Source organism: Variovorax sp. FW301-JW7, from assembly GCF_058788795.1.
The window spans coordinates 633,742-687,833 of sequence record NZ_JBYTBC010000001.1 but is presented as its reverse complement, the minus strand read 5'-3'; the positions used below and the strand labels follow the sequence as shown (position 1 = coordinate 687,833).

At 68.6% G+C, this 54,092-nt stretch carries 55 protein-coding genes, 1 tRNA gene and 1 riboswitch (1 of these 57 running past the window's edge); of the genes, 40 read left to right on the top strand and 16 right to left on the bottom strand.

What is annotated here, in order from left to right; all coding sequences use genetic code 11:
- The 3 genes from AC3WQM_RS03045 to AC3WQM_RS03035 form a co-directional block, all read right to left on the bottom strand.
- Positions 1-38: the beginning of a crotonase/enoyl-CoA hydratase family protein gene (locus AC3WQM_RS03045; protein ID WP_492676893.1), read on the bottom strand. The gene continues 886 nt to the left of window position 1, outside the view; only the first 38 of its 924 coding nucleotides appear in the window; it begins with the start codon at positions 36-38; its stop codon lies beyond the left edge, outside the window.
- Positions 39-129: 91 nt separating this feature from the next.
- Positions 130-1,605, bottom strand: coding sequence for a sensor histidine kinase (locus tag AC3WQM_RS03040; RefSeq protein ID WP_492677182.1), 1,476 nt, complete (start codon positions 1,603-1,605; stop codon positions 130-132).
- Positions 1,606-1,684: 79 nt separating this feature from the next.
- On the bottom strand, positions 1,685-2,413 hold the full coding sequence (locus tag AC3WQM_RS03035) for a response regulator transcription factor (RefSeq protein WP_070060847.1): 729 nt from the start codon (positions 2,411-2,413) through the stop codon (positions 1,685-1,687).
- Positions 2,414-2,510: 97 nt separating this feature from the next.
- On the opposite strand from AC3WQM_RS03035, the gene AC3WQM_RS03030 reads away from it, so the two are divergent.
- The 4 genes from AC3WQM_RS03030 (at position 2,511) to msrA (ending at position 5,077) form a co-directional block, all read left to right on the top strand.
- Positions 2,511-3,134, top strand: coding sequence for a cytochrome b/b6 domain-containing protein (locus AC3WQM_RS03030; RefSeq protein ID WP_492676892.1), 624 nt, complete (start codon positions 2,511-2,513; stop codon positions 3,132-3,134).
- Positions 3,131-3,925, top strand: a complete 795-nt coding sequence (locus AC3WQM_RS03025) for a molybdopterin-dependent oxidoreductase (RefSeq protein WP_492676891.1) — start codon at positions 3,131-3,133, stop codon at positions 3,923-3,925. Before AC3WQM_RS03030 ends, AC3WQM_RS03025 begins: the two co-directional genes overlap by 4 nt.
- A gap of 108 nt (positions 3,926-4,033) precedes the next feature.
- Positions 4,034-4,285 carry a pentapeptide MXKDX repeat protein gene (locus tag AC3WQM_RS03020; RefSeq protein WP_159271664.1) on the top strand — a complete coding sequence of 84 codons (252 nt, stop codon included), beginning with the start codon at positions 4,034-4,036 and terminating at the stop codon, positions 4,283-4,285.
- Between the two features lie 87 nt (positions 4,286-4,372).
- Positions 4,373-5,077, top strand: a complete 705-nt coding sequence (gene msrA, locus AC3WQM_RS03015; protein WP_492676890.1) for a peptide-methionine (S)-S-oxide reductase MsrA — start codon at positions 4,373-4,375, stop codon at positions 5,075-5,077.
- Positions 5,078-5,096: 19 nt separating this feature from the next.
- Here the strand turns inward: msrA and AC3WQM_RS03010 are convergent, their stop codons facing one another.
- Together AC3WQM_RS03010 and AC3WQM_RS03005 are read right to left on the bottom strand one after the other, a co-directional pair.
- A complete protein-coding gene (locus AC3WQM_RS03010) occupies positions 5,097-6,392 on the bottom strand; it encodes an acetyl-CoA hydrolase/transferase family protein (RefSeq protein WP_492676889.1) in 1,296 nt (431 codons plus the stop codon).
- Positions 6,393-6,400: 8 nt separating this feature from the next.
- Positions 6,401-7,303: a LysR substrate-binding domain-containing protein gene (locus tag AC3WQM_RS03005; RefSeq protein WP_492676888.1), complete on the bottom strand. Its 903-nt coding sequence runs from the start codon at positions 7,301-7,303 to the stop codon at positions 6,401-6,403.
- A 139-nt stretch (positions 7,304-7,442) separates the two neighbouring features.
- On the opposite strand from AC3WQM_RS03005, the gene AC3WQM_RS03000 reads away from it, so the two are divergent.
- Positions 7,443-7,847 (top strand): RidA family protein, encoded by a 405-nt coding sequence (locus AC3WQM_RS03000; protein WP_492676887.1) that lies wholly within the window; start codon positions 7,443-7,445, stop codon positions 7,845-7,847.
- A complete protein-coding gene (locus AC3WQM_RS02995) occupies positions 7,844-8,938 on the top strand; it encodes an oxidoreductase (protein ID WP_492676886.1) in 1,095 nt (364 codons plus the stop codon). The genes AC3WQM_RS03000 and AC3WQM_RS02995 overlap by 4 nt, the downstream gene beginning before the upstream one ends.
- Here AC3WQM_RS02995 and AC3WQM_RS02990 read toward each other — a convergent pair.
- The gene (locus tag AC3WQM_RS02990; protein WP_492676885.1) at positions 8,935-10,107 is read right to left on the bottom strand and encodes an NAD(P)/FAD-dependent oxidoreductase; all 1,173 of its coding nucleotides are present in this window, start codon (positions 10,105-10,107) and stop codon (positions 8,935-8,937) included. The two genes, AC3WQM_RS02995 and AC3WQM_RS02990, sit on opposite strands and share 4 nt — an antisense overlap.
- Before the next feature lie 77 nt (positions 10,108-10,184).
- Here AC3WQM_RS02990 and AC3WQM_RS02985 point away from each other — a divergent pair, with 77 nt between their 5' ends.
- A complete protein-coding gene (locus tag AC3WQM_RS02985; RefSeq protein ID WP_492676884.1) occupies positions 10,185-11,078 on the top strand; it encodes a LysR substrate-binding domain-containing protein in 894 nt (297 codons plus the stop codon).
- A gap of 6 nt (positions 11,079-11,084) precedes the next feature.
- On the opposite strand, the gene AC3WQM_RS02980 is transcribed toward AC3WQM_RS02985, so the two are convergent.
- A complete protein-coding gene (locus tag AC3WQM_RS02980) occupies positions 11,085-12,113 on the bottom strand; it encodes an aldo/keto reductase (RefSeq protein WP_492676883.1) in 1,029 nt (342 codons plus the stop codon).
- Positions 12,114-12,235: 122 nt separating this feature from the next.
- Here AC3WQM_RS02980 and AC3WQM_RS02975 point away from each other — a divergent pair, with 122 nt between their 5' ends.
- From AC3WQM_RS02975 to AC3WQM_RS02965, 3 genes are all read left to right on the top strand, one after another.
- On the top strand, positions 12,236-12,709 hold the full coding sequence (locus tag AC3WQM_RS02975; protein ID WP_492676882.1) for a GNAT family N-acetyltransferase: 474 nt from the start codon (positions 12,236-12,238) through the stop codon (positions 12,707-12,709).
- A 165-nt stretch (positions 12,710-12,874) separates the two neighbouring features.
- Positions 12,875-13,639 carry an alpha/beta hydrolase gene (locus AC3WQM_RS02970; protein ID WP_492676881.1) on the top strand — a complete coding sequence of 255 codons (765 nt, stop codon included), beginning with the start codon at positions 12,875-12,877 and terminating at the stop codon, positions 13,637-13,639.
- 116 nt (positions 13,640-13,755) lie between these two features.
- Positions 13,756-14,202, top strand: coding sequence for an SRPBCC family protein (locus AC3WQM_RS02965; protein ID WP_492676880.1), 447 nt, complete (start codon positions 13,756-13,758; stop codon positions 14,200-14,202).
- Positions 14,203-14,226: 24 nt separating this feature from the next.
- Here the strand turns inward: AC3WQM_RS02965 and AC3WQM_RS02960 are convergent, their stop codons facing one another.
- Positions 14,227-14,424 (bottom strand): hypothetical protein, encoded by a 198-nt coding sequence (locus AC3WQM_RS02960; protein ID WP_489061383.1) that lies wholly within the window; start codon positions 14,422-14,424, stop codon positions 14,227-14,229.
- A 146-nt stretch (positions 14,425-14,570) separates the two neighbouring features.
- Positions 14,571-15,020: a MerR family DNA-binding protein gene (locus AC3WQM_RS02955; protein WP_492676879.1), complete on the bottom strand. Its 450-nt coding sequence runs from the start codon at positions 15,018-15,020 to the stop codon at positions 14,571-14,573.
- Between the two features lie 170 nt (positions 15,021-15,190).
- On the opposite strand from AC3WQM_RS02955, the gene AC3WQM_RS02950 reads away from it, so the two are divergent.
- Entirely contained in the window at positions 15,191-15,394 is a 204-nt protein-coding gene (locus AC3WQM_RS02950; protein ID WP_159276741.1) for a heavy-metal-associated domain-containing protein, read from the top strand.
- Positions 15,395-15,435: 41 nt separating this feature from the next.
- Here AC3WQM_RS02950 and AC3WQM_RS02945 read toward each other — a convergent pair whose 3' ends face one another.
- On the bottom strand, positions 15,436-16,308 hold the full coding sequence (locus tag AC3WQM_RS02945; RefSeq protein ID WP_492676878.1) for an alpha/beta hydrolase: 873 nt from the start codon (positions 16,306-16,308) through the stop codon (positions 15,436-15,438).
- Between the two features lie 365 nt (positions 16,309-16,673).
- On the opposite strand from AC3WQM_RS02945, the gene AC3WQM_RS02940 reads away from it, so the two are divergent.
- From AC3WQM_RS02940 to AC3WQM_RS02905, 8 genes are all read left to right on the top strand, one after another.
- Positions 16,674-17,645 carry a MurR/RpiR family transcriptional regulator gene (locus AC3WQM_RS02940; protein WP_062472523.1) on the top strand — a complete coding sequence of 324 codons (972 nt, stop codon included), beginning with the start codon at positions 16,674-16,676 and terminating at the stop codon, positions 17,643-17,645.
- Complete coding sequence (locus tag AC3WQM_RS02935) at positions 17,642-18,601, top strand: isoaspartyl peptidase/L-asparaginase family protein (RefSeq protein ID WP_492676877.1); 960 nt, start codon at positions 17,642-17,644, stop codon at positions 18,599-18,601. The genes AC3WQM_RS02940 and AC3WQM_RS02935 overlap by 4 nt, the downstream gene beginning before the upstream one ends.
- Before the next feature lie 30 nt (positions 18,602-18,631).
- The gene (locus tag AC3WQM_RS02930) at positions 18,632-20,521 is read left to right on the top strand and encodes a dipeptide ABC transporter ATP-binding protein (RefSeq protein ID WP_492676876.1); all 1,890 of its coding nucleotides are present in this window, start codon (positions 18,632-18,634) and stop codon (positions 20,519-20,521) included.
- A 65-nt stretch (positions 20,522-20,586) separates the two neighbouring features.
- The gene (gene gsiB / locus AC3WQM_RS02925) at positions 20,587-22,140 is read left to right on the top strand and encodes a glutathione ABC transporter substrate-binding protein GsiB (RefSeq protein WP_492676875.1); all 1,554 of its coding nucleotides are present in this window, start codon (positions 20,587-20,589) and stop codon (positions 22,138-22,140) included.
- Between the two features lie 81 nt (positions 22,141-22,221).
- Entirely contained in the window at positions 22,222-23,142 is a 921-nt protein-coding gene (gene gsiC / locus AC3WQM_RS02920) for a glutathione ABC transporter permease GsiC (RefSeq protein WP_062472516.1), read from the top strand.
- Between the two features lie 10 nt (positions 23,143-23,152).
- On the top strand, positions 23,153-24,079 hold the full coding sequence (gene gsiD / locus AC3WQM_RS02915) for a glutathione ABC transporter permease GsiD (RefSeq protein ID WP_070060869.1): 927 nt from the start codon (positions 23,153-23,155) through the stop codon (positions 24,077-24,079).
- Between the two features lie 18 nt (positions 24,080-24,097).
- The gene (locus tag AC3WQM_RS02910) at positions 24,098-25,159 is read left to right on the top strand and encodes a DmpA family aminopeptidase (protein WP_492676874.1); all 1,062 of its coding nucleotides are present in this window, start codon (positions 24,098-24,100) and stop codon (positions 25,157-25,159) included.
- Positions 25,160-25,170: 11 nt separating this feature from the next.
- A complete protein-coding gene (locus AC3WQM_RS02905) occupies positions 25,171-25,989 on the top strand; it encodes a M55 family metallopeptidase (RefSeq protein WP_492676873.1) in 819 nt (272 codons plus the stop codon).
- A gap of 12 nt (positions 25,990-26,001) precedes the next feature.
- Here the strand turns inward: AC3WQM_RS02905 and AC3WQM_RS02900 are convergent, their stop codons facing one another.
- A complete protein-coding gene (locus tag AC3WQM_RS02900; RefSeq protein WP_492676872.1) occupies positions 26,002-28,032 on the bottom strand; it encodes a sensor histidine kinase in 2,031 nt (676 codons plus the stop codon).
- 98 nt (positions 28,033-28,130) lie between these two features.
- On the opposite strand from AC3WQM_RS02900, the gene AC3WQM_RS02895 reads away from it, so the two are divergent.
- From AC3WQM_RS02895 to AC3WQM_RS02855, 9 genes are all read left to right on the top strand, one after another.
- Positions 28,131-28,823 (top strand): response regulator transcription factor, encoded by a 693-nt coding sequence (locus AC3WQM_RS02895; protein ID WP_492676871.1) that lies wholly within the window; start codon positions 28,131-28,133, stop codon positions 28,821-28,823.
- A 107-nt stretch (positions 28,824-28,930) separates the two neighbouring features.
- Positions 28,931-29,251 (top strand): hypothetical protein, encoded by a 321-nt coding sequence (locus AC3WQM_RS02890; RefSeq protein ID WP_369629027.1) that lies wholly within the window; start codon positions 28,931-28,933, stop codon positions 29,249-29,251.
- Between the two features lie 253 nt (positions 29,252-29,504).
- Positions 29,505-31,283 (top strand): nitrite/sulfite reductase, encoded by a 1,779-nt coding sequence (locus AC3WQM_RS02885; protein WP_492676870.1) that lies wholly within the window; start codon positions 29,505-29,507, stop codon positions 31,281-31,283.
- Positions 31,280-31,675 (top strand): DUF934 domain-containing protein, encoded by a 396-nt coding sequence (locus tag AC3WQM_RS02880; protein WP_099789712.1) that lies wholly within the window; start codon positions 31,280-31,282, stop codon positions 31,673-31,675. Before AC3WQM_RS02885 ends, AC3WQM_RS02880 begins: the two co-directional genes overlap by 4 nt.
- Positions 31,676-31,692: 17 nt before the next feature.
- Positions 31,693-32,325, top strand: a complete 633-nt coding sequence (locus tag AC3WQM_RS02875) for a phosphoadenosine phosphosulfate reductase domain-containing protein (RefSeq protein WP_095745492.1) — start codon at positions 31,693-31,695, stop codon at positions 32,323-32,325.
- A 31-nt stretch (positions 32,326-32,356) separates the two neighbouring features.
- Positions 32,357-33,310 (top strand): sulfate adenylyltransferase subunit CysD, encoded by a 954-nt coding sequence (cysD, locus tag AC3WQM_RS02870; RefSeq protein WP_447744569.1) that lies wholly within the window; start codon positions 32,357-32,359, stop codon positions 33,308-33,310.
- Positions 33,310-34,647, top strand: coding sequence for a sulfate adenylyltransferase subunit 1 (locus AC3WQM_RS02865; RefSeq protein WP_492676869.1), 1,338 nt, complete (start codon positions 33,310-33,312; stop codon positions 34,645-34,647). Before cysD ends, AC3WQM_RS02865 begins: the two co-directional genes overlap by 1 nt.
- A gap of 43 nt (positions 34,648-34,690) precedes the next feature.
- Entirely contained in the window at positions 34,691-35,020 is a 330-nt protein-coding gene (fdxA, locus tag AC3WQM_RS02860) for a ferredoxin FdxA (RefSeq protein WP_062472491.1), read from the top strand.
- The gene (locus AC3WQM_RS02855) at positions 34,978-36,054 is read left to right on the top strand and encodes an NAD(P)/FAD-dependent oxidoreductase (protein WP_492676868.1); all 1,077 of its coding nucleotides are present in this window, start codon (positions 34,978-34,980) and stop codon (positions 36,052-36,054) included. The genes fdxA and AC3WQM_RS02855 overlap by 43 nt, the downstream gene beginning before the upstream one ends.
- Here AC3WQM_RS02855 and AC3WQM_RS02850 read toward each other — a convergent pair.
- The gene (locus AC3WQM_RS02850; protein ID WP_492676867.1) at positions 36,041-37,342 is read right to left on the bottom strand and encodes an aspartate aminotransferase family protein; all 1,302 of its coding nucleotides are present in this window, start codon (positions 37,340-37,342) and stop codon (positions 36,041-36,043) included. The genes AC3WQM_RS02855 and AC3WQM_RS02850 overlap by 14 nt on opposite strands.
- A 115-nt stretch (positions 37,343-37,457) precedes the next feature.
- Here AC3WQM_RS02850 and AC3WQM_RS02845 point away from each other — a divergent pair, with 115 nt between their 5' ends.
- On the top strand, positions 37,458-38,198 hold the full coding sequence (locus AC3WQM_RS02845; RefSeq protein WP_492676866.1) for a TetR/AcrR family transcriptional regulator: 741 nt from the start codon (positions 37,458-37,460) through the stop codon (positions 38,196-38,198).
- Here AC3WQM_RS02845 and AC3WQM_RS02840 read toward each other — a convergent pair.
- Positions 38,182-39,099, bottom strand: a complete 918-nt coding sequence (locus tag AC3WQM_RS02840) for a LysR family transcriptional regulator (protein ID WP_492676865.1) — start codon at positions 39,097-39,099, stop codon at positions 38,182-38,184. The genes AC3WQM_RS02845 and AC3WQM_RS02840 overlap by 17 nt on opposite strands.
- A gap of 84 nt (positions 39,100-39,183) precedes the next feature.
- On the opposite strand from AC3WQM_RS02840, the gene AC3WQM_RS02835 reads away from it, so the two are divergent.
- From AC3WQM_RS02835 to AC3WQM_RS02825, 3 genes are read left to right on the top strand one after another with little or no spacing between them, the layout of a single operon-like run.
- Entirely contained in the window at positions 39,184-40,215 is a 1,032-nt protein-coding gene (locus AC3WQM_RS02835; protein ID WP_492676864.1) for a Bug family tripartite tricarboxylate transporter substrate binding protein, read from the top strand.
- The gene (locus tag AC3WQM_RS02830; RefSeq protein WP_492676863.1) at positions 40,212-41,438 is read left to right on the top strand and encodes a Rieske 2Fe-2S domain-containing protein; all 1,227 of its coding nucleotides are present in this window, start codon (positions 40,212-40,214) and stop codon (positions 41,436-41,438) included. Before AC3WQM_RS02835 ends, AC3WQM_RS02830 begins: the two co-directional genes overlap by 4 nt.
- An 8-nt stretch (positions 41,439-41,446) precedes the next feature.
- Complete coding sequence (locus AC3WQM_RS02825) at positions 41,447-42,415, top strand: PDR/VanB family oxidoreductase (RefSeq protein ID WP_492677181.1); 969 nt, start codon at positions 41,447-41,449, stop codon at positions 42,413-42,415.
- On the opposite strand, the gene AC3WQM_RS02820 is transcribed toward AC3WQM_RS02825, so the two are convergent.
- Both AC3WQM_RS02820 and AC3WQM_RS02815 read right to left on the bottom strand, forming a co-directional pair.
- Positions 42,389-42,949 carry an adenylate/guanylate cyclase domain-containing protein gene (locus AC3WQM_RS02820; RefSeq protein WP_492677180.1) on the bottom strand — a complete coding sequence of 187 codons (561 nt, stop codon included), beginning with the start codon at positions 42,947-42,949 and terminating at the stop codon, positions 42,389-42,391. The genes AC3WQM_RS02825 and AC3WQM_RS02820 overlap by 27 nt on opposite strands.
- Before the next feature lie 1,496 nt (positions 42,950-44,445).
- Positions 44,446-45,222 (bottom strand): enoyl-CoA hydratase, encoded by a 777-nt coding sequence (locus tag AC3WQM_RS02815; protein WP_492676862.1) that lies wholly within the window; start codon positions 45,220-45,222, stop codon positions 44,446-44,448.
- A gap of 136 nt (positions 45,223-45,358) precedes the next feature.
- Here AC3WQM_RS02815 and AC3WQM_RS02810 point away from each other — a divergent pair, with 136 nt between their 5' ends.
- Both AC3WQM_RS02810 and AC3WQM_RS02805 read left to right on the top strand, forming a co-directional pair.
- A complete protein-coding gene (locus AC3WQM_RS02810; protein WP_492676861.1) occupies positions 45,359-45,814 on the top strand; it encodes a MarR family winged helix-turn-helix transcriptional regulator in 456 nt (151 codons plus the stop codon).
- A 110-nt stretch (positions 45,815-45,924) separates the two neighbouring features.
- Positions 45,925-46,029, top strand: a riboswitch (TPP riboswitch).
- Positions 46,030-46,105: 76 nt separating this feature from the next.
- On the top strand, positions 46,106-47,446 hold the full coding sequence (locus AC3WQM_RS02805; protein ID WP_492676860.1) for a purine-cytosine permease family protein: 1,341 nt from the start codon (positions 46,106-46,108) through the stop codon (positions 47,444-47,446).
- Here AC3WQM_RS02805 and thiD read toward each other — a convergent pair.
- Positions 47,391-48,239, bottom strand: a complete 849-nt coding sequence (thiD, locus tag AC3WQM_RS02800; RefSeq protein ID WP_492676859.1) for a bifunctional hydroxymethylpyrimidine kinase/phosphomethylpyrimidine kinase — start codon at positions 48,237-48,239, stop codon at positions 47,391-47,393. The genes AC3WQM_RS02805 and thiD overlap by 56 nt on opposite strands.
- 143 nt (positions 48,240-48,382) lie before the next feature.
- Here thiD and AC3WQM_RS02795 point away from each other — a divergent pair, with 143 nt between their 5' ends.
- From AC3WQM_RS02795 to AC3WQM_RS02770, 6 genes are all read left to right on the top strand, one after another.
- Entirely contained in the window at positions 48,383-49,477 is a 1,095-nt protein-coding gene (locus AC3WQM_RS02795; RefSeq protein WP_492676858.1) for an FAD-dependent oxidoreductase, read from the top strand.
- Between the two features lie 20 nt (positions 49,478-49,497).
- Positions 49,498-49,695, top strand: coding sequence for a sulfur carrier protein ThiS (thiS, locus tag AC3WQM_RS02790; protein WP_062472460.1), 198 nt, complete (start codon positions 49,498-49,500; stop codon positions 49,693-49,695).
- Positions 49,696-49,733: 38 nt separating this feature from the next.
- Positions 49,734-50,543, top strand: coding sequence for a thiazole synthase (locus tag AC3WQM_RS02785; RefSeq protein ID WP_307693511.1), 810 nt, complete (start codon positions 49,734-49,736; stop codon positions 50,541-50,543).
- Positions 50,540-51,496 carry a thiamine phosphate synthase gene (gene thiE / locus AC3WQM_RS02780; protein WP_492676857.1) on the top strand — a complete coding sequence of 319 codons (957 nt, stop codon included), beginning with the start codon at positions 50,540-50,542 and terminating at the stop codon, positions 51,494-51,496. Before AC3WQM_RS02785 ends, thiE begins: the two co-directional genes overlap by 4 nt.
- Entirely contained in the window at positions 51,493-53,640 is a 2,148-nt protein-coding gene (locus AC3WQM_RS02775) for a TonB-dependent siderophore receptor (RefSeq protein WP_492676856.1), read from the top strand. The genes thiE and AC3WQM_RS02775 overlap by 4 nt, the downstream gene beginning before the upstream one ends.
- 104 nt (positions 53,641-53,744) lie before the next feature.
- Positions 53,745-53,820: transfer RNA gene (locus tag AC3WQM_RS02770), tRNA-Asn, on the top strand.
- The last annotated feature ends 272 nt before the right edge of the window (positions 53,821-54,092 follow it).

The window sequence follows — 54,092 nt, the reverse complement described above, 5'->3', positions numbered from 1 at the left end:
GGGTCCTTGTCGATCAGGACGGTCTCGAAAGCGGGCATGGTCGGTGGTCTCCTTCTGTTCTTGGGGGGTGATGCCGCTTCGCTTGTAGCATCGCCCGCCGCCCGCTGGCAAACCCGTCGACCACCCGGCTCAACGCCCCGTTGCCCCCCCGAGCCGGAACAGGAACACCGCGCCCTTGCCCGGCTGCGGTACGAGCCGGATGTCGCTGCCGTGCAGCTGCAGGATGCGCTGCACGATCATCAGCCCCAGCCCGCCGCCGCGCGCACCGCCGTCGGCAAAGGCCGGCCGCGTGAACAGGCCCTTCTGCAGCTCGCCCGGAATGCCGGGGCCGGTGTCGCTCACCTGCACCGCCACGCCGGCGTCGGACGGGCGCAGGCGCACCTCGATCTCGCCGCCGGCCGGCGTGTGGCGGATGGCGTTGTCCAGCAGGTTGGTCAGCACGCGCTCGATCATCCCGAGGTCGGCCGACACCACGGGCAGGTTCGGCGCGATGTCGGGCTTGAGCTGCTGGCGCCGCGCCTCGGCCGCGAGTTCGAACTTCTGGAACACGTCCTGCACGAGGTCGGCGAGCGCGAAGTTCTCTTTCTCGGGCTTGACCACGCCGTACTCGAGCCGCGCCAGCTCGAACACCTCCTGCGCGAGCCGGCCCACCTTGCGGCTCTGCCCGAGCGCGATCTCCAGGTAGCGGCGGCGCTCTTCCTCGCTGAGCGTGCCGGCCTTGAGCAGCAGCGTCTCGAGGTAGCCGTGCAGCGAAGTGAGCGGCGTGCGCAGGTCGTGCGAGATGTTGGCGAAGAGTTCACGGCGCTGGCGGTCCTGCAGGCTCAGTTCACGCCACTGCTCGGCGATGCGGCGCGTCATCTGTGCAAAGGCCTGCTGCAGCTGCGCGATCTCGTCGTCGGCGTGGCGCGGCGGCGCGGGCATGGGCGCTTCACGTTCCAGTGCCTCGATGCCCTCGGCCTCGAAGCGGCGCACCGCCGCCGTCAGCTCGCGCAGCGGCCGGGTGATGAGGCGGAACGCCACCAGCCCGGCGATGAGCCCCAGCAGCGCCACCAAGGCCATCGACCACAGCGTGGTGCGCAGCACAGTGTCGGCCGAGAGGTTGGCGGCCAGCGCGTCGTGGTCTTCGCCCTGCAGCACCACGTACACGTAGCCGGCATCGCGCCCGCCCATGCGCAGCGGCGCGGCGCTGAAGACTTTGGCGCCATCGGGGCTGCGCGGGTCGTCGCCCGCAATCGGCAGCCGCTCGCCGGCCAGCAGCCGGCGGATGGGGCCGAGCGCCACCTTGTCGCGCTTGAGGTGCCCGGGCGGCGCGGCCTGGGCCTCGATGTGGCCGTCGGGCCCCAGCACGTAGACCTCGACGCTGGGGTTGACGGTCATGAGCTTGTCGAACAGGTCTTTCACCGCCACCGGGTCGAGGCCGCCGGGCTTCATGAGTTCGGTGTTCTGCGCGATGTGGGCCGCGAGCCCCAGCGACAGGCGCTGCGTCACCTCCTGCGCGTGCTGCGCGCCGGCGCGCATCTGCAGCCACGCCGAGGCGCCGCAGCAGGCCAGCAGCAGCACCGCGAACGCGATCGACAGCCGCCGCGACAGCGTGGCCCAGGCCATCGTCATTGAAGCACCCTTGGCGCTTCGCGCCTTCCCGCCAGGCGGGAGCGAGCTTGCTTGGGGCGGCCCGGCGCGGCGCTCATACGTCGCCCTTCGGTGCGGCGTCGTCCGCCGCGAGCTTGTAGCCACGCCCCCACACCGTGAGGATGCGCCGCGGCGCGGCCGGGTCGGCCTCGACCTTGGTGCGCAGCCGGTTGATGTGCGTGTTGACCGTGTGCTCGTAGCCGTCGTGCTGGTAGCCCCAGACCTGGTTGAGCAGGTCGAGGCGCGAGAACACCTTGCCGGGATGGCGCGCAAAGAAGTACAGCAGGTCGAACTCGCGCGGCGTGAGTTCGATCGGCTTGCCGTCGACGCGCACCTCGCGCGCCAGCGGCTCGATGTCGAGGTTGCCCAGCGTGAGGCTGCCCGACTCCAGCCGCGCGTTGCGCGCCAGCGCGTCGGTGCGCCGCAGCAGTGCCTTCACGCGCGCCACCAGCTCCAGCACCGAGAAGGGCTTGGCCAGGTAGTCGTCGGCGCCCAGCTCCAGCCCGAGGATGCGGTGCACCTCGCTCGAGCGCGCGCTCACGATGATGATGGGCGTGTAGCGCGCCATGGCGCGGGCGCGGCGGCAGATCTCGAGGCCGTCGATGCCGGGCAGCATGAGGTCGAGCACCAGCGCGTCCCACTGGCCGCGCTCCAGTGCGCGCAGGCCGGCGTTGCCGTCGGCGGCGTGCTCGACCGCGTAGCCCTCGTCGCGCAGGTGCATGCGCAGCAGCTCGGCAATGTGGGCGTCGTCTTCGACGATCAGCACGCGTTTGGCGGTGTCCATGGCCGCGATTGTCCCGCGAGACGCCCCTCGGAGTTATCACGAATCTTTGAACTTTGCGTGATGAATCGGCGAGGGGGTGCGCCCAACAATCCGGCCCATGCAGACACGCTCCGCCCCTGACCACCGACCGATCCACCCGCTGTGGATGCGTGTCACGCACTGGCTCAACGCGCTGGCCGTGCTGGTGCTGGTGACCAGCGGCTGGCGCATCTACAACGCGGCGCCCTTCCTTGCCTTTCGCTTCCCGGCCGCGATCACGCTGGGCGGCTGGCTCGGCGGAGCGCTGCAGTGGCACTTCGCGGCGATGTGGCTGCTGGTGTTCAACGGGCTCGTCTACCTGGTGCTGAACCTGGCCAGCGGGCGCTTCGCGCGCAAGTTCTTCCCGCTCACGCCGGCCGGTCTCTGGCGCGATGCGCGGGCCGCGCTCGGCGGCAGGCTCTCGCACGCCGACCCGCGCCACTACAACCATGTGCAAAAGCTCGCCTACCTGTTCGTGATCGTCGACCTCGTCGCGATCGTGCTGTCGGGGCTGGTGCTGTGGAAGTCGGTGCAGTTTCCGATGCTGCGCGAACTGCTGGGCGGCTACGAAGCCGCGCGCCGCGTCCACTTCGTGGCGATGGCCGCCCTGGTGGCGTTCGTTGCCGTGCACCTCGTGATGGTGGCGCTCGTGCCCCGCACCCTGCTCACCATGCTGCGCGGTCGCGCGCCCCACACCCCATGAGCCTCTTTTTCAAACGCCCTCCCCTGGTCGGTATCGACGGCGACGCCGTGGTGCGCGAAGCCCGCGCCCTCATCGAACGCCGGCTCGACGCCCCCTCGCGCCGCCTGTTCCTGCGCCGATCGCTGACGCTGGGCGGCCTGTCGATGCTCACCGGCTGCAGCATCAGCGACGACAGCCACGTGGAAGCGGCGCTCTCGAAGGTCTCGCGCTTCAACGACGAGGTGCAGGGCTGGCTCTTCAGTCCGACGCGGCTGGCGCCAACCTACACCGAGGCCGAGATCACGCGCCCCTTTCCGTTCAACGCCTACTACGGCGAGGACGAGGTCCGTGAGGTCGACGAAGCCACCTACCGCCTCGAAGTGAGCGGCATGGTCGCCGACAAGCGCCGCTGGACGCTCGCCGAGCTGCGCGCCCTGCCGCAGCAGGACCAGATCACGCGCCACATCTGCGTCGAAGGCTGGAGCGCCATCGGCAAGTGGGGCGGCGTGCGCTTTGCCGATTTCCTGCGCCATGTGGGCGCGGACCTGAACGCGAAGTACGTCGGCTTCCAGTGCGCGGACGACTACCACACCAGCATCGACATGCCGACCGCGCTGCACCCGCAGACGCTGCTGGCGCTGAGCTACGACGGCCAGCCGCTGCCGCCGAAGTACGGCTTCCCGATGAAGCTGCGCATGCCGACCAAGCTTGGCTACAAGAACCCCAAGCACATCCAGGCGATGTACGTGACCAACACCTATCCCGGTGGCTACTGGGAAGACCAGGGCTACAACTGGTTCGGAGGGAACTGAGGGGCTGCCACAGCCGCTCGACTGCCGAAGAAAGCGCGAGGCCGAATTCCGACAGGGAACCAGGCCGATCTCGACAACAAGACCCAACCTCAACTCAGGAAGACCGACATGAACAAGCTCACCGCCACCCTCCTCGCCACCTGCATGGCCTTCGCCGGCGCCTCGGCCTTGGCCGCGGACGACATGGCCAAGGACGGCATGAAGAAGGACAGCATGGCCAAGGACGGGATGAAGAAAGACGCCATGGGCAAGGACGCCATGAAGAAGGACGGCATGGCCAAAGATGGCATGAAGAAAGATGCCATGGGCAAAGACGAAATGAAGAAGGACGCGATGGGCAAGGACGAGATGAAGAAGTAAGCCGCCTTCTCCCCGGCCCCGCCGCCATTGACGGCCGGCGGGATCGGGATCACTGTCCCTTTCCTGCGCTCCCTACGAAAGACCGCCATGAAATCCTTCGCCATCGCCGCCGGCGCGCTCGCCGCCGCGGCCTTCGCCTGGCACGCAGCCCCATCCTTTGCCGAGACCGCGCGCCGCGTGCCCGCGCCCACGGTCGACCTCACCGCACCCGCAGGCGCCACCACCGCCACCGCGGTGTTCGCAGGCGGCTGCTTCTGGGGCGTGCAGGGCGTGTTCCAGCGCGTCGAGGGCGTGAGCAATGCGCTCTCGGGCTACGCGGGCGGCGAGGCCCGCACCGCGCGCTACGACGAGGTCGGCTCGGGCCGCACCGGCCATGCCGAGGCCGTGCGCATCAGCTACGACCCACGCAAGGTCAGCTACGGCAAGCTGCTGCAGATCTATTTCTCGGTGGCGCACGACCCGACCCAGCTCAACCGCCAGGGCCCCGACACCGGCCCGCAGTACCGCTCCACCGTGTTCGCCGACAACGCCGAGCAGGCCCGCATCGCCAACGCCTACATCGCCCAGCTGAACCAGGCCAGGATCTTCGGCAACAAGCCGCTGGCGACCACGGTCGAGATGTCCAAGCCCTTCTATGCGGCCGAGGACTACCACCAGGACTACCTCACGCTGCACCCGAACCAGCCCTACATCGCGATCAACGACCTGCCGAAGATCGACGACCTGAAGAAGCTGTTCCCCGAGAGCTACAAGGCCACGCCGTCGCTGGTGCGGGCGGCCAAGGCCAGCTGACCAACGCGCTGCGCCACGCTCACAGCAGCTTCGCGCGCTTCGCCTGCTCCGTCAGCTCCGCCCGGAAGTTCGGGTGCGCAATGGCGATCAGTTCCTGCGCGCGCTGCTTGGCCGACTTGCCGCGCAGCTGCGCCACGCCATGTTCGGTGACGACGTAGTTGATGTCGTTCTTGCTCGTGCTCACGTGCGTGCCGGGCGACAGCGAGGGCACGATGCGCGAGATGGTGTCGTCCTTCGCTGTGGAAGGCAGCACGATGAAGGCCTTGCCGCCGCGCGAGCGGTTGGCCGCGCGCACGAAGTCCGACTGCCCGCCCGTGCCCGAGTACGGCGCGTGGCCCAGGCTCTCGGAGCCGCACTGGCCCAGCAGGTCGATCTGCATGGTGGCGTTGATGGCGATGAGGTTGTCGTTCAGCCCCGCCAGCGCCGGGTCGTTGGTGAAGTTCACCGGGTGCATCTCCAGCCCCGGGTTGCGGTCCATGAAGCGGTACAGCTTGTTCGATCCCAGCGCGAAGGTCGCGACCGACTTGCCCGGCAGGTAGTTCTTGCGGCGGTTGGTGACCGCGCCGCTTTCCACCAGCGTGAGGATGCCGTCGCCGATCATCTCGGTGTGGATGCCCAGGTCGCGCTTGCCCGTGAGCTGCATCACCACCGCATCGGGAATGCCGCCGTAGCCGATCTGCAAGGTGGCGCCGTCGTCGATCAGGTCGGCCACGTGCTTGCCGATGGCTTCTTGCACCGGGCCGATCTTCGGCAGGCCGACTTCCATCACCGGCTCGCTGCTTTCCACCAGCGCCGCCACCTGCGAGATGTGCACGTGGCAGTTGCCGTGGGCGTAGGGCACGTTGGGGTTCACCTCGAGCACGACCGCGCGCGCCTTCGCGACGGCGGCCATCGTGTAGTCGGGGCCCAGGCTCAGCGCGAAGTAGCCGTGCGCGTCCATCGGCGAGGCCATGCTGAACACCACGTCGGCCGCGATCTGCCCGCGCTCGATCTGCGCGGGAATCTCGGAGAAGTAGTTGGGAATGAAGTCGATCCAGCCGGCCTGCCCGCCCGCGCGCGTGGCACCGCCGAAGAACAGCGCGACGTGGCGCACGTGCTCGACCGTCTCGGGGTCGATGTAGGCGTACTTGCGCATCGCCAGGATCTGCGCCACCTTCACGTCGCGGAAATCGCGGCGCTGCTCGGACAAGGCGGTGAGCAGCGAGGGCGGCTCGCCGACGCCCGTGGGCACGATGATCATGTCGCCGTTGCGCACCTGGCGCACGGCATCGGCGGCGGAAACGCGCTTTTGCGCGTACAGGGTCTGGGCAGTCATGCCTGCCACTATGCCTTCTTTTCGCCGCCGCCGAACTCGCGGTGCACCCAGTCGCGCAGCACGGCCGTGGCGGGCCGGCTGGCGGCGCGCGGGCTGTAGACCAGGTCGTAGCGGTAGCTCTCCACCGACAACTCGAAGGGCTGCACCAGCAGGCCCGACGCCAGCTCGTCGGCCACCAGCGCCAGGCTCAGCAGGCCGACGCCCTGCCCCGCGACCGTGGCCTGCACCGCGTGAATCTCTTCGGTGAACGACAGGCCGGCCTGCGCATCGACGTCGGTGCGGCCCGCGCGCGCGAGCCAGGTGCGCCACACGGGTGCCAGCGTTTCGTCGCGCCCCGCGCGGCCCCATTCGAAATGGATCAGCGAGACGGCCGTCAGGTCCTGCCGCGCCGCGACCGCCAGCGCGGGGCTGCAGACCGGCGCGTAGTGGTCCTGGAACAGCGGCTCGACGACCAGGTCGGCATAACGGCCGTTGCCGTAGCGAATCGCCGCGTCGGCCTCGGTGTCGAGGTCGACGACCTGGTTGGTGGCGTCCAGCCGCAGCGTCCATTCGGGGTGCAGGTCGCGGAAGGTGCCCGCGCGCGGCGCCAGCCGCCGGGCCATGAACCCGACCGTGGACGACAGCGTGGCAATGCGCGTGCCCTTCAGGCGGCGCACGCCGTCGACGGCGCGCTCGAAGCTGTCGAAGCCGTCGCGCAGCGCGGGAAACAGCTGGTGCCCGGCGGCCGTCAGGTGCACCTGCCGCGTGCCGCGTTCGAACAGGCGCACCTCGAGCGTTTCCTCGAGCTGCTTGATCTGGTGGCTGACGGCGGTGGGCGTGACGTGCAGTTCGTCGGCCGCAGCCTTGAAGCTCAGCCGGCGGGCCGCGGCCTCGAACACGCGCAATGCGCCCAGGGGAGGAAGTCTTCGCATGCAGACAGATTAGCTCAACTCATCCATTGGCTGAAAAATCAGCCTTTGTCGGGCACCCTCTTCACCCCTAAATTTCAGGTGTCGCAGGAAGAAATCACTTCCACGGCTGATCTGAAATTCACCATCGAAGGCACCTGTCATGCAACTCCAACCCAAGCAGATCCACACCCAACCCGACCCCTACGCCCCCTTCCTGCTGTCGCAGGCCATCCAGCTCGGCAACCTCGTTTTCGTGTCCGGCCAGGCCGCGATCGGCGACGACGGCGAGATCGTCGGCAAGGGCGACTTCGACCGCCAGGCCGAGCAGGCCTTCAAGAACCTCGACCGCGTGCTGCGGGCCGCCGGCACGGGCCTGGGCAACGTGGTCAAGGTGACGATCTTCCTGACCTCGATGAGCCACTTTCCGAAGATCGTCGAACTGCGCCGTCAATGGTTCTCGGCACCCTACCCGGCCGACACCATCGTCGAGGTCTCGGGCCTGTACTCGCCCGACGCGATGATCGAGATCGAGGCCATCGCCGTCGCGCCCGGAGACGCCCGATGAGCACGCCGCTGCTCGCGCCGGCGACGCTGCACGGCCTGCAGCTGCCCAACCGGCTCGCCGTGGCGCCGATGACGCGCGTCAGCGCCTCGCCCGAGGGCCACGCCAACGGCACCATGGCCCGCTACTACGAGCGCTTTGCGCGGGGCGGCTTCGGGCTCGTCATCACCGAAGGCATCTACACCGACACGGCTTACGCGCAAGGCTATGCCCGCCAGCCCGGCCTGAGCGATGGCGAACAGGCCCGTGCGTGGCGCCCGGTGGTGAAGGCGATCCAGGGCGCGGGCGGGCGCGCCATCGCACAGCTCATGCACGCGGGCGCGCTGTCGCAGTTCAACCGCTTCCGCGACCACACGGCGGGGCCATCGGCCGTTCGTCCGCTGGGCACGCAGATGACGGCCTACCGCGGCGAAGGCGAGTACCCGGTGCCCCGCGCGATGACCGATGCCGACATCGCCGAGGCGATTCGCGGCTTCGCCCGGGCGGCGCTGCTGGCCATGGAAGTGGCGGGCTTCGACGGCGTGGAGATCCACGGCGCGAACGGCTACCTGCTCGACCAGTTCCTGAGCGGCCACACCAACACGCGCACCGACCGCTGGGGCGGCGCCCTTGCGCAGCGCGTGCAGCTCACGGCCGAGGTGGCGCGCGCCGTGCGGCAGATGCTGGGCGCGTCGGCGCCGGTCGGCGTGCGCATCTCGCAAGGCAAGGTCAACGACTTCGGCCACAAGTGGCCGGAGGCTGAAGCCGGCGCGTCGACGGTGTTCGGGGCTTTGGCGCACAGCGGCATCGACTACCTGCACGTCACCGAGTTCGAAGCCTGGCGACCGGCCTTCGGCGATGCGGGGCCGAGCCTGCTGCAGCTCGCACGCCGCCACGCGCCGGGGATTGCGATCGTTGCCAACGGCAGCCTGCACGATCCGGGGCGCGCGCAAGCGGCGCTCGCAGACGGCGCCGACTTTGTGGCACTGGGACGCGGCGCGCTGTCGAACCCCGACTGGCCGAAGCGGTTGAAGGAAGGCCGCGCGCTCGCCGCTTTCGACCCGGCGCTGCTGTCGCCCGTGGGGGACATCAAGCCGGCGGAGCAACAACCCTAGATGATGTTCTTCTCGCGCAGCGGCCGGTTCTCGAGGATGCGCGCGAACGACAGCGGCGACAGGTCGAGGCTGCGGTAGCCGCCGAAACGGATCAGCTCCGCGATGCCGCGCCCCGCCACCGGACACTGCTGCAACCCGTGGCCCGAGAAGCCGTTCGCGAAGTACAGGTTGTCGCAATCCGGGTGCAGGCCGAGGATCGCGTTGTGGTCGAACACGTTCATCTCGTAGTAGCCGGCCCAGGCGCCGGTCATGCGGACGGCCTCGAAGGCCGGGATGCGTTCGGCCAATGCCGGCCAAATGAAATTCTCGAAGGCCTCGTGGTCGACTTCGAGCGGCGCATCGTCGGGGTCCCGGTCTTCGGGCGGCGCGAAGCCGCAGATGAACTGGCGGCCTTCTGGGCGCAGCCAGATGCCCGAGGTGTCGATGACCAGCGGGCAACCCGGCAAGGTGCTCGGGCATGAAAAGCTGAACACGCTGCGGCGTCGCCCGTGCACGGGCAGCGCGATGCCGGCCCACTGCGCGACCGGCGCCGCCCACGCGCCCGCCGCGTTGACGACGATGTCCGCATGCAGGGTGTCGCCGCCGTCGATCTGCACGCCGGTGATGCGGCGGCCCTCGCGCTGCAGACCCGTCGCCTGCGCCTGCACATAGCGCACGCCTTGCGACACCGCCTTCTTGCGAAAGGCCTGCAGCAGGCTGTAGCCGTCGTACCAGCCCTCGCCCGAAAGGCCGAGGGATGCGAGTTCGATGCCCTCGGTCGAGAGCCACGGGAAGCGCGCCTTCAGTTCATCGGGCGTCAACAGCGCCACGTCCACCGCGTGCGCCTTCTGCGTCGCGTGGTTCTCTCGCAGCACCTCGACACCCGCCGGCGAGGCCAGGTACAGGTAGCCGGGTTCCGTCAGGCCGATGTCCGGCACGTCGTCGCCCACGCGCAGGGTCTCGCCCAGCGCGCGGAAAAACTCGATGCCATAGAGCGACATCTCGATGTTGATGGCGGTGGAAAACTGCTGGCGGATCGAGCTGGCCGACAGCGCCGACGAGGCCTGCCGGTACGAGAAGTCGCGCTCCACCACCGTGATGTCGAAGGCCTCGCCCGCCGGGTCGGCGCCCAGGAAGTACGCGATGGCCGAGCCGATGGCCCCGCCGCCGATGATCGCCACACGCCGCATGAGATGCCTTTCCGTGTCTTCGATGTGCGGGCCCGGGCCGTTGCCCGGGCCGCGCAAGCTCCCGCCAGAATAGCGCGATGAGAAAAGACATTCCCAACCTCGGCGCGTTGCAGGCCTTCGAGGCCTCGGCGCGCCTGGGGAGCTTCACCCGCGCGGCGACCGAGCTGGCGCTCACGCAAAGCGCGGTCGGGCGCCAGGTGGCGATGCTGGAGCAGCGCCTGGGCGTGCCGCTGTTCTCGCGCGTGCGCAAGCGGCTCACGCTCACCGACGTGGGTCGCGAGTACGCCGCGCGCATCCGCCGCCACCTCGACCAGATCCGCCGCGACACGCTGGAGATCAGCACCGGCCACGAGATGGGCTTCGTGCTCGAACTGGCCGTCGTGCCGACCTTCGCCACGCAATGGCTCATTCCGCGGCTGCCCGATTTCAGCCGGCTGCACCCGAACATCACGGTGAACCTGTCGGCGCGCTCGCAGCCCTTCTCGTTCCAGGAAAACGCCTACGACGCAGCGATCTACTTCGGCGACCAGTTCTGGCCGAACACGCGCGGCGGGCTGATCTTTTCCGAGGGCGAGATGGTGCCCATCTGCAGTCCCGCGTTTCGCGACGCGCAGGCCCGGTGGGACGAAGCCGGCTTCGAGCGCTGCCGCCACGTGCACCTGAGCACGCGCGCCCATGCGTGGCGCGACTGGTACGCGCAGCAGGAATGGGAGTACACGGTCCATGCGTCGCGCGGGCCGCGCTACGAACTGTTCACGATGGTGGTGGCCGCCGCAGCGGCGGGCATGGGCGTGGGGCTGGCGCCGCGCATCCTGGTCGAGCAGGAACTGCGCACCGGCGAACTCGTGATCCCGGTGGACCGGCACCTGGACGTGCACCAGGGCTACTACTTCGCGTACCCCGAGGGCCGGCCGGCCTCCGGGGCGCTGGAGCACTTCAAGCAGTGGGTGCTGGGGCTGACACCCGACTGAACCCGGTCAGACCGGGTTCGGGTTGCGTTCCTTGAAGCCCTGCTGGTGCCAGTACGGGTAGGTGCGCGTCGTCGCGCTGGCCGCGTCGAGCTCGGCCACCTGCGCGGGCGTGAGGTTCCAGCCCACCGCGCCGAGGTTCTGGCGCAGCTGCACCTCGTCGCGCGCACCGACCACCACGCTGGACACCGTCGGGCGTTGCAGCAGCCAGTTGAGCGCGACCTGCGGCACCGTCTTGCCGACTTCGGCGCCGACTTTTTCCAATGCCTCGACCACGCGGTACAGCAGCTCGTCGGGCACGGGCGGACCCATGTCGGCCGTCACGTGCAGGCGGCTGTTGGCGGGCAGCGGCTGGCCGCGGCGGATCTTGCCCGTGAGCCGGCCCCAGCCCAGCGGGCTCCAGACCACCGCGCCCACGCCCTGGTCTTGCGCCAGCGGCATCAGCTCCCACTCGTACTCGCGCCCGACCAGCGAGTAGTAGGCCTGGTGCGCCACGTAGCGCGCATAGCCGCGCTGCTCGGACACCGCCAAAGACTTCATGAGGTGCCAGCCCGAGAAGTTCGACGCGCCCACATAGCGCAGCTTGCCCGCGCGCACGAGGTCGTCGAGCGTGGACAGCGTTTCTTCCACCGGCGTGCTGGCGTCGAAGCCGTGCAGCTGGAACAGGTCGATGTAGTCGGTGCCCAGCCGTTTCAGCGAGGCATCGACCGCCTGAACGAGGTGGTGACGCGACGAGCCCACGTCGTTCGGCCCCTCGCCGCTGCGGAAGGTGGCCTTGGTCGAGATCAGCAGCCGGTCGCGCGGCCGGCCCTTGATCGCCTCGCCGAGCACCGATTCGGCGGCGCCGCCCGAGTAGATGTCGGCGCTGTCGAACATGTTCACGCCGGCGTCCATGCAGATGTCGATGAGCGTGCGCGCCTCGGCCACGTCGGTGCTGCCCCATGCGCTGAAAAACTCGCCCTTGCCGCCGAAGGTGCCGGTGCCGAAGCTCAACACGGGGACCTTGAGGCCTGATTTGCCCAGATGACGGTATTCCAAAGTTCTACTCCTTCAATCAATGAACTGACGAACCAGATGAATGACGCGGCCATTGTTGGCCGCCGCGCAGAACCCCGTTGCGCGTCGGGCTTTGCGGTGCTTCGGCTCGCTACGATCGAACGATGCAGATCTCGATCGAAAACCCGAACCAGCCCGACGTCATCCAGCTCATCGACGACCTCGACGCGTACCAGAAGCCGCTGTACCCGCCCGAGAGCCACTACGGCATCGACATCGCCGCGCTGTCGGCCGCCCACGTGCTGTTCGCCGTCGCGCGCGACGCGGCCGGCACGGCCATCGGCTGCGGCGCCGTGGTCATGAATCCCGGCTACGGCGAACTCAAGCGCATGTACGTGCGCCCGCAGAACCGCGGGCAAGGCGTGGCGGCCAAGGTGCTGGGCTTTCTCGAAGCCGAAGCGGCGGCGCGCGGATGCGCGCTGTTCCGGCTGGAGACGGGCGTGAGCCAGCCCGAGGCGCTGGCCTTCTATGCGCGTGCGGGGTATGCGCGGCGCGAGCGCTTCGGCGACTACCCGGACGATCCGTTGAGTGTGTTCATGCAGAAAACGGCCGCGACAGCCGCACCCCATCGCCCCTAAGATCGCCCCGGCTTCCGCCACCACGGTCATCACAACAAGGAACGTCACATGCAGACCAGAGGGAATCTTCGCCGGCTCATGTTCACAGCGGGCTGCGCCCTGCTGCTGGGGCTTTCAGGTTGCGGCGGCGGAGGGGGTGGTGGGGGCGGCGGAGGCGGTGTGGCCATGCTGCCACTGCCACCGGCCGGCGGCACGCCGACACCACCGCCCGCGGACACCGGGCGCGGCCGGGTGGTCAGCAGCTCGATGAAGTCGACCGCCACGGACGCGACCTACCCGATCCAGGTCTACCTGCCGGCCGGCTACGACGGCGCCACGGCGAGCTACCCCATGGTCTACATCACCGATGGCGACGCCGTCTACAACCAGAACGTGACGCGCTTCCAGAACTTCACCGACATCCTCGAGAAGGCCGGCAAGAAAGCCATCGTGGTCGGCATCGGCGGCACCTCGCGCCGCAACACCGACTACCTGATGCCGGGCGCCAAGGCGTATCACAACTTCCTCACCGGCCAGCTGGTGCCGCATGTCGAATCGAACTATCGGGCCAACCCGGCCAGGCGCATGCTCTCCGGCCTGTCGAACGGCGGCGTCTTCACGCTCATCGCCTTCTTCACCGAAGGCGCGGCGGGCACGTTCACCTTCCAGCATTTCTTCGCGTCCGACCCGCCCGCCGCCGGCGCGCGCGGCCAGCTCGATCCGCTCGAAAGCCAGATGTACGCCAACAGCAGCACGCGCGACATTCCCGTGACCCTGCTGCTGGGCTATGCCATCGGCAACGTCGGCGGCCCGGAGATCACCGCGCTGCGCGACCAGATCGCCGCACGCAACTACAAGGGTCTGCAGCTGAGCCTGAAGGGCTACGAGGGCGGCCACACGCCGATGGACTTGCCATCGTTCCAGGACATCGTCGCGCGGTTCATCGATTGAGGCGCGGGGTGTGGGCTCAGGGTTTGTCCTGATCCTGCACCCTGTCGAATCGCAGCGGGCTCATCCGACGTCAGCATAGAGGGTCGTCCTCTGTACTTCATCAGGAGAAAGCAACCATGGCCACCCACACCGTTCGCCTGCACCGCGTGCTGCGCACCACCCCCGACAAGCTCTACCGCGCCTTCGTGGAGCCCGGCGCCTTCGAGCGCTGGCTGCCGCCCTTCGGCTTCACCGGCAAGGTCCACAGCATGGAGCCGGTGGTGGGCGGCGCGTGGCGCATGTCCTTCACCAACTTCGGCACCGGCCACGGCCACTCGTTCGGCGGAAAGTACCTGGAGCTCGTGCCCGGCGAGCGCATTGCCTACGACGCGAGCTTCGACGACGCCAACCTGCCGGGCACGATGAAGACCACCGTGACGTTGACGGCGGTCTCGTGCGGCACGGACGTATCCATCGTGCAGGAAGGCATCCCCGAGGTGATTCCCGTCGAGATGTGCTACCTGGGCTGGCAGGAATCGCTGCTCGCGCTGGCCCAGCTGGTCGAACCGAACATTCCGGGCTGAGGGCCCTGAACGACGGCGCCGATCTCAGGCGGGTTGGTCCGGGCTGGCGCCTTCGCCTTCGCTCTTTTCCTCGAGCTTCTCCTTGACGAGCTCGACGCCCTTGTAGCCCGCCACAGCGGCAGCGGCCTTGCCGAGGAACGACGCATTCGGATCGACCTTTTCCAGGCCCTCGACGGCCACGACGGCGCCAGCGACTTCTTCCAGTGTGTTCAGAATTCCCATGATGTGCTCCAGCTCGGGTTGAAACGAAAGGTGAATGTGAGTTCGGCGAACTCAGGCAGAAAAGCGCAAGGCTTCGAGGCCATTCAACAGAGGTGCTGGCAACGATGATGGTCGTGAATTCTGATTCGTGACTGACTTCGAGCGGCTCAGGCCCCGCGCCGTGCCTCGCAGCCGGCGAACCCCTCGAGCCCGGCCAGCTCATCGAGGATGGGGCACTCGGAGCGCTCGTCGCCCTCGCAGCAATGCGCCAGGCGCTCCAGCAGGCGCTTCATGTGCGCCAACTCGTCGATGCGCTGGGCCAGGTCGTCGGCACGTTCGAGCGCGACGCGCTTCACGTCGAAACTTGCACGACGCCCGTCCTGCCACAGGGCGTGCAGCTCGACGACTTCCGGTGTGTCGAAACCCAGCGTGTGCGCGCGTCGCACGAAGCGCAGCGTCGACACGGCGCGTTCGTCGTAGCGGCCGGCGTGCGCCGTGTCGTCGAGCAGTCCGAGCGATTCGCAGTCGCTCAGCAACTGCGCGGACGCGCCGGAGCGCGCCATCACGTCGGCAAGGGACAAGCGCGCCGCAGCAGCCGGCGCCGTGGGATGTTCCATGGGGTTCTCCTTCGAGCCAAAGCGCGAAGTCTCAACCTTCACACCATGAGAGAGTCAAACGCAGACGGCGCATGACCTTGGCACGCCAGGGGTCGGGCGTTCGACGCGCTTGACCTTCACACGATGCCAAGCTTGAGACTGCGAGTCACTCTTTTGAAAGGACTCACCCCATGCAAGCGTTTGAAATCCAGTCGATGACCTGCGGCAGTTGCGCCGGCCGCATCACCCGCGCCATCAAGGACCTGGACCCGCAGGCCAGGCTCGAAGTGGACGTGAAGCAAAGAACGGTGCGCATCGACACCACCGAAGACCGCCCCTCGCTGGTGGCGGCGTTGACGGAAGCCGGCTACCCGCCGAGTCCTTCCGCCCACTGAGCGCGCGGCGCGAACCGGCTTGCCCGGTTCGCCGCAAAGCCCTACTTGAAGATCCGCACGATCGCGTCGTCGAACGCGAGCACGTCCGTGCCCACGTGCGTGGAGTTGAACTCCGTGTCGATCAGCTGCAGTCCCACGTAGCCCCGTTCGGACATGCGCTTGTACATCGCCTTCACCGGCACTTCGTTGCAGCCGCTGGCGCAGTGCGCCAGGATCAGCGTGACAGGCAACGGTCGGCCCGCGAGCGCGTCGAACATCTTCTTTTCGAGCGCGTTGTTCTCGCCCTCCTGCTGCCAGAAGGCCGCCTCGATGGAAATGAAGTACGAGAACACGAGGTTGTCGGGCGCTTCCAGGAACAGCGCCGTGGCCGCGAGGTTGCCGCTGGTCGACAGGCCCGTGAGCATGCGTTTCTTCGGGTCGGCGCGGTACTTCGATTCGATGAACGGCACCAGGTCCTTCGTGAGGAAGGTGTGGTACGCGTTGGCGCCCGGAAAGTTGTAGTCCTCCTGCCGGCGCGCGGTGTTGCCGATGCCCACGAGGATGGCCTTGGTGCCGCGCTTGAGCAGCACGTTCTTGAGGTTCGTGAAGCGCGTGTCGGGCAGGCCGTTGGTCGCGTCGCCGTCGAAGGCGTAGATGATCGGCACGGCATCGCTGCTGCTGTCGTAGGCCGCCGGAATGAACACCTCGATCGGGTAGCGCACGTTGTTGACGCTCGACGTCACGGTGTCCGACACCACCCGGCCATTGGCCGAAGGCGCCGGCTGCACCGGCGCCGTGCCCGTCGGCGGCAGGATCAGCGGCACACCGCCCCCGCCACCTCCTCCGCCCCCACCGCCGCCGCATGCGGTCACGGCCGCAATCAGCACAAAGCCACCCATCACCGCGCATGCGCGGCGAAGCCATTCCTGTCTCATTTTTTGGTTCCTCGTTCCCCGGTGCCAATCGCACCGCTCGGGATACTCAGGGCAGGCCTGAAGGCCGTCAATGTCGCCATGCAACCCGGCCCTCGCAGTTAATTCGTTCGTTTCCAAAGCGCCCGATCCCCCGCCCGTGGGGATGAAACGACAGCATCAGGGAAATCCCTGAAGACCGCGTCCCAACGGCCCGGAACACGGCGCCCCGCAAGGGAAACGCGCCCCTTCCGCCCCCCGCCAAAGCCCCTCACGGCTGGCCCGCTACTTGCGATATCGCTCGGGAATGACAGAAAATTTTCATAACCGACATATATTTGTAAACTGATTTACATCACTCGCACCCTTCCCGGTGCATCGCCCGCCCCATGAGCACCAACGTCGACACCCCAGGCACCACCGTGGCCCAGCGCATTGCGCAGGCGCTGCCGCGGCTGACGCGTTCGCACCGGCAGGTGGCCGACTTCGTGCTCGGGCATCCGCTGCAGGTCGCGACGCTGCCCATCGACGAGCTCGCCGCCGCAGCCGGCGTGTCGGTGGCCACGGCCAACCGCTTTGCGCGCGCGCTGGACTTCGACGGCTACGCGGCCTTTCGCGCCGAGCTCGTGCGCGGCTTCGAGCCGCTGGTGGCGCCGGTCGAGCGGCTGCGCGGCAACCTGGAGCACCCGACCACGGTGGCCGAGGTGTTCGCCACCGCGCTCGACGAAAGCCGCCGCAACATCGAAGCCACGCGCCAGTCGCTGGACTACGCCGCCTGCGAGGCCGCGGTGCAGCGCATCCTGAAGGCCCGCTCGATCTACATCGGCGGCTTCGGCGCCAGCGCCTGGCTCGCGGGGCTGTTGCAGCACGGGCTCGATGGTTCCTGCAGTGACGTGCGCATGCTCTCCAGCGTGAGCGGCGTCACGCACTCGGCGCGCACGCTGATGCATGCGGGCCCGCAGGACCTGTTCATCGGCCTCACATTTCCGCGCTACCTCACCGACACGGTGGCGCTGGCGCAGATCGCGCGCGGCCAGGGCTGCGCGGTGCTCGCGCTGACCGACCGCCCCAGCTCGCCCATCGCGCCGCTGGCCGACGTGGTGCTGTACGGCCAGACCGAAACCAGCTACCGCCCCAACTGCGAGACCAGCGTGCTCGCGCTGATCGAGGCGCTGACCAGCGCGGTCGCCCTGCGCGCGCCCGGCGCGGCGCAGTCGGCCGGCCGCATCCTGCAGGCGGTGCGCCCGTGGCTGCACGGCGGACTGGGCCAGGGCCATGCGCGCGGCGAAGTCTCCATGCCCTCCCTCCCCGCCGCCGTCGCTTCCGACGCCGGCAAGAAAAAGAAGAAAGCTTCCCGATGAAGAACGTCACGCCCGTCATCGCCATCCACGGCGGCGCCGGCACCATCAGCGCCTCGACGACCAACCCCGAGCAGGCGCAGGCGTATCACGACGCGCTGCAGGCCATCGTGCGCGCCGCGCAGGCCGCGCTGCTCAAGGGCATGTCCGCGCTCGACGCCACCTGCCTGGCGGTCGAGATGCTCGAAGACTGCCCGCTCTTCAACGCCGGCTACGGCGCGGTGTTCACGCACGAAGAAACGCACGAGCTCGACGCCGCCGTGATGGACGGCACGACGCTCGCGGCCGGCGCCATCGCCGGCGTAAGCCACGTGCGCCGCCCGGTGCGCGCCGCGCGCGCCGTGCTCGAGGACGGCGCCCACGTGCTGCTGGCCGGCGCGGGCGCCGAGGCCTTCGCGCGCGACCGCGGGCTGGAGATGGTCGAGCCCTTCTTCTTCTCGACCGACGCGCGCCGCCAGCAGCTGTACCGCGTGCGCGACACGGGCCGCGTGGTCACCGACCACGAAGGCGCCGCCATGACCAAGCCGCCGCTGGACGAAGACAAGAAGTTCGGCACCGTCGGCGCCGTGGCGCTCGACATCCACGGCCACCTGGCCGCCGCCACCTCGACCGGCGGCATGACCAACAAGCGCGTGGGCCGCGTCGGCGACACGCCGCTCATCGGCTCCGGCACCTACGCCGACGACCGCACCGCTGCCGTCTCGTGCACCGGCAGCGGCGAAATGTTCATCCGCGTCGCAGCCGCCTACGACATCTGCGCGCGCATGGCCTACGGCGGCGCCACGCTCGAAGCGGCCACGCACGCCGTGGTGCACGAGTCGCTGCCCGCCATCGGCGGCACCGGCGGCCTGATCGCCGTCGACCGCCACGGCAACCTGAGCCTGGCCTTCAACACCGAAGGCATGTACCGCGGCCACGCGCGCGGCGACGAAGCCCCCGTGACGGCCATCTTCGCCTGACGCCCTGCCCCTTTTTCCCTCGCATCCGCCATGTCCTCCCCTGCCCTGAACCTGCCCGACGGCCGCGTCCTCGCCGTCGACGACCTCACCGTGCGTTTCTCGACCTCCGAGCGCACGGTCGATGCCGTCAAGAAGCTGTCCTTCCACGTCGACCACGGTGAAACGCTCGCGGTGGTGGGTGAATCGGGATCGGGCAAGTCGGTCACCTCGCTCGCGCTGATGCGGCTGGTGGAGCACGGCGGCGGTCGCATCCTCGGCGGCAGCATGGCCTTCCGTCGCCGCAACGGCGAAGTGCTCGACCTGGCGCAGGCACGCGACGGCACGATGCGCGGCATCCGCGGTGCGGACATCGCGATGATCTTCCAGGAGCCGATGACCTCGCTGAACCCGGTGTTCACCGCCGGCGACCAGATCGCCGAGGCCATCCGCATCCACCAGGGCAAGAGCAATGCGGCGGCGCGCGCCGAGGCGCTGCGCATGCTCGAACTCGTGCGCATTCCCGAAGCGCGCAACGTGCTCGACCGCTTCCCGCACCAGCTCTCGGGCGGCATGCGCCAGCGCGTGATGATCGCGATGGCGCTGTCGTGCAAGCCGCAGCTGCTGATTGCCGACGAGCCCACCACCGCGCTCGACGTGACGATCCAGGCGCAGATCCTCCAGCTCATCCGCGAGCTGCAGAAAGAGATGCGCATGGGCGTGCTCTTCATCACGCACGACATGGGCGTGGTGGCCGAAATCGCCGACCGCGTGCTCGTGATGTACCGCGGCGACAAGGTCGAAGCCGGCAGTTCCGACACCGTGTTCGCCTCGCCGCAGCACCCCTACACCCGGGCGCTGCTGTCGGCCGTGCCCAAGCTGGGCGCGATGCAGGGCACCGACCTGCCGGCCAAGTTCGAGCTCCTTCGTACCGAGTCCGGCACCGAAGACAGCACCGAGACCGTGCCCTGCACGAACACCACGCCGCAGACCACCGTGCGCGAAGACGCCGGCCCGATCCTGCGCGTGCGCGACCTCGTGACGCGCTTCGACGTGCGCAGCGGCATCTTCGGCCGCGTGAAGCGCCGCGTGCATGCGGTCGAAAAGATCAGCTTCGACCTGTACCCCGGCGAGACGCTGGCGCTGGTCGGCGAATCGGGCTGCGGCAAGTCGACCACGGGCCGCTCGCTGCTGCGCCTGGTCGAGAGCCAGAGCGGCGCGATCGAGTTCGGCGGCAAGAACATCCGCGAGCTGCCCACGCGCGAGCTGCAGGCACTGCGCCGCAACATCCAGTTCATCTTCCAGGACCCCTTCGCCTCGCTCGATCCGCGCGTGACGGTGGGCTTCTCGATCATGGAGCCGCTGCTGATCCACGGCATCGCCAAGGGTGCCGAGGCGCAGCAGCGCGTCGACTGGCTGCTGCAGAAGGTGGGCCTGCCGCCCGAGGTGGCGCAGCGCTATCCGCACGAGTTCTCGGGCGGCCAGCGCCAGCGCATCGCGATCGCGCGCGCGCTCGCACTCAACCCGAAGGTGGTGGTGGCCGACGAATCGGTGTCGGCGCTCGACGTGTCCATTCAGGCGCAGATCGTCAACCTCATGCTCGACCTGCAGCGTGAACTGGGCGTGGCGTTCCTCTTCATCTCGCACGACATGGCCGTGGTCGAGCGCATCAGCCACCGCGTGGCCGTGATGTACCTGGGCCAGATCGTCGAGATCGGCCCGCGCCGCGCCGTGTTCGAAGCGCCGCAGCACCCCTACACGCGCAAGCTGATGGCCGCGGTGCCGGTGGCCGACCCGTCGCGTCGGCACAAGCCGCGTGCGCTGCTCGAAGGCGAGATTCCCAGCCCGATCCGCGCCGTGGGCGACGAGCCCGACGTGCCGCCGCTGGTGCAAGTCGCGCCCGGCCACTTCGTCGCACGACATGCCATCGGCGGCGCCTTCTGATTCCGAACCGTTTTTTCACCCGCAGGCCCCCTGCATTTTTTCCACGAACCGACTGGAGTTCTTCCATGAAGCAATCTTCTTCCTCCCTGCGCTGGGCATCCGCACTGCTGGGCCTGGCCGCGCTCGCCGCCTCGGGCTCGGCACTGGCCGCGAAAGACGTGGTGCTGTCGATCGGCTACCAGCCGGAAACGCTGGACCCGTACAACACCAACAACACCATCACCACCGCGGTGACGAAGACCTTCTATGAAGGCCTGTTCCAGTTCGACAAGGACCTGAAGGTGCAGAACGTGCTCGCCGAGAGCTACGACGTGTCCAAGGACGGCCTGGTCTACACCATCAAGCTGCGCAGCGGCGTCAAGTTCCACGACGGCACCGACTTCAACGCCGAAGCCGTGAAGCTCACGCTCGACCGCGTGCTGAACCAGGACAACAAGCTGCTGCGCTACAACCAGTTCAACCGCGTGGGCAAGGTCGAGGCCGTGAACCCGACCACCGTGCGCATCACGCTGAAGGAGCCCTTCGGCCCCTTCATCAACTCGCTGGCCCACGCCTCGGCCGCCATGATCTCGCCCACGGCGCTGAAGAAGTGGGGCAGCAAGGACATCGCCTTCCACCCCGTGGGCACCGGCCCCTTCGAGTTCGTCGAGTGGAAGCAGACCGACGCCGTCAAGGCCAAGAAGTTCGACAGCTACTGGAAGAAGGGCTACCCGAAGGTCGACAACCTGCAATGGAAGCCGGTGCTCGAGAACAACACGCGCGCCGCGATGCTGCAGACCGGCGAAGCCGACTTTGCTTACCCCATCCCCTACGAGCAGGCCGAGCTGCTGAAGAAGAACGACAAACTCGAAGTGGTGGCCTCGCCCTCGATCATCACGCGCTTCCTAGCGTTCAACATGCTCGTGAAGCCCTATGACAACCCGAAGGTGCGCGAAGCCATCGGCTACGCCATCAACAAGGAAGCGCTGTCGAAGGTCGCGTTCGGCGGCTATGCATTCCCCGCGCAGGGCGTGCTGCCCCAGGGCGTGAAGTACGCCGAGAAGATGGCCCCCATTCCCTATGACCTGAAGAAGGCCAAGGAGCTGATGAAGGAAGCCGGTTACCCCGACGGCTTCGAGTCGGTGCTGTGGAGCGCCTACAACAACACGACCAGCCAGAAGACGATCCAGTTCGTGCAGCAGCAGCTCGCGCAGATCGGCATCAAGCTGCAGGTGCAAGCTCTCGAAGTGGGTCAACGCACCGAGATGGTCGATGCCTGGCCCGATCCGAAGACGGCCAAGGTTCGCATGTATTACATCGGCTGGTCGTCGTCGACCGGTGAAGCAGACTGGGGCCTGCGCCCGTTGTTCGCCTCGGAATCGTGGGCGCCCAAGCTCAACAACGTTTCGTTCTACAAGAGCGAGGTGGTGGACACCGCGCTGGCCAAGGCCCTGGTGACCGTCGACGAGAAGGAACGCACCGCGCTCTACAAGACCGCCCAGGAAGAGATCCGCAAGGATCTGCCGCGCGTACCGATGGTCACCGAGCAGAACCTGTCGTCGCACGCCAAGCGCCTCTCTGGCGTGTTCGTGATGCCCGACGGCAACATCAACATCGACGCGATGTCGGTGTCGAACTGATCGCAGCTCCTTCGTTTTCCTGACTGACTGTCCGGCGGGCGATGGCACCGTGCCATCGCCCGTTCGCGACAACCGTATCCCATGCTGAACTACTTCCTCAAACGACTGTTGGGCCTGATCCCCACGCTGCTCATCGTGGCAGTGCTGGTGTTCCTGTTCGTCCACATGCTCCCCGGCGACCCGGCGCGCCTTGCCGCCGGCCAGGATGCCGACGAGCAGACCGTGGCCATGGTGCGCGCGGAGCTCGGGCTGGACAAGCCACTGCCGCAGCAGTTCGTGAGCTTCTTCACCCACATGGTGCAAGGCGACTTCGGTACCTCGATCCGCACGCGGCGGCCGGTGTCGACGGAAATTGCCGAGCGCTTCTTCCCGACGGTGATGCTGACCATCACCAGCATGGTGTGGGCGGTGATCTTCGGCATGGGGATCGGCATCGTGTCGGCGGTGTACCGCAACAAATGGCCCGACCGCATCGGCATGACGCTGGCGGTGTCGGGCATCTCATTCCCCGCATTTGCATTGGGCATGCTGCTCATGCAGATCTTCTCGGTGCAGCTGGGCTGGCTGCCCACGGTGGGCGCCGCGACCTGGCAGCACTACATCCTGCCCTCGATCACGCTGGGCGCGGCCGTGGCCGCCGTGATGGCCCGCTTCACGCGCGCTTCCTTCGTCGAAGTGATCCAGGAAGACTTCGTGCGCACCGCGCGCGCCAAGGGCGTGCACGAAACCAGCGTGGTGTTCAAGCACACGCTGCGCAACGCGCTGATTCCGGTGGTCACGATGATGGGCCTGCAGTTCGGCTTCCTGCTGGGCGGCTCCATTCTTGTGGAGGCGGTGTTCAACTGGCCCGGCCTGGGCCGCCTGCTGGTCGATGCCGTGCAGATGCGCGACTACCCCGTGATCCAGACGCTGGTGCTGCTGTTCTCGCTCGAATTCATTTTGATCAACCTCGTGGTCGATGTGCTCTATGGCTACATCAACCCGACCATCCGCTACAAGTGAGCACGCAGCCATGACGCAAGCTACCGGCGTGTCTGCCGAATCCATCGTTCCCCTGTCCCCCGTTGCCGTTGCGCTGACCGCCGGCAAGGTCCGCACGCCCTGGGGCGAATGCTGGCGCCGTTTCAAGAAGCAGCCCGTGGGCATCGTGGCGGCCATCTTCGTGCTGCTGCTGGTGGTGATCGCGGTGTTCGCACCGTGGATCGTGCCCTTCGATCCCGAGAACTTCTTCGACTACGACATGCTGAACAGCGGGCCCTCGGCCACGCACTGGTTCGGCGTCGATCCGCTGGGCCGCGACATCTTCAGCCGCATCCTGGCGGGCACGCGCATCTCGCTGGCGGCCGGCTTTTTGTCGGTGCTGGTGGGCGGCATCATCGGCACGGCCTTCGGCCTGCTGGCCGGCTACTACGAAGGCTGGTGGGACCGCATCGTGATGCGCATCTCGGACGTGCTGTTCGCCTTCCCCGGCATCCTGCTGGCGCTGGGCGTGGTGGCCATCCTGGGCAGCAGCATGACCAACGTGGTGGTGGCGGTGTCGGTGTTCAGCGTGCCGGCCTTTGCGCGCCTGGTGCGCGGCAACACGCTGGTGCTCAAGCAGCAGACCTACATCGAGGCCGAGCGCAGCATCGGCGCGTCCGACTGGACCATCATCGTGCGCCACATCCTGCCGGGCACGATCTCGTCGATCGTCGTGTACTTCTCGATGCGCGTGGGCACCTCGATCATCACGGCAGCCAGCCTCTCGTTCCTGGGCATGGGCGCGCAGCCGCCGACGCCCGAGTGGGGCGCGATGCTCAACGAAGCCCGCGCCGACATGGTGACCTCGCCGCACGTGGCGCTGTTCCCCAGCCTGGCCATCTTCTTCACCGTGCTGGCCTTCAACCTGCTGGGCGATGCGCTGCGCGACGCGCTCGATCCGAAGATCGACCGCCAGTAAGTTCTTCTTTTTCTCTTCATGGCCTCGACGACCTCCCAGCCCTTCATCGGCACGCTGCCTGCGGGCCCGCGCGACGCCATCACCGACGTCGCGGGCGTCACGGTCGGCCACCGCACGCTGGCCGACGGCCCGGTGCAGACCGGCGTGACCGTGATCCGTCCGCACGCGGGCGATCCGTTCCGTGACAAGGTGCCGGCCGCGGCCGTGGTGCTCAACGGCTTCGGCAAGAGCGTGGGGCTGGTGCAGCTGGCCGAACTCGGCGTGCTGGAAACGCCGATCGCGCTGACCAACACCTTCTCGGTCGGCACCGTGGCGACGGCGCAGATCCGCCACTGCGCGGCGGCCAACCCCGAGACCGGCCGCGCGCTGCCCACGGTGAACCCGCTGGTCTTCGAGTGCAACGACGGTTTTCTCAACGACATCCAGCGGCTGGCCGTGGCCGAGGCCGACTACCTGCAGGCACTCGACGCCGCCGGGGCCGATTTCGAACAGGGCTCGGTCGGCGCGGGACGCGGCATGTCGAGCTTCCAGCTCAAGGGCGGCATCGGCAGCGCGTCGCGCCGCGTGGCGATGGCCGACGGCACGACCCACACGGTGGGCACGCTGGTGCTGGCGAACTACGGGCGCCAGCCGCAGCTGGTGCTGGCCGGGCACGCGGTGGGCGAGCGGCTCGCGGCGCTGCAGGCAGCGAAGGAAGCGGCGGAGCCCGAGAAGGGTTCGATCATCATCGTCGTCGCCACCGACGCACCGCTCGACGCGCGCCAGCTGCGCCGCCTGGCACTGCGCGCGGGCGCGGGACTGGCCCGCACCGGCTCGGTCTACGGCCACGGCAGCGGCGACCTCGTGCTGGCCTTCTCGACCGCCTACACCATCCCCGACCGCGCCGACCGGCCCATGCCGGCCGTGGCGATGCTGCACGACACGCAGCTTGACGGGCTGTTCCAGGCCGCGGCCGACAGCACCGAGCAGGCCATACTTCATGCGCTGTGGCGCGCCACGCCGGTCACGGGCCGCGACGGCAACCACCGCGCGGCGCTCGGCGAACTGCTGCCGCCCTCCTCCCTTTCACCTCTCGCCTGAAACACACGTCCATGAAAGTCCTGATCTCCACCGACATCGAAGGCGTTGCGGGCGTCTACCACCACGAGCAGGCGCGCCAGGGCAACCCCGAGTACGAGCGCGCCCGCGTGCTGATGGCGCAGGAGGCCAACGCCGCGATTGCCGGGGCCTTCGACGCCGGCGCCACCGAGGTGCTGGTGAACGACTCGCACGGCGGCTTTCGCAACATGCCGCCCGACGTGCTCGATGCACGCGCCCGCGTGGTGCAGGGCAAGCCGCGCTACCTGAGCATGGTGGCCGGCGTGGAAGAAGGCGTGGACGCGCTGTGCATGGTGGGCTACCACTCGCGCGCGCAGGGGCGCGGCATCCTGGCGCACACGATCAACAGTTTCGCCTTCGCGAGCATCTCGCTCGGCAACCAGGAACTGGGCGAAGCCGGACTCTACGGCGCGCTGGCCGGCGAGTACGGCGTGCCGGTCGTGATGGCCAGCGGCGACGACGTGTTCATCTCCGAGAACCAGGCGCTCTTTCCGCATGCGAGCTTCGTGCAGACCAAGAAGGCGACCGGTTTCAACAGCGGCGTGTCGCTGTCGCCGGAGCAGTCGCGCCAGGCGATTCGCGCCGGCGTGATCGAAGGGTTGGCTGCGCGTGCCCATGCACGTCCGCTGGTCTTCCAGGGCCCGCAGGTGGTCACGCTGCGCACCCAGTCGCCGATGATGGCCGACCTGTTCTGCCAGTGGCCGAGCTTCGAGCGCGTCGACGGCGTCACGCTGCGCTTCACTGCTGAAACAGTGGAGTCGGCGGTGCGCATGCTGAACTGCTGTTCGGCGATGTCGGCGATGCTGCGCTGAGGCCGCGCGCCTTCAAGGCAGCGCGAGGCTGAAGCGCACGTGACCGTCCTGCCCGGCGCTGTCGAGCCGGGCCTGGCCCCGGTGCAACTCGGCGATCTGGTGCACGAGGTACAGGCCGAGGCCAGCGCCCGGTGAGCGCGCCGCCTGGCGGCCACGGAAATACTTCTCGAACAGCCGCGGCACCTCGTCGTGCGGAATCGCGTCGCCGGGGTTGCTCACGCGGATGTTCAGGCCGCCCTCCCCATCCGGTCCCGCCGGCACCACGTCGAGCACGATCGCCCGGCCGGCCGGCGTGTGGCGATCGGCGTTGGCCAGCAGGTTGCGCAGCGCCACGCGCAGCAGGCCGGGGTCGCACACCAGCTGCGGCGGCAACTGCCCGTCGTGCCACACGACGCGGCCGTCCGGCCAGTCGGCCACGAGGTCCTCGAACAGCTCCATCAACTCGTCGCGCTCGCAAGGGCGCGGCTGGAACGGCGTCTGGCCGGCTTCCATGCGGTCGGAGGTGAGGTATTCGTCGACCAGCGCGGTCATGCGCTGCGCGGCGGCACGCAGGTTCAGGCAGCGCGCCAGGGTCTTCTCGCGCGCGGCGTCGAGGTTCTTGGCGATCTGCTGCGCGGTGGTGTGGATGATCGCCAGCGGCGTGCGGAACTCGTGCGACACCATCGCGACGAAATCCACCTGCGACTGCTTGGCGCGGCGCTCGGTCTCCAGCGCCGCGCGCAGGTCGACCTCGAGGCGCTGGCGCTGCTCGATCTCGCCGCGCAGGTCGGCCGTGCGCCGGCGCACTTCCGCCTCCAGCCGGTCGTTCTGGCGGCCGACCACGTGAACGAGGCGGGCTTGCGCGGCTTCCTTCTCGCGGCGCAGCTGGTCGTAGCGGCGGTTCAACCGCATGCTCATCAGCAGCAGGTGCAGCAGCGTGCCGATGGCCGTCGCGTTGTCGGTCCAGGCGCCGGCCGGCAGCCAGCCCTGGTTGCGCAGGAAGCTCACCATCACGCCCGCGTAGTAGATGCCGAAGATGATGAGAAAAGCCCGCGCCTGGCCCTGGTCGCGCGGCAGCAGCCACAGCGCGGCGCCGATCAGGTAGACGATGCACAGCATCGCCGTCCCCTGCACCGCCTGCATGGCCAGGCCGTTGGCGCCGGCCAGCACCAGCGCCACCGCGATGGCACTCACAAGGCCCACCGCGCGCACCACCACGCGGGTGAAGCGCGGCCACCGCACATCGGTGCCCAGCTGCATGCCGGCGAACCGGATGCCGATGGCCACGCCGGCGCAGATCGACAGGCTCAACAGCATGTCGGACAGCCGCGCGGGAATGGCCAGCAGCTGCTGCGGCAGCCCCGCCGTCAGGAACTCGACCAGCAGCGCGTTCGCCACATAGACCAGGTACCAGGCGCTCACGCGCTCGCGCGTCATCTGCCAGAACAGGGCGTGGAAGGCGATCAGCATCAGGCCGAAACCGAAGCCCAGGCCGTAGAAAAGGTACTCGCGCCGCGCGGTGCCCGCGTAGACCTCGGGCGCAGCGAAGCCGATGGTGGTCGACATGGCGTTGCGCGACTGCAGGCGCAGCAGCAGCGGCGTGGGCGCGGCGCTCTCCAGGGTCAGCGGCAGCTGCGCGTTGCGCGCGTCGATGGGCCAGTTTTCGCGGCCGATGTCTTCGCCGGAATGCACGGCCAACTGCCAGCGGCCCGCGTCGTCCTGGCGGTACAGCCGCACGTCGTCGAGCAGCGCGTTCTTGAATTGCGCCAGCCACCGCTGCTGGGGCACGTCGGCCGGACGCTGCACCTCGAGCCTGATCCACACCACATCGCGCGTGAAGCCCGCGTTCACGGCGCCGGGCAAGGCCTTCCAGCCCGGGGCGGCGGCGGCCTCGTCGGCGCTCAATTGGCCTTCGGGGTCGCGCAGCATCGACAACTGACCGTGGCTGTCGACGCTCGCGAGCGGATTCAGCTGCAGCACGCCGGCTGTGGCCGCGGTGGAACAGAGAAGGCCCCACACGGCGAGGCAACCGCACAACCACAGGCACCGAGCGAGGCGTTTCATGGGCGCGGATTATCGATGGCGCCCCTACAATCCGCGCGCCTTTCATCGTGCTTAGAAACGCTCAGATTCCCTTGGTCGCCAGCCCGTACCCTGTTCCCATGCGTGATGTGATCCTGCTGGAAGATGAAGCCGTGCTGCGCGAAGAGTTGAGCGAGTTCCTGACCGGCAGCGGCTACCGGGTCGATGCCGAGGCGTCGCTCGAAGGCTTCCACCGCACCTACGACCCGGCCCGCCACGGCATCGCGCTGGTCGACCTCGGGCTGCCCGACGGCGACGGCCTGTCGCTGATCCGCGAGCTGCGCGAACGCGGCGAGCGCCTGGGCATCGTCGTGCTGACGGCACGCGGCGGCGCCCGCGACCGCGTGACGGGGCTGGACATCGGCGCGGACTACTACCTGTCGAAGACCACCGACCTCGATGAACTGGCGGCCACGCTGGCGGCGCTGTCGCGGCGCCTGGGCGATTCGCCCGCCGCGGTGCCGGCCGACGCCTGGGTGCTGGAGCTGGGGCCGCGCCGGCTGTCGCCGCCGGGTTTTGCGCCCATTGCACTGTCGGAACAGGACCTCACGGTGCTGCACGAACTGATGCGCAGCGCCGGCGAGATCGCCAGCCGCCAGCAGATCGTGCAGGCGCTGGGCGAGCACTACCTGAGCTACGACCAGCGCCGCCTCGACACGCAGATTCGCCGCCTGCGGCGCAAGGTCAGCGAGGCCACGGGGCTGGTGCTGCCGATCAACACGGCGCGCAACGCCGGCTACCGCTTCCACGCCAAGACGCTCATCCGGCGGTAGTCCACAGCGGTTCAGGCGCCGCTGCGGCGCTCAGAAACGCTCAGTTTCATTTCGATACCCGCCGCTAACCTGCGGCACAGGCAGCGACTTGAGGCACGGATGAAGGCATGAGCGATCTCGCCAGGACAACTTCTTATGTGGTCCCCTACGTGGTCCACGTCAAAGGCCAGAACTTCACTTTGAAGGATGTCATGGTGGCCGCGGACATCTACCGGCTGCGGATCGAGGAGCAGATCGGCGATCCGCTGCGGGTGGTGAAGTGCTTCCAGGCCTGGTCGAAGGAACGCCACCACGGCATCGAGAACCTGAACCGGACCGAAGCCCGGCTGGCCCGGGAATGGCTCAACGCGCAGCACCAGGCCGACAAGGCCGCGCGGCAGCTGCTGAGTTCGCCGCAGACCCTCGGCTTCGACTTCAAGCTGCGATAGCCGCCCTGCGCGGGTGCCGCCGGGTTCCTAGAATCCAGCGTCCGGCGACCCCGCGCCGGCCTTCGCGCCTTATCTGGAATAAGCAACCAACCGCCTCGCAACCCGCATGGATGCTGGTAAATAAGCTTATCCGCATAAGACGCGAACCAAAAAATAGTTTGCTTCCATAAGGCGGGCTTTCAGAATCACGGCTTCTTGCTGGGGCGCCCCGTTGTACGTGCGGCACCGCACTTCTTCAAGACACACACGCACGATGTACCAATACACAGAATTCGACCGCCAGTTCGTTCACCAACGCGCTGCCCAGTTCCGAGACCAGCTCGAGCGCTGGCAAAAGGGCCGCCTGCACGAGGACGAGTTCCGCCCCCTGCGCCTGCAAAACGGCTGGTACGTGCAGCGCTACGCGCCGATGCTGCGCGTGGCCGTGCCGTACGGCGAGCTGTCGAGCAAACAGCTGCGCGTACTGGCCCGCATCGCCCGCGAGTACGACGAGCCCGAAGCCGAGGTCTACCGCAAGGCCATCGAGACCCAGGGCCTGCTCGGCAGCCACAAGCTGCCCACCCACTACGCCCACTTCACGACGCGCCAGAACGTCCAGTACAACTGGATTCCGCTGGCCAAGTCGGCCGACGTGATGGACCTGCTGGCTTCGGTCGACATGCACGGCATCCAGACCAGCGGCAACTGCATCCGCAACATCACGAGCGACGAGCGCGCCGGCGTTGCCGTCGACGAGATCGCCGACCCGCGCCCGTTCGCGGAAATCATGCGCCAGTGGAGCACGCTGCACCCCGAGTTCGCCTTCCTGCCGCGCAAGTTCAAGATCGCCATCACCGGCGCCACCGAAGACCGCGCCGCCACCGGCTGGCACGACGTGGGCCTGCACGTGGTGAAGAACGAAGCAGGCGACATCGGTTTCCGTGTGCAGGTGGGCGGCGGCATGGGCCGCACGCCCATCATCGGCACCGTGCTGCGCGAGTTCCTGCCCTGGCAGCAGATCATGAATTACCTCGAAGCGGTGATTCGTGTCTACAACCGCTACGGCCGCCGCGACAACATCTACAAGGCGCGCATCAAGATCCTGGTGAAGGCCGAAGGCCAGCGCTACATCGACGACGTAGAGGCCGAGTACAAGCAGATCATCGAGCACGACGGCGCGCCGCACACCATCACGCAGGAAGAGTACGACCGCGTGGCCGCCTCCTTCGTGCCGCCGACGCTGGCCACCCGCGTGCTGCAAAGCGCCGAGAAGACCGACGCCGAGCTGCGTGCCCACGCCGCCGACGACGTCATGTTCGCGCGCTGGCTCGCCCGTAACGTCGACGCCCACAAGAACCCCGCGCTGCGCGCCGTCACGCTGTCGTTCAAGCGCCTGAAGCAGGCCCCCGGCGACGCGTCGGGCGACCAGCTCGACACCATCGCCGAGTTGGCCGACCGCTTCTCGGCCGGCGAAGCCCGCGTGACGCACGACCAGAACGTGGTGCTGCCCTGGGTGCACGCCGAAGACCTGCACGCGCTGTGGCTCGCCGCCCGCGCCGCCGGTTTCGCCAGCGCCAACGTGCAGCTGCTGACCGACATGATCGCCTGCCCCGGCGGCGACTTCTGCGCGCTGGCCAACGCCCGCTCCATTCCCATCGCCGAAGCCATCACCGAGCGTTACCAGGACCTCGACGAGCTCGACGACCTGGGCGAGATCGACCTGCACATCAGCGGCTGCATCAACTCGTGCGGCCACCACCACAGCGGCCACATCGGCATCCTGGGCGTCGACAAGGACGGCAAGGAGTGGTACCAGGTCACCCTCGGCGGCTCCGACGGCTCCGCGCTCAGCGGCGCGCCGCAGGCCGGCAAGGTGGTCGGCCCCTCGTTCTCGGCGGCCGAAGTGCCAGGCGTGATCGAGGCTGTGCTCACCACGTACCGCGACACCCGTGAAAACGGCGAAACCTTCATCGACACCCTGCGCCGCGTCGGTCCCGACCCGTTCAAGGCCGCAGCCAACGGTGCGCGATTCAAGGTGGAGGAAGCAGCATGAAGAAGACTCTGAACATCCTGGCCGCCGAAGACCACATCGACGACGGCGACCCGAAGGTCTTGCAACTGGCCAACGACGCCGACCCGCTCGCCATCGAGGTGTGCCTGGCCGACATCGAGCGCATCGACCTGAACTTTCCGAAGTTCACCGACGGCCGCGCCTACAGCCAGGCCTTCCTGCTGCGCCGCCGCCTCGGCTTCACGGGCGACATCCGCGCCACTGGCGACGTGCTGATCGACCAGCTGGTGCAGATGGAACGCACCGGTTTCTCCAGCGCCGTGCTCAAGGAAGGCGTGGACGCCTCCGACGCACAGCGCCAGTTCGACCGCTTCGCCACATTCTACCAGGGCGACGCCGTGAAGACCGCGCCGCACTTCGTGGCCGGCGCCTGAGCAGACAAGAGAGTCCCATGAGCATCGCCACCGACATCGACTTTGCACGCATCAACACCGAACTCGGCCGCAACGCCGAGGGCCTGGTGGACTGGGCCGTCGGCCTGGGTCAGCCCGCGATCATCACCACCAACTTCCGCCCCTTCGAGGCCGTGATCCTGCACATGGTCACGCGCGCCAAGCGGGACGTGCCGGTGGTCTGGATGGACAACGGCTACAACACCGAGGCCACCTACCGTTTTGCCGACGAGGTGACGAAGCTCCTGGGCCTGGACCTGCACATCTACCTGCCGCGTCGCTCGCGCGCGCACCGCGAAGCGGTCGAAGGCGCCACGCCGGCGCTGGACGATCCGCGCCACGCCGCCTTCACTGAAGAAGTGAAGCTGGAGCCCTTTGCCCGCGCCCTGCGCGAAACCGCGCCCAAGGTCTGGTTCACCGCGCTGCGGGCCACCGACACGGCCGTGCGCGCGCAGATGGACCCGGTCAGCGTCAACCCGGACGGCCTGATCAAGGTCGCGCCGCTGCTGCACTGGTCGTCCAAGGAGCTTTACGAATACTGCGAAGCCAACGGCCTGCCCAACAACTTCGACTACGTGGACCCGACCAAGGGCGAGGACAACCGCGAATGCGGCTTGCACCTGTCGCACTGAACGATCGCTTTCCGCCTCCAGGACCCCTCCGATGAACGCCCGTACCGAAGCCGACCTGCTGCAGCCGCCCATGCACTCACCCGCGAACCTGTCCAACACGCACCTCGACGCGCTGGAAGAAGAAACCATTTTCATCCTGCGCGAAGTGGCTGCCGCCTTCGAGCGCCCCACCCTGCTGTTCTCGGGCGGCAAGGACTCGCTGGTGCTGCTCAAGTGCGCTGAAAAAGCCTTCGGCGCCGGCCGCATTCCCTACCCGCTGCTGATGATCGACACCGGCCACAACTTCCCCGAAGTGACGGCCTACCGCGACCAGCGCGCGCAAGAACTGGGCGCCGAACTCATCGTACGCAGCGTCGAAGACTCGATGAAGCGCGGCACCGTGCGCCTGGCCCATCCGGGCGAATCGCGCAACGCGCACCAGTCGGTGACGCTGCTCGAAGCCATTGAAGAATTCCGCTTCGACGCGCTGATCGGCGGCGCCCGCCGCGACGAGGAAAAGGCGCGCGCCAAGGAGCGCATCTTTTCGCACCGCGACAGCTTCGGCCAGTGGCAGCCCAAGGACCAGCGCCCCGAGCTGTGGACGCTGTTCAACACGCGCCTGGCCCCGGGCGAGCACTTCCGCGTGTTCCCGATTTCGAACTGGACCGAACTCGACGTGTGGCAATACATCGAGCGCGAGAACGTCGGCCTGCCGTCGATCTACTACACGCACAAGCGCGAAGTGGTCGAGCGCCGCGGCCTGCTGGTGCCCGTGACTGAACTCACACCGCCGCGCGACGGCGAAACCGTGCAGGTGCGCGACGTGCGCTTTCGCACCGTGGGCGACATCACGACCACCTGCCCGGTCGAGAGCCTGGCCGCAGGCGCGGGCGACGTGGTGCTGGAGACGCTGTCGGTCGACGTCAGCGAGCGCGGCGCCACGCGCATGGACGACATGACTTCGGAAGCTTCGATGGAGAAGCGCAAGAAAGACGGATATTTCTGATGAGCACGACGACGGCAACCCTCGACACCACCGCCCTTCACGGCGACACCGGCACCGCCCTGCGCTTCATCACCTGCGGCTCGGTCGATGACGGCAAGAGCACGCTCATCGGCCGCCTGCTGGTCGACAGCAAGACCGTGCTGCAAGACCAGCTGGCCGGCGTTCAGCGCGGCGGCGAAACCGACCTGGCCCTGCTGACCGACGGCCTCTCGGCCGAGCGCGAGCAAGGCATCACGATCGACGTGGCGTACCGCTACTTCTCGACCGCCAAGCGCAAGTTCATCATCGGCGACGCGCCGGGCCACGAGCAGTACACGCGCAACATGGTCACGGCCGTCTCGGCCGCCGACGCGGCCGTGGTGCTGGTCGATGCCACCAAGCTGGCCTGGGCCGCCGAGGTCGAAGACGGCACCGTGGTCAAGCGCGAGCTGCTGCCGCAGACGCGCCGCCACACGCTGCTCGCCCACCTGCTGCGCGTGCAGTCGATCGTGTTCGCGGTCAACAAGCTCGACGCCATCGACGACGCCGCCCTCGCCTTCGAGCGCATCTCGACCGCGCTGAATGCCTTTGCCGAAGCGGCCGGCGTGAAGGTCGCGGCCATCGTGCCGATCTCGGCCCTCAAGGGCTGGAACGTCGCCACGCGCCATGCCGACTGGGTCGGCTACGAAGGCCCGAGCCTGCTCGAGCTGCTCGAAGACCTGCCCGTGACCGCACAGGACGAAGCAGTGCCCTTCGCCTTCCCGGTGCAGTGGGTCGAGAAGTTCTCGGCCTCGGCCGACACCTCGCAGGGCCGCCGCGTGTTCTGGGGCCGCGTCGCCTCGGGCCACGTGGAGCCCGGCCAGCGCGTGACCGTGCTGCCGAGCAACCAGACTGCCACCGTGGCGCAGGTGCTGAGCCACACGCGCCAGCCCAAGACCGTGCATGCGGGCCACAGCGCCGGCATCGTGCTCGACCGCGAGCTCGACGTGTCGCGCGGCGACTGGCTGCTGGCGCCCGAGGCCTTCGAGCCCGTGCGCGAGATCACCGCCACCGTGGCCTGGCTCGACGACGAGCCGCTGGTCGCGGGCCGCGTGTACTGGGCGCTGCAGGGCCACCGCTGGGTCAAGGCCAAGGTGGCGCGCATCGTCGATCGCGTGAACATCACGACCCTCGAATCCGAGCCGGCGACCCAGCTGGAAGCCAATTCCATCGGCGATGTGGTGCTCGCGCTGCAGCAGCCGCTGGCCGTCCTGCCCTTCGCCCAATCGCGTGCACTGGGGTCGCTGGTGCTGGTCGATACGGCCTCTCATCGCACCTCCGCCGCCGTGCTCGTGCAGCCGCCCGCCGCAAAGGCCTAAAATCTAGGGTTTTCCAGCCCCTTCTCCTGACGCTACAAGACAAATGACCCACGTCGTCTCCGAAGCCTGCATCCGTTGCAAATACACCGACTGCGTGGACGTTTGCCCCGTCGACTGTTTCCGCGAAGGTCCCAACATGCTGGTGATCGACCCAGATGAATGCATCGACTGCGCCGTCTGCATCCCCGAATGCCCGGTCAATGCGATCTACGCCGAGGAAGACCTGCCGGCCGACCAGATCGCCTTCATCAAGCTGAACGCCGAGCTGGCCCTGGCCGACGGCTGGAAGAGCATCACCAAGCGCAAGCCCGCCCTGCCCGAAGCCGAGGAGTGGAAGGACAAGACCGGCAAGATCTCGGAGCTGGTGCGCTGAGCCAGGCGCCCGCACCGATCGAGACCGACGCGCTGATCATCGGCGCCGGTCCGGTCGGCCTGTTCCAGGCCTTCCAGCTGGGCCTGCTCGAGATTTTCTGCCACATCGTCGATGCGCTGCCCGCCGCGGGCGGCCAGTGCGTGGCGCTGTACGGCCACAAGCCGATCTACGACATTCCCGGCACCCCGGTCACCAGCGGGCGCGATCTGGCGCAGTCGCTGCTGCAGCAGGTGGCGCCGTTCAAGCCGCAATTCCACTTCGGCGAGCAGGTTTCTACGCTGGCCCGCCAGACCGACGACCGCCTGCTGCTGACCACCTCGGCTGGCACGGCCTTCCTCGCGAAGACCGTGTTCATCGCGGGCGGCGTGGGCGCCTTCGTGCCCAAGCGCATCACGGTCGACGGTATCGGGCAGTTCGAGGGCTCAACGCTGTTCTATCACCCCGATTCGCTCGACCGCTTCGCCGGCCAGACGGTCGTGGTCAACGGTGGCGACGACATCGCGCTGGAAACGGCCATCGCCCTCACGACGCTCGCGAAGCAGGTGACGCTGGTCCACCGTCGCGACGGTTTCCAGGCCGACGAGGCGAACGTGGCCGCGATGCGCGCCCTCGTGGCCCGCGGCAAGCTGACCTTCCGAGTCGGTCAGCCGAGCGCTTTCGACGGCAAGCAACTGCAGATCACCACACCAGACAACACCACGGTCGAGCTTCCGCTCGACGCGCTGGTCGCCTGCCTGGGCATTTCGCCGCGCCTGGGCCCCATCGCCGACTGGGGCCTCGAGCTGGAACGCAAGCAGGTGCCGGTCGACACCGAGAAGTACGAAACCCGCGAACCCGGCGTGTTCGCGGTGGGCGACATCAACACCTACCCGGGCAAGAAGAAGCTCATCGTCTGCGGCTTCCACGAGGCCACGCTGGCGGCCTGGGGCGCTGCGGCGCGGGTGTTTCCGGGCAAGGCGATCCCGCTGCAGTACACGACCACCAGCACGCGCCTGCACGAGTTGCTGGGCGTGGCGGGCACTACCCCGCGCTGAGCAGCAACGGCCGGTAGGCGGCGATGAAGCTGCCCACGGCGGCGACGTAGCGGTCAATGTCCTGCGCCGACAACGGCAGCGAGAGCACGACGAATCCGCGCGGCGAGGTGTAGATCCCCTGGTCCAGCAGGTGGAAGAACAGCAGCTGCCGCAAGCGCCCGTCCACCGCCGCCAGGTCGGCCACGCGCTGCACCTCGCCCCGCAGGAAATGCGCATTCATGAGCGAGCCCACGCCGGTGAACTGCATCGCGACGCCTTCGCGTTCGCACAGCGCATTGAGCCGTGACCGCATCGCCTCGCCCCGCTCGGCCAATGCACCCGCCGCCTCGGGCGTGAACAGCTGCGTGAGGCCCGCGTAACCTGCCGCCATCGTCATCACGTTGTTGTTGAAGGTGCCTGAGTGCGCGAGCGCCCCGGTGCGTGGGTCGAACTGCGCCATCACGTCGGCCCGACCGCCAAAAGCGCCGAAAGACATGCCGCCACCGATGTACTTGCCCAGCGTCGTGAGGTCGGAGCGAATGCCCAGCCCGTTCGCCAGCCCGTGCGGCCCCAGCCGCGAAGTCATCACCTCGTCGAAGATCAACAGCGCGCCGACCCGCGTGGCCCCGTCGCGCAGCGCCTGCAGGAACTCGCGCCGCCCCGGGATGCAGCCGCTCGCGCCCTGCATCGGCTCGACCAGGATGGCGGCAATGTCTGCACCGTGCGCGTCGATCTGCGCGCGCGCCGTGTCCGCTTCGTTGTAGGGCAGCACGAGGAAGTCGAAGGGCACGGTCGTCGGCGACGGCTGGTCGCCGAAGCCCAGCACGCCGCCGTGGTAGCCGCCCGAGAACACGACGATCTTGCGCCGTCCCGTGAAGCGCAGCGCGGCCGTGAGCGCCATCAGGTTCGCCTCGGTGCCCGAGTTGGTGAAGCGCAACTGCTCGACCTGCGGAAAGCGCTCGCAGATCGTCTGCGCGAGCCGGCCTTCGAGCAGGTTGTGGCCCGTGAGGTTGATGCCGCCCTGCATCGCCTCGATGACCGCCTCGCGGATCTCGGGCGCCGAGTGGCCGTAGACGCCGGCCGTGTACTCGGCGATGAAGTCGGTGTAGCGGTGGCCGTCCGCGTCCCAGAGCGACGCGCCCTCGCCCTTGGCGATGGTGAGCGGGAACGGCGCGTAGAACAGCACCGAGCGGCTGTTGGCGCCGGGCATGTAGCGCGTCTGCGCCTCGAAGCGGCGCAGGCTCTCGGGGTTGCCGTCGGTGAAGCGTTGATGGGCCTGGGCCAGGGCCTGGTCGATGGCGGTCGTCATGGGAGACATCCTTTGGGAGTGGAACGTGCCGGGAGCGCCCGGCCCATTTAATTGATCAATGCTCAATTAATAATATTTATACAATCAATTCACCCGCTGCACAATGGCCGCATCCATGAAGAAAAAAGCCCCCGAGCCTCGCCCCCGGACGGCCGGCCGCCCCGCCGGCGGTGCGGCACTGTCGAAACAGCGCATCGCCGAAGTCGCGCTGGCGCACATCGACGCGTTCGGCCTCGGCGCCTTCAGCATGCGCGAGATCGCGGCGCAGCTCGGCGTGTACCCGGCCACGGTGCACTGGCATGTCAGCACGCGCGAGGCCCTGCTCGCCGAAGTCGCCGCCACGGTCATGGCGCAGGTCACGCCGCCCAAGGGCACGCTCGCCTGGCAGGACTGGATCGCCGAGCTGTTCCACCGCTGCCGCGCCGCGGTGCGGCAGCACCCGAACGTGGCGCAGCTGCTCGGGGCGCAACTGGTATCCAACGGCAGCCTGCCGACCGAACTGGTCGAAGGCGTGCTGGCGGCACTGACCGAGGCCGGCTTCGACGGCGAGCCGCTGCGCGAGGCCTACAACTGCGTGATCGCCGCGATGCTGGGCTTTCTGACGATGGAGTTCTCGCCCCTGCCCGCCGACAACACGCAGGCCTGGGCCGAAGAGCTGCGCGAGCGCGTCCACACGATCCGCCCGCTCGACCATCCGGTGCTCACGCGCCACCTGCCGCAACTGGCCAACAAGGCCTTCATCCTGCGCTGGGACAACGGCACCACCGTGCCGCTCGACAGCAGTTTCGAGCGGCACATCCAGATCACGATCGACGGGTTGGAGGCTTTCGCGCGCAGGCTCAAGCCGGCGCAGTGAACGCGATGCGCAGCAGCGCGTCTTTCAACCACAGCACGCCCGCATCCGAATTCGAGCGACGGTTCCAGCAGACGACCGAGCGGTAACCCGGCAGCTCGAAGGGCAGCGGGTGCACCGCGAGCCGATCGCGAAAATGCTCGGCCACGCGCAGCGGCAGCACGGCCACATGGTCGGTCTGCGCCAGCAGGTCGACGATCTGGCCGAAGCTGGTCATGGCCACGCGCATGCTGCGCGTGCGCCCCTGCCGCGCCAGCACCTGGTCGATGAGGTCGTCCAGCGCCGAGCTGCCGTAGCCCAGGAACACGTGCGGCGCCTCGCAGAAGGCATCCAGCGTGGCCGCCTCGCCGAGCGTCGGATGGCCGCGACGCACCGCGACCACGTAGCGGTCCTCGTACAGCAGCGCCGATTCGCAATCGCTCGGCGGCTGCAGGCGCGGCAGCACGGCCACGTCGAAGTCGCCCTTGCGCAGGCGCTCGGTGAGCGTGAGGAACGAGCTGGTCTCCCAGTGCAGGCGGATGCGCGAACCGCAGGCCACGAGTTCGTTGGCGAGCGTGGGCAGCAGCAGGTGGCTGGCGTAGTCGCTGCCCGAGATGCGGAAGATGCGCTGCGACGACGCCGGCTCGAAGCCCTCGCCGGGCTCCAGCATCGCGGACAGATCGGCCAGCACGCGCTCGACCTGGCCGGCCAGCGCATGGGCGCGCGCGGTGGGCTCCACGCCGTGGGCCGTGCGGGTGAACAGCGGGTCGTCGAAGGTGTCGCGCAGCCGGTTGAGCGAGGCGCTGACCGCCGGCTGGCTCAGGAAGAGCCGGGTCGCCGCGCGCGACACGCTGCGTTCGCGCATCAGGGCATCGAAGGTCCGCAGCATGCCGACGTCGAGGCTGCGGATATCACGTTGGGCCATATCTCATATTCAAAGCTTCGAATTGCCCGCGGGGCAGGCTGTCCGTATCGTCCAGCGCACAAGTACAACACGACTGGAGACACGATGAATCGGTTCAGACCCTCGCCGCCCGAGGCACACGCGGCGGACAGGACGTGCGCCACGCGCCGCCATGCGCTCGGTGTTCTTGGTGCCGGCATCGCGGCCCTCGCCGCCGGCCCTGCCTTCGCGCAGCCCGCGCCCTTTCCGAACCGCGTGGTGCGCATCGTGCCCTTCGGCTCGCCCGGCGGACCGATGGACGCCATCGCCCGCGTCTATGCCGAGAAGCTCAAGGCGCGCTGGAACCAGCCGGTGATCGTCGAGACCCGTCCCGGCGCCAGCGGCACCATCGCGGCCGACGCCGTCGCCAAGGCGGCGCCCGACGGCTACACCGTGCTGCTCACGCTGCCGCTCACGCACATCAACAACGTGGTGCTGCAACCCAGGCTGCCCTACGACCCGGTGAAAGACTTCGAGCCGCTGTCGCAACTGGCCACGGGCGGACCGATGCTCATCGCCCGCGCGTCGGCGCCCTTCTCCACCGTGCGCGAGTTCGTGGCCTATGCCAAGGCGCACCCCGGCGTTTCGTACGGCACCTGGGGCAACGGCTCCAACGCGCACCTGTTCGGCGAACTGCTCGCGCGCCAGAACCATATCGATCTGGTGCACGTGCCCTACAAGGCCGAGGCCGCCGCACACAACGACATGTTCGGCGAGGCGCTGGGCGTGGCCTGGGCCAACCCTGCGACCGCACGCGGCCTCGCACAGGCCGGGCGCATCAAGGTGCTGGGCATCACGGGCCGCCAGCGCGTGCGCTCGATGCCCAACGTGCCGACCTTCACCGAACAGGGCTTTGCAGGCTTCGATCTCGACAGCTGGATCGGCGTGTACGCGCCCGCGCGCACGCCGCAGCCCGTGCTCGACGAATGGTCGCTCGCGCTGCGCGAGATCACGAAGCTGCCCGATATCCAGGAGCGCCTGGCCGGCTACGGCTTCGAGCCGCTGGGCAGCACACCCGCCGAATTCCGTGCCGGCTACAAGGCTGACTTTCCCCGCGTGGCGGACCTGATCAAGGCCGCAGGAGTCACCCCCGAATGAGCGCCGTCGTCCCGCCTTCCGCCACTGCCGAGTGGCAACCCATCGCCTTCGACACCGGCACCGCGTACGGCCGCAAGGCGCCGAGCCACAAGCCCGAGCTGACCGAGGTCGGCGCCGGTACGCCCATGGGCGAGCTGCTGCGCCGCTACTGGCACCCCATCGGCCTGGCCGCCGACGCCACCGACACGCCGCGCCAGGTGCGCGTGCTGGGCGAAGACCTGATCCTGTTCCGCGACAAGAAAGGCCGCGCGGGCCTCGTGCACTGGCGCTGCGCGCACCGCGGGGCGTCGCTGTACTACGGGCGCGTGGAGGAAGAAGGCATCCGCTGCTGCTACCACGGCTGGATGTTCGACGTGCAGGGCCACTGCGTCGACCAGCCCTGCGAACCCGAAGGCGGCGCGCGCAGCCGCGGCCGGGTGCGCCAGCCCTGGTACCCGGTGCAGGAGCAGTACGGCCTGATCTGGGCCTACCTCGGCCCGGCCGACAAGAAGCCCGTGCTGCCGCGCTACGACTGCCTCGAAACCATGGACGACGGCGAGACCCTGGAGGCCGACGGCAACAGCATCGGCGGTGGCGGGCCGCAGGTCATTCCGTGCAATTGGCTGCAGCACTACGAAAACGTGGCCGACCCCTTCCACGTGCCCGTGCTGCACGGCAGCTTCAGCGGCACGCAGTTCGTGGCGCTCATGGGCCAGATGCCCGACGTGAGTTTCGAGAGCACCGAGACCGGCGTGACGATCACCTCGATCCGCACGCTCGACGACGGCCGCACCTTCCGCCGCGTGGCCGGTCCCGTGCTGCCGACGCTGCGCGTGGTGCCCAACCCGCGCGTGGCCACCTACGGGCGCGTCGAGTCGATCGGCTGGGTGCTGCCCATCGACGACCACAGCTTTCGCATCTACACCGTGGGCCGCGTGAAGACCCCCGGCGACCTGTCCCGCATGCGCTCGCGCCTGAATGGCAAGCTGTGGGAAGAGCTGACCGAGGCCGAACACCGCGCCTTCCCCGGCGACTACGAGGCGCAGGTGAGCCAGGGCGCCATCACCGCGCATTCGGAAGAGCACCTGGCCTCGTCGGATCGCGGCATCGTGATGCTGCGCCGGCTGCTGCAGCGCCAGCTCGACGCACTGCGCGAAGGCCGCGACCCGGCCGGTGTGAGCTTCGACCCCACAGCACCACCCGTGCAGTTCGAGGCCGGCAACTTCCTCGTGCCCGCCGAGTGAACGGCGTGTTGAGGGACGCCGGCATCGCGGTGCGGGTGGCGCGCAAGACGGTCGAGGCCGAGGGCGTGGCCGGCTTCAGGCTGGTGCCCGCCGACGGCGAGCGCCTGCCGGCCTTCACGCCGGGCGCGCACATCGACGTGGCGCTGCCCGGCGGGCTGGTGCGCCAGTATTCGCTGTGCAACACCTCGGCCCTGGACGATGGGCACTACGAGATCGGCGTGTTGCGCGATGCGGCCTCGCGCGGCGGCTCGCGGGCGATGCACGACGCCGTCCACGAAGGCTCGGTGCTGCAGATCAGCCCGCCGCGCAATCTCTTCGCGCTCGACGAAAGCGCAACGCAGAGCCTGCTGCTGGCCGGCGGCATCGGCGTGACGCCGCTGCTGTCGATGGCACAGCGGCTGGCTGCATTGGGCGCCGACTTCGCGCTGCACTGCTGCAGCCGCTCGGCGGCGCGCACGCCCTACCGGCGGCGGCTGCAAGACAGCGCGTTCGCGGACCAGGTGTTCTTCCACCATGACGACGGCCCGCCCGCGCAGCACATCGACCTCGCCGCCACCCTCGGCAGTCCGGCCCCGGGCAAGCACGTCTACGTGTGCGGCCCCGCAGGCTTCCTCGAGGCCGTGCGCACGACCGCGCGCGCTCTGCATTGGGCGGACGCGCAAGTGCACTTCGAGTCGTTCTCGGGCGCCGCAACGCCGGCTGGCGGACAGGGTAGCTTCGAGGTCGAGCTGCACCGCTCGCGCCGCGTCGTCCACATCCCCGCGACGATGACGGTGCTGGACGCGCTCGCCGCCGAAGGTGTCGAGATTCCTGTGTCATGCGCACAGGGCGTCTGCGGCACCTGCCTCACGCGCGTGCTCGCGGGCGAGGTGGCGCACCACGACCTCTACCTGACACCTGCCGAGCAGGCCGCCAACGACTGCTTTCTGCCCTGCTGCTCGCGGGCCATCTCACCGAGGCTGGTGCTCGACCTCTAGCAGTTCGTAGAGCACCATCCGCGTCTGCCGCCCGCGCAGCTCGACCTGCTCCTCGATGCGCCGCGTGGCCATCCGCCCGCCCAGCCCCTCGAAGGTTGTCTCGGACACCAGCGTGCGCGTCCCCAGCTGCTTGTTGATGCCCTCGATGCGGCTTGCTGCATTGATCACGTCGCCCAGCGCGGTGTACGACAGCCGGTCGCTCGAGCCGAGCACCCCGGCGATCACGACGCCGGTGTGGATGCCGATGCGCGTGCGGAACGGCTGCAGGCCTTCCGCCTGCCACCGGCGGTTGAGGTCGTTCATCTCGGCGTGCAGTTCGAGCGAGGCCACGCAGGCGCGATGCTCCGCATCGGGCAGGTCGGTGGGCGCGCCCCACAGCACCATGATGCCGTCGCCCATGAACTTGTCGATCACGCCGCCGTGGCGCGCGAACACGCGGGTGGCGAGGTTGAAGTAGTCGGTCAGCTGCCGCATGAGCACGTCGGCCGGCATCGATTCCGAGATGCTCGTGAAGCCTTCCACGTCGGTGAACATCGCGGTGATGCGGCGCGGCGAACCGTTGGGCTCGAGTGCATGCCCTTCGGCGACGAGCTGCTTGATCACGTCCACCGGCACGAACTTGCGAAAGGCCTGGAGGCTGCGCGCGGAATCTTCCAGCGCCTGGCTCAGGTGCTGGATCTCGAGCACGCGGCTGGGCTCGCGCGGCAGGTCGTCGAGTTCGAGCCGCCCGATGCGGCGTGCGATGCGCGAGAGGCCTTCGATCGGTGCGGTCACGAGTTTCGACAGCCGCAGCGAAATGACGAGCGCGATCGCGAGAAAGCCCAGCGCGAGCAGCAGCGACCACAGCACGTTGCGATGCAGCGCGCCCATCAGCGCCTCTTCGGGCTCCCAGCTGACCAGGTGCCAGTCGGTGGCCGCAATGCGCGAGGTCTGCACCTGGTAGTGCATGCCCTCGTGCACGAGCGGAAAGGCCATGTCTTCGGTCCAACCGCGGCTGCCGTTGGCCAGCATGTAGGCATGCAGCGCGCCGAGCACGCCATCGTCGGGGTCTTCGAGCTTGCGCACCGAATGCGGGTGGTCGCTGCGCGCGATCACGTGGTGGTCGGCGCTCAGCAGCGCACTGTGGCCGTGGCCCGTGCCGCCGAACAGGCGCACGAGGTTGGAGAGGTGCCCGAGCGACACGCTGGCGACCGCCACCAGCGTCTGCGTGGCGCCCTCCTCGTCCCGCCGCCGGCTCGGCCGCGCATGGCTCACGCCCAGCTCCTTCATCGAGGGCAGCACGAAGGGCGCGGTCCACACGGGGCGCTGCGCCTTCTCGGCCTGCGTGAACCAGTCCTGGTGCACCGGGTCGTCTTCGCTGCGGAAGGCTTCGATGCGCGTCGTCTCGTAGCGCCGCCGCGGGTCTTCGTCGCCGTCGCTGTCGGGCGGCGATTTGTACTCCCAGGTCTCGGTGGTGGTGCGCCCTTCGCGCAGCACCTGCCGCACCACCGACACGGGGTGGCGCATGGCCATCAGGAAGTGGCCGTCGTCGCTGCCCACGCCGATGCTGTCAAGCTCCGGCGTCTGCTCCAGCGCGGCCCAGAGCAGCTCGGCGGTCTGCTCGCCGTCGTGGCCCGCGGGGTGCAGGTCGGGGGTGTGGGCGATGGCGCGCACCAGCCCTTCGGTCTTGGCGAGGAAGGCGAGGACGTTGTCTTCGACCCGGTCGTGGTTGACCTTGTGCGCCGACTCGCCGACCTTCGACACCAGCTGCTCCGCGCCCCAATAGCCGAAGGCCACCAGCAGCAGCGACTGCAGCAGCGCGACCGCGCAGATGATCGTGCCGACGTCGACGCGGAAGCGCCTCAGCCGCGCGTGGGGTGCGGGCGATGAGGCCGGTGGTTCCGGGTGCTTGCGGTCGTCTGTCATGTGCGGGGAGCCTCCAGGGCATTCGAAGGCGCCCTCGTGGCGGCGATTCTCACCCGGGCCGAAGGCCCGCGGACCTGCGCATCACGCGTCGGCCGACATCTGGGCGACGACCGGCCCGCTTGCCGCTACGCCGCGGTCTTGGAGAAGTCCGGGGCCCGCTTCTCGGCGAACGCCGTGAAGGCTTCGCGTGCTTCGGGACTCTGGAGGCGCTCCACGAACTGTGCGCCTTCGAGGTCCATCTGGGCTGCAACGGCGGCGCCTTGCTTCATCAGGCCCTTCGTCAGCTTCAACGAGCCCGCGGCACGGCTGGCGAGCAGCTCGGCAACCTTTTGCGCCTCGCCGTGCAGGTCCGACACGGGCACGACCCGGTTCGCGATGCCCCAGGCCAGGGCCTGCGCAGCGGACACCGGCAGGCCCAGCGCGAACATCTCGTAGGCACGAACGTGGCCGATGCGGGCAGGCAGCAGCAGGCTCGACGCCGCTTCGGGCACCAGCGCCAGGTTGACGAACGGCGTGGACAGCAGCGCATCCTCAGCCAGCACCACGAAGTCGCAGTGCAACAGCAAGGTGGTCCCCACGCCGACTGCGCGTCCGTTGACCGCCGCGATCACCGGGCGCGTCGAACTCGCCAATGCACGCAGGAAACGGGCGACATGGCGCTCTTCGTTGCCAGCCTTCCCGGCAGCCACGGCAGCAAATTCGCCCAGGTCGTTGCCCGAGGTGAACATGCCACCTTCGCCTCGCAACACGATGGCCCGGACGGACGGGTCGCTCTCGGCGCCTGCGATGGCATCGGCCAGACGGCCATACATCGCATTGGTCAGTGCGTTCATCTTCTCCGGCCTGGCCAGCGTGAGGGTCAGGACACCCTGGGTGGATTCGACGGTCACGTGTTCGGTCATGGGTTCTCCTGGTTGCCCGCTCGCACCGTGCGAGAGGGATGGCATTTAATTCGCATGCGAAGTATATGCTTCGTGTGCGAAATAAATACAGATAAGATGTAACCTGCCGCGCCTTCGCCCAGGCCACAGGAATCCGATGAAAGCTCAAAAAAAATACAGGCTGGTGTTTCTTCTGAACGTCGCCCAGCGGGCGGTGCAGCGATGGAAAGAAACCCGCGGCGATGCCCTGCCCGCACTGTCGGCAGCCCAGGCCGGCACGATGTTTTTCCTGTCGGCCAACGATGGCGCCCTGACAGGAGAAGTCGCGCAGGCACTGAACATCGGCGCACCAGCCATGTCCGGCCTTGCTGCCCGCCTCGAAAAAGCCGGCTACCTGACCCGCGCGCAAGACCCGAACGACGGGCGCGCATTCCGCCTCTACCAGACCGAGGAAGGACGGCTGGCCGGACAGCGTGCAAAGGCCGGGCTCGGCGCGTTGAACGCACGGCTGACCCAGGGCTTCAGCGACGAAGAGATGGCAATCGTCGGCCGGTGGCTCGAATCGGTGGTCGAGAATTTTTCCGCCGGGGGCGCGGGAAAGCACGAGGAATAGGCTCTCGGTCCCGGCACGCCATCGGTGCGGCGGGTGCAAGGCCCGCCGTGGCTGGATTCTTCCGTGCGCAGGAACTTTTCGGTGCGTCTGCGACACACGCGCCTAAAATGACATTTCGCTAGGGGTGCTGCGCCGGTTTCGACCGGGGTGGCTGAGAAAGTCCCTTTGAACCTGACTGAGGTAATCCTCGCGCAGGGAAGCTGGTCCGGTGGCCTGTCGCGTTGTCTCGCGCGACGGCCACGCCACTGGAGCCTCGCCCACCTGCCAAACCTTTTGCACTGGAGCAAACGGATGGCACACAACGACAACGACAGTTCCGCTTCGTCCGGCAACGAAGCGCTCACGCCCCTGCCCGCCTCCCGACGCGTCTTCGGCTGGCACGACCACGCCTCGCTGTGGTTCAGCCTCGGCGTCGGGCTGCTGGTGATGCAGATCGGTGCCTACCTGGTGCCGGCCGTGGGCACGCGCGACGCGGCGCTGGCGATCGTGCTGGGCTCGCTGCTCGGCGCCGGGCTGCTGGCCTGGACCGCGCGGCTGGGCTGCGAAACCGGGCTGGCCAGCGCCGGACTGATGCACGCCACCTACGGCAGCGCCTTCGCGCGGCTGCCGGTGCTGCTCAACATCGTGCAGCTGGTGGGCTGGACCACCTTCGAGCTCGTGATCATGCGAGAAGGCACGCAGGCCATCGGGCAACAGGCCTTCGGCCCCGCGCTGGGCACGGCCTGGGGCGGCGTGCTGACCACGCTGCTGTGGGGTGCGGTGCTGCTGGCGCTGCTGGCCGGTTCGATGGTGAAGCTGGTGCGCCGCTTCGTGAGCCGTTTCGGCCTGCCGCTGGTGGTGCTGTCGCTGCTGTGGCTCAGCTGGCAGTTCGCGACGCGGCTGCACGCCAAGGGCCTGGACGCCTTCTGGGCGCGGCCGGGCGACGGCAGCATGGGCATGTTCAGCGCGCTCGACCTGGTCATTGCGATGCCGGTGTCGTGGCTGCCTCTGGTGGCCGACTACGCGCGCCACGGCAAGCGCAGCGCCGGGGGCGGCCTGGGCAGCGCGTTCAGCGGCACCTGGATCGGCTACGCGCTCGCCAACATCTGGTGCTACGCGCTCGGCGTGATGGTGGTGAGCGTGGCCGAGCCGGGCACCAGCCTCGTCATGGCGCTGCTGCTGGCGCAGGGCGGGCTGGTGGCGCTGGGCCTGATCCTCATCGACGAACTCGACAACGCCTATGGCGACGTGTACTCGGGCTCGGTGTCCACGCACAGCCTGCTGCCGCGCTGGAGCGTGAAGCGCTGGGGCCTGCTGCTGGCGGTGCTGTGCATCGGGCTGGCGCTGGTGCTGCCGATGCACACGCTCGAGCCCTTCCTGCTGCTGCTGAGCTCGGTGTTCGTGCCGCTGTACGGCGTGATCCTGGGGCGGCTGGGCAGCGGAAGTGCCGTGTCGGCGAACAGCACGCGCACCATCGACTGGGGCGCGGCGCTGATCTGGCTCGCGGGCATCGCGGCCTACCACGCGCTGGCCAAGTGGGCGCCGCAGTTCGGCTCGGCGTTGCCGACGCTGGCGGCGACCTTCGTGCTGGCCTGGCTCAGCCGGCCGACAGCGGCACGCGGTGGGTCGGCACTGGCGCAAAGCCGTGGTTGAGCGGACCGTGGCCCGCGCCGACCTGCACATCCGCGCCGGCGCGCATTGCGCCGAGGATGTACGCGCGTGCGCACTCGACCGCCTCGGGCAGCGCCAGGCCCAGTGCCAGGTGCGCGGCGATGGCCGACGAGAGCGTGCAACCGGTGCCGTGCAGGTTGCGGCTGGCGATGCGTTGCGACGCGAGTCGCTTGCGCGCGCCGCTGCGCTCCAGCAGCACATCGACCACTTCGTCGCCGGGCAGGTGGCCGCCCTTGAGCAGCACGGCCTTCGCGCCGAGCGCGAGCAATTCGTCGGCCGCGCCATCGAGCGCGTCGATGCCGCCGATGGCATGGCCGACCAGCAAGGCGGCTTCGTCGAGGTTGGGCGTGACCACCACGGCGCGCGGGAACAGCTCGCGCACCAGCACCTGCACGGTCTCGGCCGCGATCAGGCGGTCGCCGCTGGTGGCGATCATCACGGGGTCGAGCACCACGTTCTTCAGCTGGTAGCGGTCGATGGCCCAGGCCACCACCTCGACCACCTCGGGCGCGTGCAGCATGCCGAGCTTGACGGCGTCGACGCCGATGTCTTCCACCACGGCCTGAATCTGCGCCTTCAGGAAGTCGGGCGGCACGCCGTGGATGCCCGAGACGCCCACCGTGTTCTGCGCGGTGAGCGCGGTGATGGCCGTCATGCCGTAGCAGCCGAGGGCCGCGAAGGTCTTGAGGTCGGCCTGGATGCCGGCGCCGCCGCCGCTGTCGGAGCCGGCGATGGAAAGCACGCGTGCGTAGCGTTGGGTGGGTGCGGGGGTCATGTTGAAAATTATCGGCGAGTGCGCCGTGCCTCTTTCTCACTCCCCTTCCGGGGGAGGGTCGGGATGGGGGCACGCGGCGTGTCCATCGAGCGCTCTGCCCGCCCCCATCCCAGCCTTCCCCCAGCGGGGGAAGGAGCAAGACCATGAGCGTGCCATTTCAATCTGCGGCCATCCTTGGCGCAGGCCTCATGGGTCGCCTGATGGCGGTCACGCTCGCGCAGGCCGGCTGCAAGATCGACCTGTACGAAGCCGGCAGCCCCGATGCCGAGGGCGCAGCCGCCCGCGTGGCCGCGGCCATGCTCGCGCCGCTGGCCGAATCGGCCGTGGCGCCGGTGTCGGTCGTGCGCATGGGTCAGCACGCGCTGTCGCGCTGGCCCGAGCTGCTGGCGCCACTGGCGCAGCCGGTGTTCTTCCAGCGCGAAGGCACGCTGGTGCTGTGGCACCGCCAGGACGCCGCCGAGGCCACGCGACTCGCGGGCGTGCTGGCGCGCACCGGTGCGCAAGTGCCCGAGCTGGCGCCGATGCAGACGCTCGACACCCCCACCGCCATCGCCGCGCTGGAGCCCTCGCTGGGCACACGCTTCGCTCGCGGCCTGTACCTGCCGGGCGAAGGCCAGCTCGACAACCGCGCGCTGCTGGCGTCGCTGCGCGCCACGCTCGAAGCCGATGCGCGCGTGACGCTGCACTGGCAGTCGCCGCGTGCGCCCTCCGACTTTTCGCCTGGCACGGCGGGCCAGCCCGACTGGGTGATCGACTGTCGCGGCCTCGGCGCCAAGCCGCAATGGAACGCGCTGCGCGGCGTGCGCGGCGAGGTGATCCGCGTGCATGCGCCCGAGGTCACGCTGCAGCGGCCCACGCGCCTCGTGCATCCGCGTTACCCGCTGTACATCGCGCCCAAGCCCGACCACCTGTTCGTGATCGGCGCGACCGAGATCGAGTCCGACGACCTGTCGCCCGCCAGCGTGCGCTCCACGCTCGAGCTGCTGAGCGCGGCCTACGCGGTGCACAGCGGCTTTGCCGAGGCGCGCATCGTCGAGATCGCGACGCAATGCCGGCCCACGCTGCCCGACAACCTTCCCGCCATTCGCCAGCCGCAGCCGCGCGTGCTGCAGATCAACGGCCTGTACCGCCACGGCTTCATGATCGCGCCCGCCCTGCTCGATGCGGCGATGGAACTGCTTGCGCATGGCCGTTCCACGCTCGCACGCGGCTTCGGCATGGACGTGCCCGACGCATGACGAGAACAACGACGACCCCGATGAACATCCTGATCAACGACAAGCCCTGCACGCTGCCCGAGGGTGCGCTGCTCGCCGACGCGCTGGCCGTGCTGCAGGCCGTGCCGCCTTTCGCAGTGGCGGTGAACCGCGAGTTCGTGCCGCGCTCGGCCTACGCCACGCACCCGCTGCACGCCGACGACCGCGTCGAGGTGATCCGCCCGGTGACCGGCGGCTGAACGAACGCACCAGAGACAAGACGATGGAGACGACAACCATGACCAATCCCGATCCCCTGGTCCTCTACGGCCAGACCTTCCACAGCCGCCTGCTGCTGGGCACCGCGCGCTACCCCTCGCCCGACGTGCTCGAAGCGGCTGTGCAGCGCGCCCAACCCGCGATGCTGACCGCCTCGCTGCGCCGCCAGACCGCCAGCCAGGGCTCCGGCAACAGCGACCTCGGCAACGGCTTCTGGGAGCTGCTGCGCAAGCTGGCCGTGCCGGTGCTGCCCAACACCGCCGGCTGCCACAGCGTGCAGGAAGTGATCGCCACCGCGCAGATGGCGCGCGAGCTGTTCGACACGCCGTGGATCAAGCTCGAGCTCATCGGCGACGACTACACGCTGCAGCCCGACACGCTGAACCTCGTCGATGCGGCGTCGCAGCTGATCCGCGACGGCTTCCATGTGCTGCCGTACTGCACCGAAGACCTGGTGCTGTGCCAGCGCCTCGTCGATGTCGGCTGCCAGGCCGTGATGCCGTGGGCCGCGCCCATCGGCACCGGACGCGGGCCGGTCAACCCGTATGCGCTGCGGCTGCTGCGCGAGCGGCTGCAGGTGCCGATGCTGGTCGACGCAGGCCTCGGCCTGCCCTCGCATGCGTGCCAGGTGATGGAGTGGGGCTACGACGGCGTGCTGCTCAACACCGCCGTCGCTCTTGCGCAGGAACCGGTCGCGATGGCCGGTGCCTTTGCCGACGCAGTGCAGGCCGGCCGCGCCGCCTACCGCGCCGGCGCGATGGCCGCGCAGGACGCCGCGCAGCCCAGCACGCCCGTGCTCGGCACGCCCTTCTGGCACCACGCGCCATGAACCCCATCGACACCCCCAATGCCCGCGCCGTGGCGCAAGCCATCGTTGCGGTCCACGGTCTGCGCTTCGGCGCCGCCACGGCCACGGCCGTGAGCGCGCCGCACTTCAGCTCGGACGACGCCGTCTACCGCGGCGCGAAGCAAGCCTGCACCGCGCTCGGCTTCATCGAGATCGATGCCGAATGCCTCGCCCATGCATGGCGCGCGCAGACCGAACGGCTCGGCCAGTTCGACGCGTCGGCATGGCCCGATGCGCCGGTCGATTTCGGCATGGGTCCGTTTCCGCCCACCGCACGCGCCGACGCCTTTCCGCCCTGCCCCGAGCGGCTCGGCCTGTACGCCGTGCTGCCCGATGCGGCATGGGTCGGCCGCATGGCGCGCGCCGGCGTGCCGACGGTGCAGCTGCGCTTCAAGTCGGACGACGCCGCCGCCGTCGCGCGCGAAGTGCAGGCCGCCGTCGACGCGGTGCGCGGCACCGAGGCGCTGCTCTTCATCAACGACCACTGGCAGGTCGCCATCGCGGCCGGCGCCTACGGCATCCACCTCGGGCAGGAAGACCTCGACGCGTTGTCGCCCGATGAGCTGCAGCAGCTGCGCGCCTCCGGCCTTCGGCTCGGCGTGAGCACCCATGGCTACGCCGAGATGGTGCGCGCCGATGCGGTGAGCCCGAGCTACATCGCGATGGGCGCCATCTACCCGACCACGCTCAAGCGGATGGCGACCGCGCCGCAGGGCGTGGCGCGGCTCGCAGCCTACGCGCGGCTGCTGCGCGGCTACCCGCAGGTGGGCATCGGCGGCGTCGATGCCGTGCGGCTGCCGGAGGTGCTCGCCACCGGCGTCGGCTCGGTCGCCGTGGTGCGCGCGCTGGTCGCCGCCGACGACCCCGAGGCCACGGCCGCGCAATGGATGACGGCGATGCACGCCGCCCCCGGTTCCCCTGAACGCACAGAATGAACGCTCGACTTTTCTCGCCCTCCCCGCTTTCGCGCGCGCTCGCCGCCGCCCTCCTCACTTTCGGTGCCTGCGGCGCGCATGCGCAGTCTTCATCGCCATCGCAGGCGCTGCCCGAAGTCACCGTGAACGACGGCGCCGCCGCGCCGCAGGCCGAGATCAGCGGCTTCGGCGATGTGCCGCTGCGCGAGCTGCCGCTGTCGGCCACCATCATCGACAGCCAGCAGCTGCGCAGCAGCGGCGCACGCCGCCTCGCCGACCTGACGCAGTTCGACGCTTCGGTCACCGACGCCTACAACTCCGCCGGCTACTGGGACTACCTCACGGTGCGCGGCTTCGTGCTCGACAACCGCTTCAACTACCGGCGCGAAGGCCTGCCGATCAGCGCCGAGACCGCGATCCCGCTGGACAACAAGGAGCGCATCGAGATCCTGCGCGGCACCAGCGGCATCCAGGCCGGCACCAGCGCGCCGGGCGGGCTCGTCAACTACGTGGTCAAGCGCCCGACCGAGCAGGAGCTGCGCACCATCCGCTTCGAAACCACGAGCCGCGGCAGTGTGCTGAGCGCGCTCGACTTCGGCGGGCGCTTCGGCGAGAACCGCCAGTTCGGCTATCGGCTCAACGTGGCCGGCGAAAAGCTCAACCCGCTCACGCACAACCTCGACGGCAGCCGCCGCCTCTTCTCGCTCGCGGCCGACTGGCGCATCACGCGCGACTCGGTGCTCGAGTTCGAGGTGGAGCAAAGCCGCAAGACACAGCCGAGCCAGAACGGCTACAGCCTGCTGGGCAACACGCTGCCCCGACCGGTCGATCCGCGCATCAACCTCAACAACCAGCCGTGGTCGCAGCCCTCGGTGTTCAAGGCGCTGACCGGCACCGTGCGCTTCAGCCAGGCGCTGAATGCCGACTGGCGCTGGAGCGCGCAGATCGGCCAGCAGCGCCTGAAGACCGACGACCGGCTGGCCTACGCCTTCGGTTGCGGTGCCGAAGGCAACTACGACCGCTACTGCTCCGACGGCACCTTCGACGTGTACGACTTCCGCAGCGAGAACGAGCGCCGCACGCAGACTGCGGGCAGCCTGAACCTCAAGGGCAACGTGATGACGGGCAGCGTGCGCCACGAGCTGGGCTTCGGCCTGCTGCAAAGCCGCGTGCGCAACCGCTTCCAGGACCAGGCCTACAACTACGTCGGCACCGGCAACATCTGGGCGACCGCGATGACGCCAGCCGACCCGCGGCTGACGGACGCCAACACCAACCGCAACGAACGCTCGACCGAGCTGTCGGTGCAGGACGCAATCCGCTGGAACGACCGCTTCACGACCTGGATCGGCGCACGGCACACGCGGCTGTCGCGCGACAGCATCCGCACCGACGGCTCGCGCCCCACCGGCTACAGCGACAGCATCACCACGCCGTGGATCGCGGCCAGCTACACGATCCAGCCCGGGCTGCTCGCCTATGCGAGCTGGGGCAAGGGCGTCGAGTCGCAGGTCGTGCCCAACAAGAGCTCGCAGTACGCGAACGCGGGCGAGGCGCTGCCCGCGCTGCAGTCGCGCCAGTGGGAACTGGGCCTGAAGGGCGGCGACGCGGCATTCAACTGGCAGCTCGCGTGGTTCGACATCTCGCGCCCCATGACCAACCTCGACCTGTGCGGCGCGTCCTGCACGGTGCGCAACGACGGCCGCGCAGTGCACCGCGGCCTCGAGGCCGGCGCGCAATGGACCGGCGGCCCCTGGCGCCTGGGCGGCAGCGTGGCACTCATCGACGCCAAGCGGCGCGGCAGCACGGCCGCGCCCGAACTCAACGGACAGGCGCCCACCAACGTGCCCAAGCAGGTGCTGCGCGCACAGGCCGCGTACCGCTTCGCGTCGGTGCCAGGCCTCGAACTCGCGGGCCAGCTGTCCTACGAAGGCCGCCGCAACGTGCTGCCCGACGGCTCCATCCGTCTGCCGTCGTGGACGCGCCTGGATGCGGTGCTGCGCTACGACACCAGGCTGGCCGGCATGGCCACCAGCTGGACGCTGGCCGTCGACAACCTGTTCGACCGCCGCTACTGGAAGGAATCGCCCTACCAGTTCAGCCATGTCTACCTGTTCCCGGGTGCGCCGCGCACGCTGCGGCTGGGCGTGAGCATTGCGATGTGAGCGTGATTCTTCGTGGTCACCGCGGCCCCGTCGCCACGATTTCGTTGCGCCGGCGCCTCGGTGTTTTGGAAGCCCAAAAAACCACGCTATAATTTAAGGCTTGTTCCTCGATAGCTCAGTTGGTAGAGCGCCGGACTGTTAATCCGTAGGTCCCTGGTTCGAGCCCAGGTCGAGGAGCCAGAACAAAGCCGCAAGGCCTCTGGAAGGCCCGCTACTCACAAGGTAGCGGGCCTTTTCATTTGTGGAGCCCCGTGCAAGCGAAGTCCGCGGGGGCGAAGACGTGGAAGGTGCGAAAAAAATCAATCGCCCTGCGCGCTTCACCCATCAAAAATGATCGCCGTCGTCTCAGAACGGCGAATTCATTGAATATAATTGAAGGCTTGTTCCTCGATAGCTCAGTTGGTAGAGCGCCGGACTGTTAATCCGTAGGTCCCTGGTTCGAGCCCAGGTCG

Bases quoted from the DNA above. Each gene is read 5' to 3' on its own strand.
- AC3WQM_RS02830 (WP_492676863.1), top strand. From the start codon at position 40,212: ATGAGCGCCGTCGTCCCGCCTTCCGCCACTGCCGAGTGGCAACCCATC.
- AC3WQM_RS02850 (WP_492676867.1), bottom strand. From the start codon at position 37,342: ATGACGACCGCCATCGACCAGGCCCTGGCCCAGGCCCATCAACGCTTC.
- gsiD (WP_070060869.1), top strand. From the start codon at position 23,153: ATGACGCAAGCTACCGGCGTGTCTGCCGAATCCATCGTTCCCCTGTCC.
- AC3WQM_RS02990 (WP_492676885.1), bottom strand. From the start codon at position 10,107: ATGCGGCGTGTGGCGATCATCGGCGGCGGGGCCATCGGCTCGGCCATC.
- AC3WQM_RS02975 (WP_492676882.1), top strand. From the start codon at position 12,236: ATGCAGATCTCGATCGAAAACCCGAACCAGCCCGACGTCATCCAGCTC.
- gsiB (WP_492676875.1), top strand. From the start codon at position 20,587: ATGAAGCAATCTTCTTCCTCCCTGCGCTGGGCATCCGCACTGCTGGGC.
- AC3WQM_RS02940 (WP_062472523.1), top strand. From the start codon at position 16,674: ATGAGCACCAACGTCGACACCCCAGGCACCACCGTGGCCCAGCGCATT.
- AC3WQM_RS02900 (WP_492676872.1), bottom strand. From the start codon at position 28,032: ATGAAACGCCTCGCTCGGTGCCTGTGGTTGTGCGGTTGCCTCGCCGTG.
- AC3WQM_RS03040 (WP_492677182.1), bottom strand. From the start codon at position 1,605: ATGGCCTGGGCCACGCTGTCGCGGCGGCTGTCGATCGCGTTCGCGGTG.
- AC3WQM_RS03035 (WP_070060847.1), bottom strand. From the start codon at position 2,413: ATGGACACCGCCAAACGCGTGCTGATCGTCGAAGACGACGCCCACATT.
- cysD (WP_447744569.1), top strand. From the start codon at position 32,357: ATGAACGCCCGTACCGAAGCCGACCTGCTGCAGCCGCCCATGCACTCA.
- AC3WQM_RS02810 (WP_492676861.1), top strand. From the start codon at position 45,359: ATGAAAGCTCAAAAAAAATACAGGCTGGTGTTTCTTCTGAACGTCGCC.
- gsiC (WP_062472516.1), top strand. From the start codon at position 22,222: ATGCTGAACTACTTCCTCAAACGACTGTTGGGCCTGATCCCCACGCTG.
- AC3WQM_RS03025 (WP_492676891.1), top strand. From the start codon at position 3,131: ATGAGCCTCTTTTTCAAACGCCCTCCCCTGGTCGGTATCGACGGCGAC.
- AC3WQM_RS02885 (WP_492676870.1), top strand. From the start codon at position 29,505: ATGTACCAATACACAGAATTCGACCGCCAGTTCGTTCACCAACGCGCT.
- AC3WQM_RS02835 (WP_492676864.1), top strand. From the start codon at position 39,184: ATGAATCGGTTCAGACCCTCGCCGCCCGAGGCACACGCGGCGGACAGG.
- AC3WQM_RS02840 (WP_492676865.1), bottom strand. From the start codon at position 39,099: ATGGCCCAACGTGATATCCGCAGCCTCGACGTCGGCATGCTGCGGACC.
- AC3WQM_RS03010 (WP_492676889.1), bottom strand. From the start codon at position 6,392: ATGACTGCCCAGACCCTGTACGCGCAAAAGCGCGTTTCCGCCGCCGAT.
- AC3WQM_RS02820 (WP_492677180.1), bottom strand. From the start codon at position 42,949: ATGTTCACCGACGTGGAAGGCTTCACGAGCATCTCGGAATCGATGCCG.
- AC3WQM_RS03020 (WP_159271664.1), top strand. From the start codon at position 4,034: ATGAACAAGCTCACCGCCACCCTCCTCGCCACCTGCATGGCCTTCGCC.
- AC3WQM_RS02775 (WP_492676856.1), top strand. From the start codon at position 51,493: ATGAACGCTCGACTTTTCTCGCCCTCCCCGCTTTCGCGCGCGCTCGCC.
- thiD (WP_492676859.1), bottom strand. From the start codon at position 48,239: ATGACCCCCGCACCCACCCAACGCTACGCACGCGTGCTTTCCATCGCC.
- fdxA (WP_062472491.1), top strand. From the start codon at position 34,691: ATGACCCACGTCGTCTCCGAAGCCTGCATCCGTTGCAAATACACCGAC.
- thiS (WP_062472460.1), top strand. From the start codon at position 49,498: ATGAACATCCTGATCAACGACAAGCCCTGCACGCTGCCCGAGGGTGCG.
- AC3WQM_RS02930 (WP_492676876.1), top strand. From the start codon at position 18,632: ATGTCCTCCCCTGCCCTGAACCTGCCCGACGGCCGCGTCCTCGCCGTC.
- AC3WQM_RS02905 (WP_492676873.1), top strand. From the start codon at position 25,171: ATGAAAGTCCTGATCTCCACCGACATCGAAGGCGTTGCGGGCGTCTAC.
- AC3WQM_RS02945 (WP_492676878.1), bottom strand. From the start codon at position 16,308: ATGAGACAGGAATGGCTTCGCCGCGCATGCGCGGTGATGGGTGGCTTT.
- AC3WQM_RS02985 (WP_492676884.1), top strand. From the start codon at position 10,185: ATGAGAAAAGACATTCCCAACCTCGGCGCGTTGCAGGCCTTCGAGGCC.
- AC3WQM_RS02910 (WP_492676874.1), top strand. From the start codon at position 24,098: ATGGCCTCGACGACCTCCCAGCCCTTCATCGGCACGCTGCCTGCGGGC.
- AC3WQM_RS02935 (WP_492676877.1), top strand. From the start codon at position 17,642: ATGAAGAACGTCACGCCCGTCATCGCCATCCACGGCGGCGCCGGCACC.
- AC3WQM_RS02960 (WP_489061383.1), bottom strand. From the start codon at position 14,424: ATGGGAATTCTGAACACACTGGAAGAAGTCGCTGGCGCCGTCGTGGCC.
- AC3WQM_RS02970 (WP_492676881.1), top strand. From the start codon at position 12,875: ATGCTGCCACTGCCACCGGCCGGCGGCACGCCGACACCACCGCCCGCG.
- AC3WQM_RS02785 (WP_307693511.1), top strand. From the start codon at position 49,734: ATGACCAATCCCGATCCCCTGGTCCTCTACGGCCAGACCTTCCACAGC.
- AC3WQM_RS02795 (WP_492676858.1), top strand. From the start codon at position 48,383: ATGAGCGTGCCATTTCAATCTGCGGCCATCCTTGGCGCAGGCCTCATG.
- AC3WQM_RS02890 (WP_369629027.1), top strand. From the start codon at position 28,931: ATGAGCGATCTCGCCAGGACAACTTCTTATGTGGTCCCCTACGTGGTC.
- AC3WQM_RS02995 (WP_492676886.1), top strand. From the start codon at position 7,844: ATGAGCACGCCGCTGCTCGCGCCGGCGACGCTGCACGGCCTGCAGCTG.
- AC3WQM_RS02955 (WP_492676879.1), bottom strand. From the start codon at position 15,020: ATGGAACATCCCACGGCGCCGGCTGCTGCGGCGCGCTTGTCCCTTGCC.
- AC3WQM_RS03005 (WP_492676888.1), bottom strand. From the start codon at position 7,303: ATGCGAAGACTTCCTCCCCTGGGCGCATTGCGCGTGTTCGAGGCCGCG.
- AC3WQM_RS02950 (WP_159276741.1), top strand. From the start codon at position 15,191: ATGCAAGCGTTTGAAATCCAGTCGATGACCTGCGGCAGTTGCGCCGGC.
- AC3WQM_RS03030 (WP_492676892.1), top strand. From the start codon at position 2,511: ATGCAGACACGCTCCGCCCCTGACCACCGACCGATCCACCCGCTGTGG.
- thiE (WP_492676857.1), top strand. From the start codon at position 50,540: ATGAACCCCATCGACACCCCCAATGCCCGCGCCGTGGCGCAAGCCATC.
- AC3WQM_RS02880 (WP_099789712.1), top strand. From the start codon at position 31,280: ATGAAGAAGACTCTGAACATCCTGGCCGCCGAAGACCACATCGACGAC.
- AC3WQM_RS02965 (WP_492676880.1), top strand. From the start codon at position 13,756: ATGGCCACCCACACCGTTCGCCTGCACCGCGTGCTGCGCACCACCCCC.
- AC3WQM_RS02895 (WP_492676871.1), top strand. From the start codon at position 28,131: ATGCGTGATGTGATCCTGCTGGAAGATGAAGCCGTGCTGCGCGAAGAG.
- AC3WQM_RS02865 (WP_492676869.1), top strand. From the start codon at position 33,310: ATGAGCACGACGACGGCAACCCTCGACACCACCGCCCTTCACGGCGAC.
- AC3WQM_RS02815 (WP_492676862.1), bottom strand. From the start codon at position 45,222: ATGACCGAACACGTGACCGTCGAATCCACCCAGGGTGTCCTGACCCTC.
- AC3WQM_RS02845 (WP_492676866.1), top strand. From the start codon at position 37,458: ATGAAGAAAAAAGCCCCCGAGCCTCGCCCCCGGACGGCCGGCCGCCCC.
- AC3WQM_RS02875 (WP_095745492.1), top strand. From the start codon at position 31,693: ATGAGCATCGCCACCGACATCGACTTTGCACGCATCAACACCGAACTC.
- AC3WQM_RS02805 (WP_492676860.1), top strand. From the start codon at position 46,106: ATGGCACACAACGACAACGACAGTTCCGCTTCGTCCGGCAACGAAGCG.
- msrA (WP_492676890.1), top strand. From the start codon at position 4,373: ATGAAATCCTTCGCCATCGCCGCCGGCGCGCTCGCCGCCGCGGCCTTC.
- AC3WQM_RS03000 (WP_492676887.1), top strand. From the start codon at position 7,443: ATGCAACTCCAACCCAAGCAGATCCACACCCAACCCGACCCCTACGCC.